Origin of the sequence: Aeromonas sp. S18(2024) (genome assembly GCF_041402525.1) — a bacterium.
Lineage (GTDB): Bacteria > Pseudomonadota > Gammaproteobacteria > Enterobacterales > Aeromonadaceae > Aeromonas > Aeromonas enteropelogenes.
Genome location: NZ_JBGLQV010000016.1, coordinates 1 through 56,797 on the forward strand (window position 1 = coordinate 1; position 56,797 = coordinate 56,797).

Consider the following 56,797-nt stretch of genomic DNA (forward strand, 5'->3'; position numbering starts at 1 on the left):
TACGCGGTGAGCGTGGTCTTTACCGGTTAGTGTGCTGATATGGCTCAGTCGGTAGAGCGCATCCTTGGTAAGGATGAGGTCCCCAGTTCGATTCTGGGTATCAGCACCATTAAATAGAAAGCCTCCCTGAAAAGGGAGGCTTTTTTTCGTTCTGTATTTCTCAGTGATCTCGTTACCCTTCAACTCCTGCCTGATCTCGGGCATCCTCATTTCTGCTGTTTATTTGGCTGTTATTGATGGTTTTATCCCGATAATTATCCGTTGTTGATTGACGGGAAACGTTTTACATGTAGAATCCGCCGCGTTTTGCCTATTACGTGGAGAGAAAGCATGGCGCAGGATAATGAATATTGTTTGGGAGCCGTTCCTGCCAAGGGGCGCAAGGGTGTGCTGTCGCTGATGCTGGTGATGCTGGGTCTGACCTTCTTCTCTGCCAGCATGTGGACCGGTGGGGCGCTGGGTACCGGTCTGGTGTTTGACGACTTCATCAAGGCCGTGCTGCTGGGCAATTTGCTGCTGGGGGTCTATACCGCCTGTCTGGGCTATATCGGTGCCTCGACCGGCCTTTCTACTCATCTGTTGGCGCGTTACTCCTTCGGCGTCAAAGGCTCTTGGCTGCCTTCGCTGCTGTTGGGCGGTACCCAGGTTGGTTGGTTTGGTGTCGGGGTGGCGATGTTTGCCCTACCGGTACAGAAGGCCACGGGGATCGACGTGAACTGGTTGATCGCCATCTCGGGCATCTTGATGACGGTCACCGTCTACTTCGGTATTTCTGCCTTGATGGTGCTGAGCTTTGTCGCCGTACCGGCCATCGCGTTGCTCGGTGGTTACTCCGTCTGGCTGGCTGTCACTTCCGCCGGTGGTATGGAAGCCCTGCAGCAAGTTCAGCCATCCAATCCCATCGAGTTCACCACGGCGCTGACCATGGTGGTCGGTTCCTTTATCAGTGCAGGAACCCTGACCGCTGATTTTGTCCGCTTTGGTCGCAAACCCTGGGGCGCCGTCATGATTACCATGGTGGCGTTTTTTTTGGGCAACACATTGATGTTCGTCTTTGGGGCTGCCGGCGCGGCTGTGACCGGTCAAGCCGATATCTCTGAAGTGATGCTGATGCAGGGGCTGCTGATCCCCGCCATCCTGGTGCTTGGTCTCAATATCTGGACCACCAACGACAATGCCCTCTATGCTTCCGGCCTCGGTTTTGCCAACATCACGGGTCTCAAGAGCAAGCCGCTCAGCGTGATCAATGGCCTGGTCGGTACTGCCTGTGCGCTCTGGCTGTACAACAATTTTGTCGGTTGGCTGGCTTTTCTGAGTACGGCGATTCCGCCCATCGGTGGCATCATCATCATGGATTTCCTGCTCAACCGTGAACGTTATCGTCAATTTGCCGACCAGCAATTCGAAGCCATTCGCTGGCAGGCGTTGGTTGCCACCGCCGTCGGAGTAGCCGTCGGCAAGTGGCTGCCGGGCATAGTGCCCCTCAACGCGGTGCTGGGTGCCGCCTTCACCTATTTCATTCTGGTTCGGCTCACGCCGCGACCGATTCTGGTACAGGAAGCAAACAAATGCTGATTCAACATATTCGCCTCGTCGACCGGGAAGGTTTTTGGCAGATCCGTTGCCAGGATGGCGTCATCACCGCTATCGAACCCCATGATGAACATACTGTGGCAGGCCATGTGCTGGACGGGGAGGGTGGTCTGGTGATAGCCCCTTTCATCGAGCCTCACATTCACCTCGATACCACCCAGACCGCCGGTGAGCCGAGCTGGAACCTCTCCGGCACCCTGTTCGAGGGGATCGAGCGCTGGGCCGAGCGCAAAGCGCTGCTGACCCATGAGGATGTCAAACAACGCGCGACCCAGACGCTGAAGTGGCAGATCGCCAATGGCATCCAGTTTGTCCGTACTCACGTCGATGTCTCCGATCCCAACCTGGTCGCCCTGAAGGCGATGTTGGAGGTGAAGGAAGAGATGAAGGAGTGGGTCGAGCTGCAGATCGTGGCCTTCCCCCAGGAGGGGATCCTCTCCTACCCCAATGGCAAGGCCTTGCTGGAGGAGGCGCTCAAGCTCGGAGCCGACGTGATCGGTGCCATTCCCCATTTCGAGTTTACCCGAGAATATGGGGTCGAAAGTCTGCATTACATCTTCGATCTGGCCGAAAAGTATCAGGTTCTGGTGGATGTGCACTGTGACGAGATCGACGATGAACAGTCCCGCTTCATCGAAACCCTGGCGACCCTGGCCTACGAGCACGGTATCGGCCATCGAGTGACCGCCAGCCATACCACGGCGATGCACTCCTACAATGGCGCCTATGCTTCCCGCCTGTTCCGGCTGCTCAAGATGGCGGGTATCAACTTTGTCGCCAACCCCTTGGTGAACATCCACCTACAGGGGCGGTTTGATACCTATCCCAAGCGCCGTGGCATCACCCGGGTGAAGGAGATGCTGGAGGCGAACATCAATGTCTGCTTCGGCCACGATGATGTGTTCGATCCCTGGTACCCCATGGGCACGGCCAACATGTTGCAGGTGCTGCACATGGGGCTGCATGTCTGCCAGATCATGGGTTATGAGCAGATCAACGAGGGGCTGAAGCTGATTGGCAGCCACAGCGCCCGTACCCTGAATGTGCAGGATCGCTACGGCATTGAGGTAGGCAAGCCAGCCAACCTGCTGATTCTGCCCGCAGAAAATGGCTTCGAGGCGGTGCGTCGCCAGGTGCCGGTGCGTTACTCCATTCGCCACGGCAAGGTCATCGCCCAAACCCGGCCAGCGCAGACGGAAATCCTGCTCGGTCAGCCGGAACAGATTGATTTTCGGCGATAAGTTTTCAATCAACCGGTTGGGCGATTAGTTCCCCCTCTGGGCACAATGGCCGGCATTGCGCATAATGTCGGCCTGAGCCTGAAGGAGTAACGCCATGCAAACCTGGTTATATGTTGCTGCGGGGGGGGCCATCGGTGCCTCCCTTCGTTTTGGGATTGCCGAATTGATGGCCCTGTTGCTGGGGCGCCATTTTCCCTACGGCACCCTGCTGGTCAACGTGATCGGCTCCTTCATCATGGGGGTGGCCTATGCCCTCATCAGCCATAGTCATGTCGTCGAGCACCCGATGAAACCGCTATTGATGGTCGGGATCCTGGGAGCACTGACGACCTTCTCCTCCTTCGCACTCGATACCGTGGTGCTGGCTCAGCATGGCGCCTATCTCAAGGCGCTGCTTAACATAGTGCTCAACCTGAGCCTCTGTCTGGCCATGGTTGTGCTGGGCATGCAGTTGGTGGCGAGCCGGGTTTAAGGTGTCCGCACGCCATTGGCTCTGGTAAACTGGCGACCATTCTTTGCTCTATGGGTGTTTAGAGGATGTCAGAACAAGCAACGACAACGCATTTTGGCTTTAAAACCGTGGCTGCAACCGAGAAAGAAACTCTGGTGGCAGGCGTCTTCCATTCGGTGGCGGCCAAGTATGATCTGATGAACGATCTGATGTCGTTCGGCATCCACCGCCTGTGGAAGCGCTTCACCATCGACTGCTCCGGGGTTCGCAAGGGCCAGAAGGTGCTGGATCTGGCCGGGGGCACCGGCGATTTGACCGCCAAGTTCTCCCGCATCGTCGGCGAGACTGGCCAGGTGGTGCTGGCGGATATCAACGATTCCATGCTCAAGGTGGGGCGCGACAAGCTGCGCAACCTGGGAGTGGCAAACAACGTCTCCTACGTGCAGGCCAACGCCGAGGCGCTGCCCTTCCCGGACAATCACTTCGACGTCATCACCATAGGTTTCGGCCTGCGCAACGTGACCAACAAGGACAAGGCGCTGGCCTCCATGTTCCGGGTACTGAAGCCGGGTGGACGCCTGCTGGTATTGGAGTTCTCCAAGCCGGTCAGCGAGGTGATCGCCAAGATGTACGATCTCTACTCCTTCAAATTGCTGCCGAAAATGGGCGAAATCGTCGCGAACGACAGCGAAAGCTACAAGTATCTGGCGGAGTCCATCCGCATGCACCCGGACCAGCAGACTCTGGCCGGCATGATGGAAGAGGCCGGCTTCGAGCAGGTCGAGTTCTACAACCTGACTCAGGGCGTCGTTGCCCTGCACCGCGGTTACAAGTTTTAAGGTTGCCTATGCCGATGGATGCCATGGTCACCGCGGTGATCGAAACCAGCCTCAACCGGCTGCTGGAACTGGACAAACAGAGCCCGGAGCGGCTGCGCAAGCTGACCGGCAAGGTGCTCAAGCTGGAGCTGCGTGAACTCAAGCCGCTCTGGTTTGTCTTCTCCGATCGTCGGCTGGACGTGCTGGCCCGCTACGAAGGGGATGCTGATGCGGTCCTCAGCCTGTCGCTGACGGCGCTCGGTCTGCTGAAAGATCCGTCCGCCCTGACCCGCTACATCCGCGAGGAGAAGCTGGATCTGAGCGGCGATCCCCAACTGGTTCAGGCGTTCAGCGTGCTGCTGGGGGAGCTCGACATCGACTGGGAAGAGGAACTCTCCCGCTATACCGGTGACGTGATGGCTCACACTCTGCTGCGGGGTGCTCGTCAGGCCAGGAGCCTGGTGGGCCGTGAGCTGTGCCGCTCCCAGCGTCAGCTGGCAGAATACCTGACCGAAGAGATCCGCCTCGCACCGGGTCCGCTGGAAGTGGCGAGCTTCAACGACGATGTCGAAGTGCTGGCCCAGCAACTCAAGGCCATTGAACTGCGCCTGGCCCGTTTCGAACAGCAGGTGACCTGATGACCCCGAAGGAGTTCAAACGCCTCTATCGCATCGTCACCATACTGCTGGAGCAGGGCATCGACGAACTGGTGCCCGCCCGCTATCAACCCTGGCCCGGTCGTCTGGCCCGGCGCAGCCTGTTCTGGCTGAAGAACAAGCAACCCGATCTCAGCCGTGGTGCCCGCATCCGGCTCGCCTTCGAGGCGCTCGGCCCCATCTTCATCAAGTTTGGCCAGATGCTCTCGACCCGGCGCGATCTGTTGCCACCGGATATCGCCGAAGAGCTGGCGCTGCTGCAGGACAGGGTGCCCCCCTTCTGCGGTCAGGCCGCACGTCAGCAGATCGAGCGCAGCCTGGGCTGCGCCATCGAGACCCTGTTCGACGACTTCGACGAGACGCCGCTGGCGTCCGCCTCCATCGCCCAGGTGCATACCGCACGGCTAAAGGAGAATGGCCGCGAGATCGTCATCAAGGTGATCCGCCCCGACATCGAACACGTCATCGAGGCCGACCTGCGCCTGATGCAGGCGCTGGCCCGTCTGGTGGCCCGCTTTGTGCCCCAGAGCGCACGGCTGCGCCCCATCGAGGTGGTGGAGGAGTATCGCAAGACCATACTCGACGAGCTCAACCTGATGCGCGAGGCGGCCAACGCCATCCAGCTGCGCCGCAACTTCACCGGCTCCGAAGCGCTCTATGTGCCCGAGGTGTTCACCGATCACTGCCGCGAGCAGGTATTGGTGATGGAGCGTATCTACGGCATCGCGGTGTCCGACATCGCGGCGCTGGAGGCCAACGGCACCAACATGAAGCTGCTGGCCGAGCGCGGGGTGGAGGTCTTCTTCACCCAGGTGTTCCGCGACAGCTTCTTCCACGCCGACATGCACCCGGGCAACATCTTCGTCTCCTTTGATCACCCGGAGAACCCGCTCTGGATCGGCATCGACTGCGGCATCGTCGGGACCCTCAACCGGGAAGACAAGCGCTATCTGGCGGAGAACTTCCTCGCCTTCTTCAACCGCGACTATCGCCGGGTGGCCGAGCTGCACGTGGAGTCCGGCTGGGTACCGGCCGACACCAAGGTGGACGAGTTTGAATTCGCCATCCGTACCGTGCTGGAACCCATCTTCGAGAAGCCGCTGTCCGAGATCTCGTTCGGTCACGTGCTGCTCAACCTGTTCAACACGGCGCGCCGTTTCCACATGACGGTGCAGCCGCAGCTGGTGCTGCTGCAGAAGACTCTGCTCTATGTGGAAGGGTTGGGGCGCCAGCTCTATCCCCAGCTTGATCTGTGGCAGACCGCCAAACCCTATCTGGAAAACTGGATGCACCAGCAGGTGGGGCCGAAGGCGGTATTGAATGCGATTCGCGAGAAGGCGCCCTTCTGGGCCGAGAAGCTGCCCGAGTTGCCGGAGCTGGTCTACGAGACCCTGCGCCAGACTCGCCATCAGCAGCTGCATTTCGACCAGATGTTTGCCGAGTTCCGCCGCCACAGCCGGCGGCAGGGGCAGGCTCGCTACCTCTTAGGGGTGGGAGCCAGCCTGCTATTGGCGGGTGTATTCTTGCTGACCCAAAAACAACATATTGAGTGGGGACAAATCAGTCTCGCCGGCGCCGGGTTATGCTGGTTGCTCGGCTGGCTGCGCGCCCGCTCCCATTAAACAAAAAGTGCGCCGAATGGCGCTAACTCTGGAGAAATATCATGGGTGGTATCAGTATTTGGCAATTGTTGATCATCGCTGTCATCGTCGTGCTGCTGTTCGGTACCAAAAAACTGCGCGGGATTGGTGGCGATCTGGGTGCGGCGGTCAAGGGCTTCAAGAAGGCGCTCTCCGATGAGCCGGCCGACGCCAAACCCGAGCAGAAAGATGCCGATTTTCCCCCGAAACAGCTGAACGAAACGGCTGCCCAGAGCAGCGAGCCCGCCAAGCAGAAAGATAAAGATCAGGCCTAAGCCATGTTCGATATCGGTTTTTGGGAGCTGATCGTCATCGGCGTGGTGGCGCTGCTGGTGCTGGGGCCCGAGCGGCTGCCGGTTGCCATCCGTACCGCCACCCACTGGATCCGGCTCATTCGTTCGACCGCCAATTCGGTCAAGTCCGAGCTGGAGCAGGAGCTCAAGTTGCAAGAGCTGCACAACGACCTGAAAAAGGCCGAGAAGCTGCAGATGAGCAACCTGAGCCCAGAGTTGCAAGAGTCCATCGAACAGCTCAAGTCGGCGGCCCAGTCCGTAAACCGGCCCTATCAGGTGGAAAACGAGATCCGGCCGACCCAGGCTGACCAGGCTGCTTCCGTCGAGCCCGCCCCTGCGGCAGCTGCGGCGGTGCCGCCGGTCGATAGCCAGCAGCCGGCGAGCGTTGCCAGCGAGCAGGCCGGCAAAGACAAAGAGGAGGTGAAGCCATGACCCAGGCCGAGCAACCCCTCATCAGCCATCTGGTGGAGCTGAGAACGCGCCTGCTGCGTTCCGTTGCTGCCATCCTGCTGGTGTTTGTCGCGCTGATCTACTTCTCCAACGACATCTACGATTTCATCGCCCAGCCGCTGCTCAGCCAGTTGCCGGAGGGCACCAGCATGATAGCGACGGATGTGGCGACCCCCTTCATCACGCCGATCAAGCTGACCCTGGTGGTCTCCTTCTTCGTGGCGATCCCCTATCTGCTCTATCAGGCCTGGGCCTTCATCGCCCCCGGTCTGTACCAGCACGAGCGGCGACTCATCATGCCGCTGGTTGCCTCCAGTGCCGTGTTGTTCTATGCGGGGATGGCGTTTGCCTACTACGTGGTGTTCCCGCTGGTGTTCGGTTTCTTCACCAGTACCGCCCCTACCGGGGTGACGGTGGCGACCGACATTGCCAGCTATCTGGACTTCGTACTGACCCTGTTCTTCGCGTTCGGGGTGGCGTTCGAAATTCCGGTGGCCACCATACTGCTGTGCTGGACCGGCGTAACCACGCCCAAGAGCCTGAAGGAGAAGCGCCCCTACGTCGTTGTCGGGGTGTTCGTGGTCGGCATGCTGCTGACACCGCCCGATGTGTTCTCCCAGACCCTGCTGGCGATCCCCATGTGGGCGCTGTGGGAACTGGGCCTCTTCTTCGCCCGTTTCTATGTGAAGAAAGAGGATGAAGAACAGCAGGAACAGACCGAGGAGGGGAGCTGAGGCTCCCTTCCTCTTTTCATGCACCCGTTCGAGGCGTATGGTGATGCCCCATCGAGTAGATGGTTTTCAAATACCTGATATGCCGCCTTTTTATCCGGAACGTCTCGCATCATGATCGATATTGGTCTCAACCTCACCAGCAGCCAGTTTGCCGGTGAACAGCCAGAACTGGTGGCCCGTGCCCGCGCCGCCGGCGTGGAAGCGCTGATCCTGACCGGCACTGATCTGGCCGGCAGCCGGGAAAGCGCCGAACTGGCTGCCCAATGGCCCGGTTACTGCTTCTCTACCGCCGGGGTGCATCCCCACGATGCCAAAAGTGTCGATGAACTGACACAGCCCGCCCTGCGCGAGCTGGCGGCCCTGCCACAGGTGGTCGCCATCGGCGAGTGCGGCCTCGACTACAACCGGGATTTCTCCCCCCGTCCGGTACAGGATGCGGTATTTGACGCCCAGCTGGCGCTGGCCGCCGAGCTCGGGATGCCGGTGTTCCTGCACTGCCGCGATGCCCACACCCGTTTCATCGAGATCCTGCGTCCCTGGCTGCCCCGCTTGCCCGGGGCCGTGCTGCACTGCTTCACAGGTTCCGACGAGGAGCTGGACGAGTGCCTGGCGCTGGGGCTGCATATCGGGGTGACCGGTTGGCTCTGCGACGAGCGCCGCGGCCAGCTGCTGCGTGAGCAGGTGGCCCGCATTCCTGCTGGCCGCCTGATGATAGAGACTGACGCCCCCTATCTGGTGCCGCGGGATTTGAAACCCAGACCGAAACGCAATGAACCCGCTTTTTTGCCGCACATCGCCCAGGTGGTGGCGGCCTGCCGTGGTGAAGCGCCCGAGGCCTTGCTGGCCCATACCCGGGCCACCTCCGCCGCATTTTTCCAACTTCCTCTTTTGGAGTGATTCATGGCTACAACTCTTCCTGGCGCCTTTCCGGGCCGCCGCCTGCGCCGGGTGCGCAAACATGATTTCAGCCGTCGTCTGGTGCGCGAGAACGTACTGACCGCCAACGATCTCATCTACCCCGTGTTCGTGCTGGAGGGGGAGAAGCGCCGTGAGGCCGTGCCCTCCATGCCGGGGGTGGAGCGTCTCTCCATCGATCTGCTGCTGGAGGAAGCGGCCGAGCTGGTGGAGCTCGGGGTGCCAGCCATCGCCCTGTTCCCGGTGACTCCGCTGGAGAGCAAGAGCCTGATGGCGGAAGAGGCCTACAACCCGGATGGCCTGGCCCAGCGCACTGTGCGTGCCCTCAAGGCCCGCTTCCCGGAGTTGGGGGTCATCACCGATGTGGCGCTCGATCCCTTCACCACCCACGGTCAGGACGGCATCATTGATGACGAAGGCTATGTGCTGAACGACATCACCACCGAGATCCTGATCAAGCAGGCGCTCTCCCATGCTGCCGCCGGGGTGGATATCGTCGCGCCGTCCGACATGATGGATGGCCGTATCGGTGCCATCCGCGCCGCGCTGGAAGAGAACGGCTTCATCAACACCCAGATCATGGCCTACTCCGCCAAGTACGCCTCCCACTACTACGGCCCGTTCCGCGATGCAGTCGGTTCCGCCGGCAACCTTGGCAAGAGCAACAAGGCCACCTACCAGATGGACCCGGCCAACGGCAACGAGGCCCTGCATGAGGTGGCGCTGGATCTGCAGGAAGGGGCAGACATGGTGATGGTCAAGCCGGGGATGCCCTATCTGGACGTGGTTCGCCAGGTGAAGGATCAGTTCGGCGTGCCGACCTTCGCCTATCAGGTGAGCGGTGAATACGCCATGCACATGGCGGCGATCCAGAACGGCTGGCTGAAGGAGAAGGAGTGCATCTTGGAATCCCTGCTCTGCTTCAAGCGCGCCGGGGCCGACGGCATCCTCACCTACTTCGCCAAACGGGTGGCGCAGTGGCTGAAGGAAGATGCCCGGGCCTGATGGCTCAATATCTTTCAGTGCAGACAATGCCGGCCCTGGAGCCGGCATTGTTGTCTCTGGCGGCCAATCTGGTCGTTTTGTGTACACGTTTTGGCCAAAAGTGGGCAACCGGCCCCGCTCTCGGCGGCAAGGGCTTGATTAATGGGGTTTCTGCCTACATCTTAGGTAGTCCAAGCAAGCTTCTGGACGGCAGGGGCTGTAGAGAATTTAGAGGTATCGCCGGATGACTAACCCTTTGCTGACAATGGACTCGCTGCCCCCTTTCAGCCAGATCCAGCCCGAACAGGTGCAACCTGCGGTGACGCAGGCGATTGCCGACTGCAAACAGAAGATCGCCGATGTGCTGGCCAAACAGGAGCCCCGTACCTGGGACAGCCTGATCGCCCCGCTGGAAGAGGTCAATGACCGTCTGGCGCGGATCTGGTCGCCGGTCAGCCACCTCAACTCGGTACTCAACAGCGAAGCGCTGCGCGCGGCTCACGATGCCTGCCTGCCGCTGCTCTCCGAATTCCAGACCTATGTCGGTCAGCACGAAGGGCTCTATCAGGCCTATCGCGAGCTGGCCGAGAGCGACGATTTCCCGCGCCTGGACGATGCCCAGCGCAAGGAGATCCAGAACACCCTGCGCGATTTTCGCCTGTCCGGTATCGGACTGCCCGCCGAGGCGCAGCAGCGCTACGGCGAAATCCAGGCCCGCCTCTCCGAGCTGGCCTCCCGTTTCAGCAACAACGTGCTGGATGCGACCCAGGGCTGGCACAAGCTGGTGGCTGACGAGGCCGAGCTGGCCGGTCTGCCGGAGAGTGTGCTGGCGGCCGCTCGCCAGATGGCAGAGCTGAAAGGCAAGCAGGGCTGGCTGTTCACTCTGGATATCCCCTCCTACCTGCCGGTGATGATGTATGCCGACAACCGCGAGTTGCGCGCCGAGATGTACGAGGCCTTCACCACCCGCGCCTCGGATCAGGGTCCGAATGCCGGCAAGTGGGACAACTCCGCCATCATGACCGAGCTGCTCGCCCTGCGCCGCGAGCTGGCCCAGCTGCTGGGATTTGCCAACTACGCCGAGCTCTCTCTGGCCACCAAGATGGCGGACAAGACAGAACAGGTGGTGAACTTCCTCACCGATCTGGCCCGGCGCTCCCTGCCACAAGGCAAGGCGGAGCTGGAGGAGATCCGTGCCTTCGCCGCCGAGCAGCACGGCCAGAGCGAACTGGCCGCCTGGGATCTCGCCTACTACGCCGAGAAGCTCAAGCAGCACAAGTTCTCCATCTCCGATGAGCAACTGCGCCCCTACTTCCCTGCCAGCAAGGTGGTGAAGGGGCTGTTCGAGGTGGTGAAACGGGTATTCGGCATGAAGGTGCGCGAGCGCCTCGGTATCGATACCTGGCATCCGGATGTGCGCTTCTATGACATCTTCGACGCCGATGACGAGCTGCGTGGCAGCTTCTACCTCGACCTCTATGCTCGCGAACACAAGCAGAGCGGTGCCTGGATGGATATCTGCCTGGGTCGCCGCTACCGTCGCGATGGTTCGTTGCAAAAGCCGGTGGCTTACCTGACCTGCAACTTCAACGGCCCGGTGGATGGCAAACCGGCCCTGTTCACCCACAACGAAGTGGTCACCCTGTTCCACGAGTTCGGTCACGGTATTCACCACATGCTGACCCGGGTCGATGTGGCCGGGGTGGCCGGCATCAACGGCGTGGCCTGGGATGCGGTGGAGTTGCCGAGCCAGTTCCTCGAGAACTGGTGCTGGGAGTCCGAGGCGCTGACCTTCATCTCCGGCCACTACGAGACCGGCGAACCACTGCCTGCCGATCTGCTGGAGAAGATGATGGCGGCCCGCAACTTCCAGGCGGCAATGCAGATGCTGCGCCAGCTGGAGTTCGCCCTGTTCGACTTCCGTCTGCATCAGGAGTTTGATCCGGCCAAACCGGATCAGATCCCGGCCCTGCTGGACGAAGTACGCAGCCAGGTTGCCGTGATGACGCCGCCGACGTTCAACCGCTTCCAGCACAGTTTCTCCCACATCTTCGCGGGCGGTTATGCGGCGGGTTACTACAGTTACAAGTGGGCCGAGGTGCTCTCCGCCGATGCTTTCTCCCGTTTCGAGGAGGAGGGGATTTTCAACCCGGTCACCGGCCAGTCCTTCCTCAGACACATTCTGGAGAAAGGCGGTTCAAAAGAGCCCATGGAGCTGTTCAAGGCCTTCCGTGGCCGCGAGCCCAGAGTGGATGCCCTGCTGCGTCATAGCGGGATTGCCGCGTGACACCCGCAGGTGCGAGCTTCAAGCAGATACACTTTTGCGGCTAATTTGCGGCATAGTGAGATCGCCGCGTGATTTTTGAGATAAAAAGGGACCTGATGGTCCCTTTTCTCAATGCTTTTTAATATCTTGCTGACTGCATATTTGCACTTTCGGCGCCTCTTAAAGTAGAGTCGTCTCTAAACTTTCAAGGGGGCAATGCCACTTGCCATGAGGCGAGCACTCGATTCTGTCTATCAAATCATCTCCAGTCTGGCTCATTCGAGTGGTCGGGAATATTTTGATACCTTCGTGAGTGAAATCGCCTCGGCCCTGATGGCCGATGTCGTCCTGATCGCCAGTTGGGAGGCCTCCTCTGGCCAACTTAGGGGACATGCCGCCTACCCGGCTTCGCTCGATCCCGCCTCTCTGGATTTGCCGCTGACCGCCACCCCGGAAGCCATCACCTGGCAGGAGGGTGAAGCCTGGTTCAGTGACCGTTTGCTGCAACTGTTTCCCCATACCCCGCTGGCACAGGAGTGGCAGGCACAGGCTTATGCCGGCATTGCGCTCAAAAATGCCGAGGGACAGACCATAGGCCTCTGCAGCCTCCTCTATCGTCACCCCCAGGACAATATGGCCAAGGTGATGGGGCTGCTCAGGCTGCTGGCGCCGCTGGCGGGCCGTGAACTGGCACTGATGCTGCCACAAAAGGCGTCTCCAACCCTGTTTCCCGAGACGCCCCACGAGCTGCAGAACATGCTGAGCCAGGCGCCGGTCGGGATCGGCAAGCTGGATCTTGGCGGCCGCATTCTCTGGGTCAACCCGGCCATCGAACAGATGCTGGGTTACCCCCTTGATGAGCTGCTCCAGTACTCCATCTCCGACATCAATCACCCGGAGGACTGGCTGCGCAGCACCGAACATTACGAGCAGATCTACCGTGGCGAGCGCAACAGCTTCACCCAAGAGAAGCGCTATCGCTGCAAGGGGGGGGAGATCCTGTGGGGACGGGTGACCGTTACCCTGATCCGCGACGCCGAGCAGCGGCCGGACTACCTGATGGTGCTGCTGGAGAATATCGATCCCCTGCGCCGCCATGCCGAGCAGCTCAAGCTCTCCCATCGGGTCTATGACAACCTCTCCGAGGCGATCCTGGTGTGCGATGCCGACAGCCGCATCATCTCGGTCAACCCAGCGTTCGAGCAGATCACCGGCTACAGCAGCGAGGAGGTGTGTGGTCAGCGCCCCAGCATGCTCAAGTCCGGGCTGCACGATCAGGCCTTCTATGCCGATATGTACCACGCGCTGGAGCGGGCCGGTGTCTGGCGTGGCGAGGTGTGGAACAAGCGCAAAAACGGCAAGCTCTATCCCCAGCAGCTGATGATCAGCACCCTGAGGGAAGAGGGCAAAATCCAGCAATATATCGCTATTTTCAGCGATCTTTCCCAGACCAAGCTGGCCGAGCAGAAGATCGCGACCCAGGCCAACTACGACAACCTTACCAGCCTGCCCAACCGCTGGCTGTTTGGCCGTTGTCTCGCCCGCTTCTGCGAGCGGGGTGAGCGCTTCGCCCTGATGGTGCTGGATCTCAACAACTTCAAGGCGGTTAACAACAGCATGGATCACCATGCCGGTGACGCCCTGCTGCGCGAGGTGTCGGATCGCCTGGTGAGCCGGGTGCGCACCGAGGATCTGGTGGCGCGTATCGGTGGCGACGAGTTTGCCTTTCTGGTGCCCGGCATCGTTACCCGCCGCCAGGCCGAGGTGTTTGCCAAACAGGTGATCGGCAGCTTTGCCCGTCCCTTCATGCTGGCCAACCAGCACCTCTATGTGACGGCCACCATCGGCATGACCCTCTGCCCCAGCGATGGCGGTGAGAGTGACGAGCTGCTGCGCAATGCGGAGCAGGCCCTGTTTGCCGCCAAGCGGCAGGGGCGGCTGATCGGCACCTACTGCGCTTCAATGCGCGAAGAGGTGCGCCAGCGCCACCAGATGCAACAGGATCTGGCGGAGGCCATCAAGCAGGAGCAGCTAACCATGGCCTACCAGCCTATCTGGGACAACCGCAGCGGACGGGTGGCCAAGCTGGAGGCTCTGGTGCGCTGGTATCACCCGCACTGGGGACAGGTCTCTCCCGCCGAATTCATCCCGCTGGCGGAAGAGGCTGGCCTGATCCAGAGCCTGGGGGCCCTGGTACTGTGGCAGTCGTGCCGGGATCTGGCGCGCCTGCAGCAATCCGGTTTTCCGGATCTGCAGATGTCGATCAATCGTTCCACCATGGAGTTCCAGACTATAGACCCGGAGGCGAGCGAATGGCTCAAGGTGATCCATCACTTCGGGCTCAATCCTGCCGACATCGTCATCGAAATCACCGAGTCTTTGCTGATGGAGAGCAGCGATCAGCACAGGATCCGGATCGAGGCGCTGCGCGAGGCGGGGTGCAAGCTGGCCATCGATGATTTCGGAACCGGCTATTCGGCGCTCAACTATCTACGCACCTTCCCGGTGGATCTGGTCAAGATAGATCGCTCCTTCGTGCGCCACATTCCGTTCAACGAGCAGGATCGCATGCTGCTCGACGGCATCATCAACATAGTGCACAACCTCGGTATGCAGGTGGTGATCGAGGGGGTGGAGACCCGCGAGCAGCTCAACTTCCTCTGCCAGAAGGGGTGTGCCTTCACTCAGGGCTATCTGCTCAGCCGCCCGCTGACGTTCGATGACCTGACCGATTATCTCGATCTCAACCGCCAGGGAATGAACCTCTCCATCGTGAGGTGATCCGGCTCTTCTGCTATCATGGCCGCTTCCGTGCGTGTCATGAGTCTGTTCCCAATGCCCCATATCCAGGTTTTCAGTGAAGTGCCCGCCCGCGACGGCGAGCTCGATGCCCTGCGCCAGCGCCTCGCCAACGTGGAGTTTCCGGCCCCCTTTGCGCTGGTGCTGACCGAACAACGATTGGAGCTGCGCAAGCTGGATGAACCCAAGCTGGGGGCCGTCTACGTGGATTTCGTCGAAGGGGCGGTCGCCCATCGCCGCAAGTTCGGTGGCGGCCGCGGCCAGTCCATCGCCAAAGCGGTGGGGCTCAAGGCAGGGGTGACCCCGACCGTGGTGGATGCCACCGCCGGGCTGGGACGCGATGCCTTTGTGCTCGCCTCCCTCGGCTGCCGGGTAACCATGATAGAGCGCAGCCCGGTCGTCGCGGCCCTGCTGCAGGATGGTTTGACGCGGGCGGCGCAGGATCCCGAGATAGGCCCCTGGGTGAGCGAGCGGATGCAGTTGTTGCAGGGGCCTGCCGTGGATACCCTGCTGGCGCTGACGGAGCGGCCCGAGGTGATCTACCTCGACCCCATGTTCCCCCACAAGCAGAAGTCGGCGCTGGTGAAAAAGGAGATGCGGGTGTTCCAGTCGCTGGTGGGGCCGGATCTCGACGCCGATGCCCTGCTGCCGGCGGCGCTCAAGATGGCCGACAAGCGGGTGGTGGTGAAGCGCCCCGACTACGCGGGCTGGCTCAACGAACACAAGCCCAGCATGGCCATCGAGACCAAGAGCAACCGCTTCGATGTCTATGTGCTGGCAGCCATGACGGCGGCTTGATCAACTGTCTGGGTGAATCAAATAGAGAGGAGGGCCAACCAGGTTGTCCCTCCTTTTTGTTGGCCGCTATCCGGCGCTCAAGGTTTGGGAGTTATCAAGATTCGGGAGTGAAACGGATCTGTTTTTGCTCGCCCTGCCATAGCAGGTCGAGGGTGGCCAGCTCGGCCAGACAGAGTCGCTCCCCACTCTCCAGCAACAGGTACTCGACGCCGTCCCTGGCCTCTATGGTGCGGATCCTGTCTGCCCACTGACGCCCGTCCCGGCAGGTTAGCGTCACCGGCAATTGCCAGCTGGCGGCGATCTCGAGCCAGTCGTAGAGGTCGCAACTGATGGGTTGGTAGTCGGTCATGGTCTGCTCCTTGATGGGAGAGGGGCTCAGGCTTCCTGCAGGCGGGTGGACCAGCCCATCTTCTGCTGGCGCTCTACCTCGAGGCGCAGCTCGCTGGCGCGCAGATAATGCTCTTCCAGCCAACCCTTGGGCAGGGTCAGGGTCAGGGCATCCTCTTCGGCTTCAAGGGTGAAGTGGGGCACAGTACCCTGGGTGCGGCGCATGCAGAGGATCAGGGCGATGCGCAGGATGCGGGCCAGCCGGATCGCCTGGCGGGCGGTGACGGCCCCCTGCTTCTCCAGTGGCTCCAGCTTGAACTCGTCCCGCTGGTTGAACAGCAGGGCCGACAACAGCTTCTTTTGCGCAGGAGTGAAGCCCGGCATGTCGATGTTGTCGATGATGTAGGCGGCGTGTTGCGGCGCCTTTTTATACTCGATGCACAGACCGATCTCGTGCAGCAGGGCCGCATAGCGCAGGATAGGCCGACCATAGCGCTTGGAGAGGCGCCAGGCCGGTTGCAGCTGGGTGAACGCCTCGATGGCGGTATCGCGCACCCGCTCGGCGTGCTCCTTGTCCAGCTGGTAGCGATTGATCAGGCTGTCTGCGGTGCGATCCCGGGCGTCACAGTCGTGATTGTTGCCGAGCAGGCCGTAGATCAAGCCTTCGCGCAGGGCGCCGCCGGCCAGCGTCATGCTCTCGATGTCGAGGGTTTCGAAGATGGCGATCAGGATGGCGAGGCCGGAGGGGAACACGGTCAGCCGTTCGGCCGCCAACCCTTCCAAATGCAGTTGATCCAGCCGGCCGCAAGCGATGGCCTGTGCCATCAGCTCCTGCAGTTTCGGCAGGGTGACCCGTTCGCTCTTGCCCTGGGCCATCATGATCTCCTGCAGCGCCTGGACTGTGCCGGAGGCGCCGACGCAGGTACGCCAGCCGAGAGTGCGATATTCGTCAGCCACCCTCTCCAGCACCGTTTTGGCGGCAGCGATGGCCTGGTTGAAGCGGGTTTCGGAGAGCTCGCCGTCACCGAAGTGGTTGTTGAGCCAGGTGACGCAGCCCATGTGCAGGCTGTTGAGCAGCTTCGCCTCGCTGTGCTCGCCGATCACCAGCTCGGTGCTGGCGCCGCCGATGTCGATCACCAGCCGGTTGCCTTCCCCCGCCGAGGTCCAGGAGACCCCCTCATAGATGGTCTTGGCCTCTTCCTCACCCGAGATGATCTCGATGTTGTGGTTGAGAACCCGTTCCGCTTCGCTAAGGAATTCATCGACGTTGGTGGCCAGACGCAGGGTGGCGGTACCCACTACCCGGATGTTGTCGGCCGGAATGTCCTGCAGCTGTTCGGCGAACAGGCGCAGACAGTCCCAGCCCCGCTCCATGGCGGCACGACTGAGACGAAATTCGGCATCGAGTCCGGCGGCGAGGCGTACCTTGCGTTTGACCTTGGTGACGGTGCGCAGAGCGCCAGCGACCTCGCGCACCACCAGCATGTGAAAGCTGTTGGAGCCGAGGTCGATGGCCGCATAGAGAGGCGAGTTGTGCAACTGGGCCGATCCTTCAGCTCTTGCGGGGCGGACGACGGCGATTGTTGCTGTTGCCACTACCCTGGCGATCCCGCATGTTGCGGTTCACCGGCTGACGGTTGCGGAACACCCGCTTCGGCGGAGTCACGTCATCCAGCAGCGCCTCGCGATCATACTTGCTGACCGGGATCGGGTGGTGGATGTACTCCTCGATGGCCGGCAGGTTGAAGGCATAGTCTTCACAGGCCAGGCTGATGGAGTGACCGCTCTTGCCGGCACGGCCGGTACGACCGATGCGGTGTACGTAGTCTTCGCAGTCGTCGGGCAGGTCGTAGTTGAAGACGTGGGTCACGTCGGGGATGTGCAGACCACGGGCGGCCACGTCGGTGGCGACCAGGATGTCGAGGGAACCCTTGGTAAACTCTTCCAGGATCTTCATCCGCTTCTTCTGCGGCACGTCACCGGTTAGCAGACCGACACGGTGGCCGTCGTTTTCCAGCCAGGCGTGGACGTCTTCACAGACATGCTTGGTGTTGGCGAAGACGATGGCTTTCTCCGGCCACTCCTCTTCCATCAGGGAGAGCAGCAGCAACATCTTGTCTTCGTTGGAGGGGTAGAACAGCTCCTCCTTGATCCGCACGCCAGTCATCTGCTCCGGCTCAACCTGCACGTGTTCCGGATGGTTCATGTGCTCGTAGGCCAGCTCCTGCACGCGCAGGGAGAGGGTGGCGGAGAACAGCATGCTCAGACGCTCGGTGGCGGGCGGCATGCGGCGAAACAGGAAACGGATGTCCTTGATGAAGCCGAGATCGAACATGCGATCCGCTTCGTCCAGCACCACGACCTGAATGTTGCTCAGATCGATCACCTTGGACTTGAAGTAGTCGATGATGCGGCCAGTGGTGCCGATCAGGATGTCGACGCCCTGCTCCAGCACGGCCAGCTGCTTGTCGTATCCTTCGCCACCGTAGGCGAGGCCGAGTTTCAGGCCGGTGCTCGCAGCCATGCTGTCGGCATCGTTGTAAATCTGTACTGCCAGCTCCCGGGTGGGGGCCATGATGATGGCTCTGGGTTGATTTACCAGGCGGGGCTTGGTCAGTGGATGAGTCAGTAGATAGTTGAATGTCGCCGCCAGGAAGGCAATGGTCTTGCCGGTACCTGTCTGGGCCTGACCGGCGAGGTCATGGCCTTCTACCAGCAGTGGCAGAGACAGTGCCTGGATAGGCGTACAATAATGAAATCCCTTTGCTTCCAGACCAGCCAGAACTTCGGGTTCGAGGCCCATTTGGGCGAATTTGTCGGTCGTTAAGTGTGTTTTGCTCATGGCGGTAGGTTATCAGGTTAGGCTTGCAATAATAAACAGGATCATTTCAAATAGGGCAACTATTGCCTTTATTGACATGTCAATAAAGTCTTATTTACTGACTGGAGTTGGAGATGAGTGACAAGATTGTTCAGCTGAGCGATGCCAGCTTCGAGGCAGATGTAATCAAAGCCGATGGTGCCGTTCTGGTAGACTTCTGGGCCGAATGGTGTGGTCCGTGCAAAATGATTGCCCCGATCCTGGAAGAAGTTGCCCAAGAGTACGCCGGTCGCGTGACCGTTGCCAAACTGAACATCGACCATAATTCTGATACTCCGCCCAAGTACGGCATTCGTGGTATTCCGACCCTCTTGCTGTTCAAGAATGGCGAAGTGGCAGCGACCAAGGTCGGTGCACTGTCCAAAACTCAATTGAAAGAGTTCCTGGACGGCAACCTGTAATAATCCAAGAGGAGCGCATTGCAATAATGCGCTCCTTGTGTTTTATCACCTAGACGCTCACCCCGATTGGTGCTAATTTATCGCTCGTTTGCTAACCTTTTTGCCTGACTCTTTGCTCACACATCAGCCTGGCAAATCAAATCCGATCAGCATCAATCCAGCAGACTGTCTCCTCATTTCAATCCTTGCTTACAGACTTTCACCACTATGAATCTGACTGAATTAAAGAACACTCCTGTGTCTGAGCTGGTCAAGCTCGGCGAATCCATGGGGTTGGAAAATCTGGCTCGGGCGCACAAGAAAGACATTATTTTTGCCATCCTCAAGGCGCACGCCAAGGGTGGTGAAGATATCTTTGGCGACGGTGTGCTGGAAATCCTGACCGATGGTTTTGGCTTCCTGCGCAGTGCAGACGGCTCCTACCTGGCGGGTCCTGATGACATCTATGTCTCCCCGAGCCAGATCCGCCGCTTCAACCTGCGCACCGGCGATACCATCTCCGGCAAGATCCGGCCACCGAAAGAGGGCGAACGCTACTTCGCACTGCTCAAGGTCAACGAGGTCAACTACGACCGTCCGGAAAACTCCCGCAACAAGATCCTGTTTGAAAACCTCACTCCGCTGCACGCCAACGAGCGTCTGCGCATGGAGCGTGGCAACGGTTCGACCGAAGACATCACCGCCCGCGTACTGGATCTGGCATCCCCGATCGGTAAAGGCCAGCGTGGCCTCATCGTCGCTCCGCCCAAGGCCGGTAAGACCATGCTGCTGCAGAACATCGCCCAGAGCATCGCCTACAACCACCCGGATTGTGAACTGATCGTCCTGCTGATCGACGAGCGTCCGGAAGAAGTGACCGAGATGCAGCGGATGGTGAAGGGTGAAGTGATCGCCTCCACCTTCGACGAGCCGGCCTCCCGTCACGTCCAGGTCGCCGAGATGGTGATCGAGAAGGCCAAGCGTCTGGTCGAGCACAAGAAGGACGTGGTGATCCTGCTGGACTCCATCACCCGTCTGGCCCGTGCCTACAACACCGTCATCCCGTCATCCGGCAAGGTACTGACCGGTGGTGTGGATGCCAACGCCCTGCATCGTCCGAAGCGCTTCTTCGGTGCGGCCCGTAACGTGGAAGAGGGTGGTAGCCTGACCATCATCGCCACCGCGCTGATCGATACCGGCTCCAAGATGGATGAAGTCATCTACGAAGAGTTCAAGGGTACCGGCAACATGGAACTGCACCTCTCGCGCAAGATCGCCGAGAAGCGTGTCTACCCGGCCATCGACATCACCCGCTCCGGTACTCGCAAGGAAGAGCTGCTGACCACCGGCGACGAGCTGCAGAAGATGTGGATCCTGCGCAAGATCGTCCACCCGATGGGCGAGATTGACGGCATCGAGTTCCTCATCGACAAGCTGGCGATGACCAAGACCAACGACGAGTTCTTCGACGCCATGCGGCGCCAGCAGAAGTAATCCGGTCAAGAAATGACGAAACCGCGGCCCAGGTCGCGGTTTTTGTTTATGGATTGACCGCTCGCCTGAGTACTATGGAAGGCCATTGAGGCGTTGAGTGTGTATGGCCGGGCGCAGGGATGCCGGCCATATGCCAAAGACGGCACCCCTATTTTCGATGTCACAAGGATGGAGACGTCATGACAATCCGCATCATCTTGTTGCTCGCAGCCCTGGCCGGCGCACCGCCCCAGCTGACCGCTGCCACGGCTCCTGTGCTGGTGGCCGATGAGGGGGTACCCGAGCATCTCACCTATCTCACGGATCGCTTGCAACAGGAGCAGTATGCGGCCATCGATGCGCTGCTGGATTCATTGGCCCTCGGTCAACGGGAGTACCTGCTGAGCAAGCTGCTGGCGACCCTCCTGCAACAACCGGCTCCAGCCAGTGCGGACCAGTTGGCCTGGGTGCGTGCCCAGTCGGCCAGAGTGCCCGGTTGGTTGGTCGAAAAGGGGAAGAACGGTTTTCTGGTGCAGCAGCCTGCCTATGATTTTGCCGCCCAGGCGCGCCTGTTGTTGTCGCGCTGGCAGCAGCAGACCTGGCAGGAAGAGTATCGCCAGCAACTGGCCCTCGGCCGCTTCCAGTTCAAAGCCATCTATTACCGGGCCAACCCCGAATTGGCCCAGCAGCAACAGGCGCTGCTGCAGGCCTTCGAGCAACTGCCGTTGCCAGTCTGGCTGCGAGAGGCGCGTCAGCTGGCCTCCCAGAACATCTACCTGCCCGACAACCGTCTGTTGTTGCAGCTGTTGCAGCGCACCGGTGAGCCCGGGCTCTATGCCAGATTGTGGCGCCAGCCGGTGGATCAGGATGCCCTGGCGGCGCTGCCCACCATCAACCGTTTCCATCAGGGCGTGGTGGCGAGCAGGCTGCTGATCGAGGCCAGCGCCAACCCTCAGCTGAAAGGCGCTGCCCTGCATCAGCTGGGTACCCTCTCCCCCTTGCCGGAGCAGGCGAGGAGCTATCTGCTGGCCGAACTCACCAATCGCCAGTATGGCGCCCAGGTGGTTGCCCTGTTGCTGGAGGTGGACGAGCCCCTGATGCTCTCGGCGTTGGCGAAACACCTGGGACGCCATGACATGCCCCCCATTGCACCTAGCCTGTTACCCGATTCGGGTACACCCGGTGTGACACCAGGGTTATAATGCAGCACACCCTGAATCCGGTTGGGAACCCGCATGAAATACAAGGACTTGCGTGATTTTATCGCGCAGCTGGAACAAAACGGACAACTCAGGCGCATCACGCGCGAGATAGATCCCTATCTGGAGATGACCGAAATCAGCGATCGCACCCTGCGTGCGGGGGGCCCGGCCCTGCTGTTCGAAAACCCCAAAGGCCACACCATGCCGGTGCTGACCAACCTGTTCGGCACGCCGGACAGGGTCGCCATGGGCATGGGACAGCCGGATGTGAGCGCCCTGCGTCAGGTCGGGGTGTGGCTCTCCTACCTGAAGGAGCCCGAGCCGCCCCGCGGCCTCAAGGAGCTGATGGAGAAGCTGCCTATTTTCAAGCAGGTGCTCAACATGCCGACCAAGCGTCTCTCGTCCGCCCCCTGCCAGCAGGTGGTGCTGGAGGGGGATGCGGTCGACCTGGACCAGATTCCGATCCAGCACTGCTGGCCGGGTGACGTGGCACCCCTGGTGACCTGGGGTCTGACCATCACTCGCGGCCCCTACAAGAAGCGGCAGAACCTTGGCATCTACCGCCAGCAGAAGATCGGCAAGAACAAGCTGATCATGCGCTGGCTCGATCACCGCGGCGGTGCCATCGATTTTCGTGAGTGGCAGGAGGCCCACCCGGGCGAGCGTTTCCCCGTGGTGGTGGCGCTGGGTGCCGATCCGGCGACCATACTCGGCGCGGTGACGCCGGTGCCGGATACCCTCTCCGAATACGCCTTCGCGGGGCTGCTGCGGGGCAGCCGTACCGAGGTGGTCAAGGCCATCAGCTGCGATCTGGAGGTACCCGCCAGTGCCGAGATCGTGCTGGAGGGTTATCTGGAGCCGGGCGAGATGGCACCGGAAGGGCCGTACGGGGATCACACCGGTTACTACAACGAGGTGGACGAGTTCCCCGTGTTCACTATCACCCACATCACCAAGCGCCGTGATGCCATCTATCACAGCACCTACACCGGCCGCCCGCCCGATGAACCGGCGGTGCTGGGTCTGGCGCTCAACGAGGTGTTCGTGCCGCTGTTGCAAAAGCAGTTCCCCGAGATCGTCGACTTCTACCTGCCGCCGGAGGGCTGTTCCTACCGGATGGCGGTGGTGACTATCAAGAAGCGTTACCCGGGCCACGCCAAGCGGGTGATGCTGGGGGTCTGGTCCTTCCTGCGCCAGTTCATGTACACCAAGTTCGTGGTGGTGTGTGACGACGACGTCAACGCCCGCGACTGGAAAGACGTGATCTGGGCCATCACCACCCGGATGGACCCGGCCCGCGACACCACCCTGATCGAGCACACGCCGATCGACTACCTGGACTTCGCCTCCCCGGTCTCCGGGCTCGGCTCCAAGATGGGGCTCGACGCCACCAACAAGTGGCCGGGGGAGACCAACCGCGAATGGGGTCAGCCCATCGTCCAGGACGAGGCGGTGAAGCAGAGGATCGATGCCATCTGGGATGAGTTGAATATCCTTGGATAAGAGGGAGCGGTGGCCTGACCGGCCACCGCTCCGCAAAAGAGAGATGCCATTTCGCCTGAATTGGGTATTCTCGACGGGCAAGACCAGGTCGCTGGTCACCCGTTTACAGTGAATCAATGAGCGAAAACGGGCCGAGCGAGCCCGTTACAAGGACAAGAATGCAACGTATCAAGTGCCGCGTAGAGGAACTGCGCGAATATGTCGACACCATCTGGCACGTGGCCCTGACGCCGCTGCAAGAGGTCAGTTTCAAGCCGGGCCAGTATCTGCTGGTGGTGATGAGCGATTCGGACAAGCGTCCCTTCTCCATCGCCAACTCGCCGACCCGTTCCGGCGTGCTGGAGCTGCAAATCGGTGCCACCCCCGAGAACGCCTACGCCGGCCAGGTGCTGGCCCGCATGCGCGAGCAGGGCGAGATCGAGGTTGAACTGCCGGCCGGCAAGGCCTTCCTGCGCGACGAATCTCCCCGTCCGCTGATCCTGATGGCTGGCGGCACCGGTTTCTCCTATGCCAAATCCATTCTGGAATACCTGATCGCGACCGGCAGCAAGCGTCCTGTGTTCTTCTACTGGGGCGTGCGTCAGGCGCACTGGCTCTACGAGCAGGAGCAGATGCAGCGGTGGGAGCGCGAGTATGCGCCGCTCACCTACATCCCCGTGGTGCAGGAGCCGGAAAGCGACTGGACCGGCAAGACCGGGCTGGTGCACAAGGCCATCATGGATGACTTCGTCAGCCTGCACGACTACGACATCTATGTGGCCGGTCGCTTCGAGATGGCGGGGGCCGCGCGAGAGGAGTTCAAGATCCTCGGCGCCGAGCCGGAGCGCATCTTCGGCGATGCCTACGAGTTCATCTGATATCGGGGGCCGCCAAGGCCCCTTTTTGTTGCTCCCTGTTTACTGGCTGCCGATGCTATGGGGCCTTCCCCGTTAGTTCACTGCCGCCACTCATGAACTACGGCGTGGCCTTACTCAAGCCTCGATAAAAAAACACCCCGCTTCTGGCGGGGTGTTTTGTTGCTGGGGTCCACGGCGGACCTCTTGGTGATGGACGCGATCAGTGTCCGCCGTTGGCCTTGGGCGGAATGGTCTCGTCGAATACCGGCAGCGGCTTGTGGGTGGAAGCCAGGAAGGTGTAGATCACCGGCAGCACGAACAGGGTGAACAGGGTACCGATGGCCAGCCCCGCCACGATCACGATGCCGATGCTGAAGCGCTGGGCCGCCCCTGCGCCGGTGGCGTAGAGCAGCGGGATCAAGCCCGCAATCATGGCGGCCGTAGTCATCAGGATCGGACGCAGACGTACTTTGGCGGCCTGCATGACGGCCTCCATCCGGTTCACGCCGCGCAGCAGTTGCTGCTCCTTCGCCACTTCGCAGATCAGAATGCCGTGCTTGGTAATCAGACCCACGAGGGTGATGAGGCCCACCTGGGAGTAGATGTTCATGGTGGCCAGTCCCCATGCCAGGGCGATCAGGGCGCCGCTGATGGCGAGTGGCACCGACACCATGATCACCAGCGGGTCGCGGACCGATTCGAACTGGATCGCCAGCACCAGGAAGATGATGGCCAGGGCCAGGGCGAAGGTGGCGTAGAGCGCGTTGCCCTCGGTCACGAACTGGCGGGCTTCCCCCATGAAGTCGTAGCGGTAGCCCTGGGGCAGCTTCTCTTCGGCGGTGGCCTTGAACCAGTTGATCGCATCCCCCATGGCGACGCCCGGAGCGGGTACGGCACCTATGGTAGCCGAGTTCAGCTGGTTGAAGTGGGGCAGGGCGCGGGGCTCGCCGACCACCTCGATGCTGATGAGGCTGCCGAGCGGGATCGACTTGCCATCGGCGGCGCGCACGTAATACCCCTTGATGGACTCGGGGTTGAGACGATATTTGCGCTCGACCTGCGGGATCACCTCATAGGAGCGGCCATCCAGGTCGATCCGGTTGACGTAGCCATCCGCCATCATGGTGCCCATGGTGATGCCGATGTCCTGCATGGTGATGCCGTAGGCGCCGGCCTTGTCCTTGTCGATGCGGATCTTCATGGTGGCGGAGTCGTAGTTCAGATCGAGATCCGAATAGACGAACTGGCCGTTGGCCTGAGTCGCCGCCAGCATCTCGCCGGCGATCAGGAACAGGCTCTCGAAGCTGTTCGGCGTGGTGATGACGAACTGGATCGGCAGGCCGCTGGAGGCACCCGGCAGTTCCGGGAACTGGAAGGTGGTGATGGCCATGCCGGGGATCTCCTTCACCAGGCCGGCGACCCGGTCCAGCACCTCTTTCTGGCTTGCTTCACGCTGGCTCCAGGGCACCATGGAGGCGATACCGAACGCCTGATTGGAGTTGAACACCCCGGAGAAGACCTGGGAGAAGGCGATCTCCGGCTGGTCGTCCAGGATCTTGTTCACGTCCGCCATGGTGTTTTCGATGTAGTCCAGGTTGGCGTTGGAAGGCGCCGTGCCCAGCACCGCCATGACCCCCTTGTCCTCCGACGGGGCCAGCTCGCTCGGGATGAACTTGAACAGCAGCGGCAGGCTGGCGAACACGATGACGGCGAATACCACCACCACGAGACGCTTTTGCATCACGGCGTGCAGCATGCTGTCGTAACGGTCGGTCATGCGGTCGAGCAGGTGGTGCACCTTGCTCTCGAACTTGCCCGGCTGCTCGTTGGCCTTGAGCATCTTGGCGCACATCATGGGCGACAGGGTCAGGGCGATGATGCCCGAGACGAACACGGCGCCCGCCAGGGTCAGGGCAAACTCCTTGAACAGGGAGCCGGTAATGCCCCCCATCAGGGCGATCGGCGCATACACGGCCGCCAGGGTGACCGTCATGGCGATGACGGGCACGGCGATCTCGCGAGTACCTATGATGGCGGCGCGAAACGGCTCCTCCCCCTCCTTGATGTGGCGATCCACGTTCTCCAGCACCACGATGGCATCGTCCACCACCAGGCCGATGGCCAGTACCATGGCCAGCAGGGTCATCAGGTTGATGGAGAAACCGAACATGTCCATCACCATCACCACGCCGATGAGACTCAGGGGGATGGTGATGATGGGGATGATGACCGCCCGGAACGAACCGAGGAACAGGGTGATCACCACCAGTACGATGGCGGCCGCCTCCAGAATGGTCTTGATCACCTCGCTGATGGATTCGTTGATGGCGATGGTGGAGTCATACAGCACGTCGGCCTGCAGGGTGCTCGGCATGTTGCGCTTCAGGCTCGGCAGCAGCTCCAGCACATCGTGGGCGATGTTGATGGGGTTGGCGGTCGGGGCGGCGTTGACCGCCATGACCACGGCCTCGCGGCCGTTGGCGCTGGCGCGGTAGATGTCGTGGCTCTTCTCCAGGGTCACCTTGGCGATGTCGGAGAGGCGGATCACCTTGCTGTCGCGGGTCGCAACCACCAGCCGCTTGAGCTCGTCCGTATCGCTCACCTGGGTCTCGGCATTGCCGTTGAACAGGGTGAAGTAGCCGGTGGCCTGGCCGGTGGCTGACTGATAGTTGTTGCTGTTGAGCACAGTCATCACGTCGCTGGCGGTCAGGTTGAAAGCCGCCATCTTGGCCGGATCCAGCCACACCCGCAGGGCAAACTCGACGCCGCCATACAGATCCACCTTGGAGACGCCCCCCACGGTAAACAGCTGCGGCTTGATGACCCGCTCCAGATAGTCGGTGATCTGGCTGGAGTTGAGCTCCGGGCTGGTGAAGCCGAGGTAGAGCACTGCCGTGGTGGAGCCGGTGGAGGAGGTGACCGAGGGGTCTTCCGCCTCTTTCGGCAACTGGGAGCGCACCGAGTTGACCTTGGCCAGGATGTCGGACAGCGCGGCGTTAGGGTCGGTGTTGAGCTTCATGTAGGCGGTGATGGTGGAGCTGCCCAGCTGGCTGGAGGAGGTCATGAAGTCGATGTTGTCGGCTTGCGCGACCGCCTGTTCGAGCGGCTGGGTAATGAACCCCTGGATCAGGTCGGCACCGGCGCCATAGTAGCTGGTGCTGACGGTGATCACCGTATTGGTCACCTCGGGGTATTCCCGTACCTGCATCTTGAAGATGGCCTGAAAGCCCAGCAGGGCGATCAGAAAGCTGAGCGAGATCGCCAGCACAGGCCGTTTGATGAAAATATCAGTAAATCGCATCGCTGATCTCCGCGCTTACAGCATCGGGGTTTGTGCCGGGACGGCCAGGGCATCGTTTTGGACCACGCGCACCCTGGTGTCGTTGCTCAGGCGTACCTGGCCGGAGAGCACGATTTCGTCGCCAGCCTGGATGCCGGAGAGCACGTGCACGTCGTTGCCGCGACGCTCGCCCGCCTTGACCACCACCTGCTTGGCTCGTTTGACCTTCACCTTGTTGCCATCCTTGTCGGTCTCCTCGCTCTCCTTGATCACGTAGATGTTCTGACCGTAGAGGGTGAAGGAGATGGCGGTCTGCGGGATCACGATCTGATCTTTCACCGTGGGCAGAATGATGCTGGCGCGGGCAAACATGCCGGAGCGCAGCTGGCCATCGTTGTTCGGGATGTCCGCCTGGACCTGGATCAGGCCGCTCTGGAAGTTGACGGCGGGCTCGATGGCGGAGATATGGCCATCAAACCGGGTCTGGGGGTAGGCATCCACCTTGATTTCGATGGGCTGGCCCAGGGTGATCTTGGAGATGTCAGTCTGGGGCACGGTGAAGCGCAGGCGCATCACGCTGGTATCTTCCAGCCGCACGATATCTGTGCCCGGTTGCAGATACTGGCCGAGGAAGACGTTGCGCAGGCCGACCATGCCGCTGAAGGGGGCACGCACCTCGCGCCGGGCTATGGTAGCCTTCAGGCTCTCGATGTCGGCCTCCAGCGAGCGATAGGCTGCTTCGGCCTCATCCAGCTGCTCCTTGGAGATGGAGCTGGTCTTGTAGAGGTTCTGGAAGCGATCGAACTTGGCCTTCGCAGCCGGCAGCTTGGCCTGGGAGGCGCGTAGATTGGCTTTTTCCACACTGGAGTCCAGGCTCAGCAGCAGCTGATCTGCCTTGACCGGCTTGCCCGATTCGAAGCTGATGGCATCTATGGTGCCCGCCAGCTCGGTGGAGAGAGTGACCCCCTGATTGGGCTCGATGAAGCCGATGGCTTCGATAGTGGGCACCCAGTCCTGTGCCTTGGTGACCATGGAAGTCACCGGGAACTCGGGCTCCGGCCGGTTGGCCAGATAGTCGGCAATCATCTTCTGCTTGAACACATTGAAGCCGATCACGCTGCCAAACAGGGCAATCGCGATCAGCAACATAATGGCCATCCATTTTTTCATGAACAGGCTCCTGAGGTGGAAATGTGGGGGGATAAAATGGCATTCCAGCTGGCACGAATGGCAGTCTCCAACTGCACCTCGGTCAGCGTAAAGTGGTGAACCCTGCATTGCAGGGCCAGATGCATGACACAATCCAGGCTCAACACCTGCAGTGCCCGTATGGGTAAATCCACAAACAGCTTCTGCTCAACGCCCCGGGCAAAAAAACTGTCCAGTGGCCCCCATGCAGCCAGCATGACCGGCTCGGTTTCCAGTGCGGCTCCCAAAGGAGAGCTTTCATACTGCAATTTGCATTTGATGGCGTTGGGGTCGTTGACAAAGATGGCGTGGATATTTCGCCATATCTTTTGAAACTGCTCAAATGAAACCCTTTCAACATCCACATCGGCCATCACCATGGGGACGCACTGCAATATGGTGTGCTGATAAAGTTGCCGGATCAGGTCATCCTTGTCGCTGAAGTAGCGGTAGATGGTGCCGGTCGCCACATTGGCTTTTTTGGCTACCTCGGCGATCGACAGGCCGTGAAAACCCCGTTCACCCAGCACTTCATGGGCTGCGTTGAAGATGCTCTCTTTTTTGTCCTGGTTTTTATCCTGACTCATCGGCATCACCTTATGAATGAACGTTCATTCATTCTAGATGGGCCTTAAACCAAGTCAAGGCAGCAAACCGATTCGTATTGGCTACACGGGGGTTGAAGCCGAAAAATATCCCAGTCCGGTGGAATATCTCGTCACAGACGCTAAAAAAGTGCTCAATGTGTTTGAAAAAACAACGGTTGATTCAGCAAAAGAAAAAAAGTGTAGACAAGCATGCCCCCCATCATTAATATCGTGCCCCGTTCGACAGCGTAGCGCCCGTAGCTCAGCTGGATAGAGCGCTGCCCTCCGGAGGCAGAGGTCACAGGTTCGAATCCTGTCGGGCGCACCATCAAAAGTGCGCCGGTTAAACGGGCGGTGTTGTGGAACGAAAACAGCTGTGGTGGCTGTAGCTCAGTTGGTAGAGTCCCGGATTGTGATTCCGGTTGTCGTGGGTTCGAGCCCCATCAGCCACCCCATTTTACAGCTTGTCAGGTACGCGAAGGTGGCGGAATTGGTAGACGCGCTAGCTTCAGGTGTTAGTGCCCCCCGGGTGTGAGGGTTCGAGTCCCTCTCTTCGCACCATACTTGCTGTATAACGAGGATGACCTTTTGGTCGTCTTTGTGTTTTTGAAAAACACTATTTTTAAAATAGTCTCGGTGATTAGCGCAGCCCGGTAGCGCATCTGGTTTGGGACCAGAGGGTCAAAGGTTCGAATCCTTTATCACCGACCAATTTCAGAAAAACCTCGCTTAGGCGAGGTTTTTTGCTTTCCGGTGTCGCCATTTCCTGCCTTTTCCCCGTCACGTCTGTTTACATTTTTGCTGGTTTCTCCCAACCCGGCTTCGCGTATGCTGAGCGCAGATCCGCAGCAAGCGGGCATCATGGATCACATTTCAGGCAGATACCTCATATGCACCCTAATTCCGTTCGCGTCAGTATGCTGGCGCTGGTTGCCGTGGTGATCAGCGGCTGTTCGTACAAGCCCACGCCAGACGATCTCCTGATGGGCTCTGCACCGATGCAGCGCACCGATATCACATCCGCTTTGGTGACCAGTGCAGGCTTCTGCGTGACCCTGAGTGGCCAGCAGCTGCTTACCCAACCCTGTGACGAGAGCGCCAATCAGCAGTTCAGCTGGGATGCCGGTGCGCTGGAGTTGGCCCGGGGCTGTCTGGTCGCCAGTGGCCGGAGCGAACTGGCCGTGGCCGAGTGCCAGGAGACGAGCTATCAATGGCAGTGGCAGGGGGATCGCCTGTTCAATCGGCAGGCCGCGCTCTGCCTGGATGTGGCAGGACGTCGTCACAAGCCGGGTACTCCGCTGCGCTTGGCGGAGTGCTTTGGCGGGGCCAACCAGAGTTTCGAGTGGAAGCGTGAAGAGAGTCTGCTGGAGCAGCTGGAGTTGAAAAGCCTCATCCGTTGAGGCTTTTCGTCCATTCGAGGTGACTTGAACTCAGTGTGAGTGGCTGACAGCGACCGTGGCGGGGGCCGCCGGTACGGGTTGATGGGCGACGCCGCTCAGGGAGACCAGACGGCAGACATCCTCATGGCCAGCCCCCTCAAGGGAGTCGAGGCGGCTAATCAGCAGGGAGTGGATGCCATCCAGCTGATCGGCCTGTTGCAGGGCCGCGATCAGGTGCTCGTGATGGGGCTGGGGAGCATTTTCCTGAAAGAAAATCGGCGTGACCCCACGCAGTATGGTCATCTGGTTGAGCAGCTGCGGATTGTCCGACAGGGCCCAGATCGGGTTGTGAAGACCCCCGCGCGAGATGGCGATCACCGCCTCTCCCTGATTGGTCAACACGGCGATGCCGCAGGAGCGATCCTGACTGAAGGCGGAGGTCATGGCGGCCAGCGCCATGCAGCGGCCCGAGTGGTCGGCCTGGCTGCTCTCCCGGCGCCAGCGTGGCTGTATGGGTTCCATCTCCTGCTCGGCACCCAGCGCGATGCGCGCCATGGCCTCGACCGCCTCGACCGGGTAGAGTCCCGCCGCCGATTCGGCCGACAGCATCACGGCATCTGTGCCATCCATGACCGCATTGGCCACGTCCAGCACCTCGGCGCGGGTCGGCATGGGGTTGCCGATCATGGACTCCATCATCTGGGTAGCGGTGATGACGGGGCGACCCAGGGCGCGGCAGCGCTTGATCAGCTTCTTCTGTACCCCTGGCAGGCGGGCATCTCCTATCTCCACCCCCAGATCGCCACGGGCGACCATGATGATGTCGGAAGCCTGGATGATCTCGTCCATGGCTTCGACGGATGCCACTACCTCGGCCCGTTCCACCTTGGCGACGATGGCCGCCTTGCTGCCGGTGGCGCGAATGAGGGTTCTTGCCTCTTCGAGGTCAGCGGCGCTGCGGGGGAAGGAGACGGCCACGAAGTCCGCTTCCAGCTGGCGCGCGGTAAGGATATCTTCCTTGTCCTTGGTGGTCAGGGCCGGGGCGCTCAGGCCACCACCCAGTACGTTGATGCCCTTGCGGTTGGAGAGGATGCCGCCTACCAGCACGCGGGTCACGACCTGTTCCCCTTCCACCCGTTCGACATGCAGCTGGATGCGGCCATCGTCCAGCAGCAGGGTGTTGCCTGCCTGCACTTCATGGACCAGCGCCGGGTAGTCGGTACCGACCCGATATTGGTCGCCCTGATGGCTGCCGAGGCCGGCATCGATCACGAAGGAATCACCGATCTGCAGCCGGATGCTGTCATCGGCAAAGCAGGCGATGCGGATCTTGGGGCCTTGCAGGTCGGCCAGAATGCCGACATGGGTGTTGAGGCGGGCGGCGGTGGCGCGGATCCGCGTGGCCAGCGCCAGGTGCTGCTCCGCAGTGCCGTGGGAAAAGTTCAGCCGAAAGACGTTGGCTCCCGCCAGTATCAGCTTCTCCACCATGGCTTCCGATGAGCTGGCGGGGCCCAGAGTGGCAACAATTTTGGTCTTGCGCATGGGTTACTCCTGTTGCGACGACGTGAAAAAGGGTGGTCACCGGACCACCCTTTTTATGGGCAAATATCAGTAGTTGACGACTTTCTTGGCGTTCCACACCGTCATGGCGAGCAGCATGGAGACCACGGAGGCACCCAGCCAGAAGTATTGGGCGTTGCTGAAGTCGTAGCGGGTCACGCCGTCGATCACGTCGGTCTTGATCAGCGCGGAGGAGACCAGTTCCTGAATGGAGGCGGCGATGTAGGAGCACAGGCCGATGAAGCCTTTCACCGCACCGACCGCAGTCTTGGGCATCAGGTCACAGGCGGTCAGACCGGCCAGGAACACCACCAGACCACCGATGGCATAACCGATCAGGGCGAGGGCGACGGCATCCATCATGCGGCTCTGCGGGCCCCAGAACATCAGGCACATACCGGCGATGTTGGCCAATCCGTACAGCAGGGTAGGGATGTGGCGGTTGGCGTTGAACACCTTGTCAGAGATGATCCCGGCCAGGATGGCACCGAGGAAACCGGCGATGGGGTAGGCCGACATGGCGAAACCGGCATCGATCAGGCTGTAGCCCTTCTGCTCCTGCAGATAGAGCACGGCCCAGGAGCTCATGGCGTAGCGGGACATGTACATGCAGGCACAGGCGGCGGCGATGAGCCACACGGTGGGCTGCTTGAGCACGAACAGCTGGGCACGGCGAATTTCGGCCGGCTCCACTTTCTTGGAGATCTCCGGTTCTTCACCAAAGGCAACGGCAGGTTCCGGCAGGCCGTAGGTCTGCGGACGATCTTTCAGCACCAGGTACATGCACAGGGCGGCGATCAGGGAGGCGATACCGGCGCCGATGAAGCCGGCTTTCCAGCCGAAGTAGCTGACGATGGTGGCGGTCAGGATCCAGGAGATGCCTTCACCGATGTTACGCGAGCCGCCCCAGACCGAGTAGACAGAGCCCCGTTGCTTGGGCGAGAACCACTGGAAGATGGAGACGCAGGACGGCGCTGAGCCGACGGACTGGAACCAGCCGTTCAGACCCCACATCAGCACCAGGAAGAAGGTGGCGGTGTTCATGCCCATCAGGATGGTACAGATGGACGACAGGCCGAGGGCCACCGACATGAAGCGGCCGATGTTGGCGTAGTCGGACAGGAAGCCGTTGGAGAACTTGCCGACGGCGTAGGTGAACAGGAAGGCAGAACCGATGACGCCCAGCTCTTCCAGAGTGACCACGCCGGAGTCCAGCATGGGCTTCTTGACTACGTTAAGGCTCATACGAACTACGTAGAACATGGCGTAACCGAGTACCAGGCCCAGGAAGACCTGCCATTGGTACTTGCGGTAAATCGAGCGAATTTTATCTGGCGAGGCATCCATGACCGGTAGGTCTGCTCGCGTCTTGAAGAAGTTGAACATGGTGTTCTCCGTTTCTATTTTGGCAGCATGGTTTCAGAGGAAGCTCTGATCACGGATGCCATGATATGAAGGGAGAAATTAAGGCGGCAAAAAGTCGGAAATGAGTCACTTATGACTCGAGCGAGGGAAAACCATGAGTCAGAAATGGCATATTCTGACTGTCCTATTGATAAGCGATGAATAACAATAGTCATATCACCAGAGAGATATGAGTCAGAATTGGCTCATCCCCTCTCTAATAAAAATAATGTGAACTACCAATTATTAGATGTACCGCACATAATCCGTTTTTGATAGTGAGCAGAACGACCCCCATGTCTCTATTTTTTCGACTGCTACCTGTGAGTCTGGTGGCTATTTTGTTGCCCTTTGGCGCCCCTCAGGCCGGGTCACTGACCGTGCTCACCTCTTTTTCGGAGACGCCGGTCAAATCGGTAATAGACGGATTCGTTCAGCAATATCCCGGGATCCGGGTCGAGGTTATTTATCGGCGAACCATCCCCTCTTTGCGCTTATTAACGGAAGCAGAGGCGCCGTCGGTCGATATTATCATGTCATCGTCACCGACATTTTTTAACACCCTCGATAAAGAAGGTTTACTGGCTCCCTTGCCAACGGCCACCATTCCACCAGACTGGTTGAGTCCCCATACCCTGGGATTAAGCAACAAGGTGGCGGTGGTGGGATATTCCAGCAGCGGCATCATGTATAACCGTCACTATCTGGCCAAATATCAATTGCCACAACCCGGCAGCTGGCAGCAGCTGGCGTCGCCGGTGTTCATGGGTCATGTCATGATGAGTTCTCCCTCCCAGTCCGGCACCACCCACATGATGGTGGAGAGCATACTGCAACAATATGGCTGGGATCGGGGCTGGGCCCTGCTGATGCGCCTTGGCAGCAACCTCTCCGCCATCACGGCGCGCAGCTTCGGGGTGAGTGACGGTATCGCCCGAGGTCTGGCGGGAGCCGGCCCGGTGATCGACAGCTATGCCCTCAACAGCCAGGCACTCTTCAAGCACATCGGCTTCAGCACCATGGCGGATTCGGTGATCCTGCCGACCTACCTCGGGGTGCCCCGCAGCACGGACAATCCGGGGAACGGAGCCCTGTTTATCCAGTACCTGCTCTCCGACAAGGGGCAGGCGATCATCGGCACCCCCGGCATGGCCAAGGCGACCCTGAGTCAGCCCGAGTTGGCCAGGCAGACCCATTACGTGACCGACAAGGCGTTGCTCTACCGGCGAGCGGGTCTGCTCAAGGCCCTGTTCGAACAGACCATCACCCAGCAGTTGCCCAAACTGAAGATGACCTGGCGGGGGATCAACGGGGCGGACACCCGAAACGATCCCGAACGGATCAAGCTGGTCGAGCAGGCGAAGGTGCTGGCGAGTACGCCGCCGCTAAGCGAGCAGGAGGCCAGGGATCCGGCGCTGCTGGCGCTGTTTGACGGCATGTACGAGCGGGATCAGAGCAACCCCCGGGCCGAGCGCGTGATGCACCAGTGGCGCCAGACGACGGAGGCGCGGCTGAACGAAGCGCAGCGGCTAGTCGAACAGGCCAGCAAGCCATGAGTCGCCTGGGGCGCAGCCTGCGTCTGCCGAGCAGCCTTGGACGGCGCCTGATCCTCGCCTTTCTGGCCATCACGACCCTGACCGGGATCATGGGGATGGCGGCCTACATGGTGTGGGATCGGCTGGGGCAGCAGGTCAACCAGATCGTCAGGGAGAGCCTGCCCGCCATCGGCAGCGCCTACCAGCTGGAGCGGGCCAGTTCCCGTCTGCTGTTGCTGCTGGCGCAGTTGCGGGATACCCGGGACCCGGTGCAGTACAAGCGACTCTCCCTCTCGGTCTCCACCACACTGCAGGATATCCAGAATGCCTACCTGCTGGGGTCGCAGGATGATGACGAGGCGCTCTCCCAGCAGCGGGCGTTCGAGGAGCTGAGTGCTCTGGTGGCGGATCACGCCCGCTACCTGAAGCAGCAAATCGTCCATGCCGAAACCCTGCAGCAGTTGCAAAAGCGCAGCAACTGGCTGCATCAGGATCTGGTGGATGATGTGGCTCCCCTGCTGCAGGAGGTGGAGTGGCACCTGACCAGCATGGTGAACAGTTCCGACGACATGAGTGAATTTGGCAACGTCATCAAGGAGTTCTCCGCCCTGCAGGATCTCACCTTCAAGGAGAACGAGCTGCAGGCGCTGGTCAATGAGGTGATCGACCAGCGCTACCAGCAGGATCTGGAGAGCGCCTTCCTGTTCATCGGTTACAAGATCGACGAGATGGACGAACTGACTTCCCGGCTGGCCGAGTACCCCTCTACCGTCAGCTATCGCCAGATCCTGCAGGATATCGTCACCCTGGTGAAACCGAATGGCCAGCTGCACCGGTTGTTGCAAGCCGACGCCCTGACCCATCAGCGGCTGATGGCCTTGCGTCCCAAGCTGGATGATGCCGTCTCGCGTTATCACCGGAAGGTCAGCCAGACGGTGAGCGAGGCGAACCGCTCTCTCCACGTGCTCGGCAACAACAGCAGCCAGATGGTGGCGACCGGCAAGCTGGTGATCCTGGTGGTGCTGGCCCTCGCCATCCTGCTCAGCATCTTCGTGCTGGTGGTGCTGATCGGGCGGCGGCTGATCGGGCGGCTCGATGTGCTGGGCCAGGATCTGGCCCGGGTCGCGGCCGGCAAGATGGATGTGCCGATCCAGACCAGCGGACGGGACGAGATTGGCCAGCTGGGGGAGAACCTGCGCCACTTCTGCCAGCAGCTGCAGCAGATGGAGCGCTCCAACGCCCTGAACCTCATCAACAACACCCAGGCCTGCCTCATCACCTGTTATCCGGACGGCACCATAGAATCGGTCAACCCGAGCGCCTTGACCCTGTTCAGGCAGGCGACTATCAGCCCAGATCTGCCGTTGTGGCAAGTCTTCCCCGAGGAGGCCGGCGCCGTGCTGGCCAGCCAGTTTGAGCCTGATCAGCCGCTGCACCGGTTGGGTCACAGTGAATGCACCGTGGCCACAGGGCCCCACGACGAGCCGCGCTTCCTGCACTTCAACCTGCGCCGCTTCGAGCAGGGACGCGGTTATCGCTTCATCATCACGGTCACCGACGTGACCCGTCAGGAGCTGACCGCCAGGGAGCTGGGCCAGCTGGTGGAGGAGCGCACCCGCGAGCTGACCGAGAACAACCGCCTGCTGGCGGCGGAGGTAGTGCAGCGCCAGCAGGCCCAGCGTAATCTGCTGCAGACCCAGGATGAGCTGATCCAGGCGGCCAAGATGGCGGTGGTGGGGCAGGCGATGACCAGCCTGGCTCACGAGCTCAACCAGCCCCTGTCGGCCATGATGACGTATCTTTACACCAGCCGTACCGCCCTCGGAGCCGGAGAGTTCCAGCTGCTGGACAAGGATCTCGGCAAGATAGAGATGCTGGGCCAACGCATGAGCCGCATCATCAATGCCCTGCGCAACTTTGCCCGCAAGTCGCCGACCGAGGAGACCCGGGTTCGGCTCGATCTCGGGGAGCTGGCGGATCAGGCGCTGCTGCTGCTGGAGACCCGGGCCAAGCGGGATGGTTGTACCCTGAACAATGAGCTGCCCGCCGGGCTCTGGATCGAGGCCGATCCCGTGCTGGTGGAGCAGGTGCTGGTCAATCTGCTGGTCAACGGCATGGATGCCATCGCCGGGCGGGATATCCGCGAAATCCGTCTGTTGCTGCTGGAGCAGAATGGCAGCCAGCTGAAGATCGGGATCGCCGACAGCGGCGCCGGTTTTGGCGAGGCCATACTGCCCAGGCTGTTTACCCCCTTCACCACTTCCAAGGAGGTGGGGCTGGGCCTGGGGCTGACCATCTGTCGCTCCCTGCTGGCCCGCTGTGATGCCGGGATCTTGCTGGGCTCTGCCTTAGGGGGAGGGGCCATGGTGATCCTGGAGTTTGGCGAGCCCCCGTCGGCCCGGTCGCAGGAGGGCGCCGAATCCAACGCGTATTTGAATGAGGAGAAGTCAGTCGATGTTGTTACCCCGTAGCCGCCCGGCCAACGTGTTGTTGGTGGATGACGATGAGGACGTGCTGGAGTCCTATTGTCACCTGCTGAGGCTTTCCGGCTATCAGCCCAAGGCGACCACCTCCCCCCACGAGGCGCTGGAACTGCTGGCCAGCCAGTGGCCCGGTGTGGTGGTTTCCGATATTTACATGCCCGCCATGAATGGCATGGAGCTGTTGACCCGGGTTCACGAGATAGATGCCGAGATCCCGGTCATCATGATCACCGGCCATGGCGACATCCCCCTGGCGGTGAAGGCGGTGAAGCAGGGGGCGTTCGACTTCCTGGAGAAACCGCTCAACCCGCAGGCCCTGCTGGGGCTGCTGGAGCGGGCTTGCAAGCAGCGCAGCGAGGTACTGGCGCGACGCAACGAGATCCAGGAGACGATCGACGACGAGCTGATCGGCACCAGCCCGCAGATCGTCGCCATCCGCAACCAGATCAACCAGCTGGCGCAGACCGACAAGGATCTGATGCTGGAGGGGCCGGCCGGCTCGGGACGCCACACCCTGGCGTTGTTGCTGCACAAGATCAGCGCCCGCCGGGAACAGGCCTTCCACCTGCACGACTGCGCATCGGCAAGTTCGCTGGCCGAAGTGCAGGAGAGCCTGGCGCAGGCCGAACAGGGGACTCTGGTACTGCAATCGCCGGCCCGGCTGACGGCCGAGTGCCAGCGCTGGCTCGGCAACCATCTGCTGGAGCAGGAACGCAGGGGGGGCAAGTCGCTGCGCACCATAGCGTTGTTCGAGGAGTCACCGGAAGGGCTGGTGGAACAGCAGCAGCTTATGCCCGAGCTCTACTACTTCCTCTCCCAGGTGCGGCTCAAACTGCCCCGCCTGGTGGAGCGCAGCTGCGACATCATCCCCCTGTTTCGCGCCTTCCTGCGCCAGGGATGCAAGCGGATTGGCAAGCCGGTGCCGGCGGTGGACCGCGCCTATCTGGAGACCCTCAAGCGTCACCAGTGGCCAGGTAACCTGAGGGAGCTTCGCAACGTAGCCGAGCTCTATGCGGTGGGTATCGTCAAGCTGGCCGGCGTAGAGCGGGCCATGCCGCTCGCCAATGCCAAGGAGCCGCTGGACGATCTGGTGGAAGAGTTTGAGCGGCGAGTGATCGAGGATACCCTGTTCCTGTTCTCCGGCCGGGTGACCGAGGCAGCCCAGTACCTCGGCATCCCGCGCAAGAAGCTCTATCTGCGCATGAAGAAGCACAATCTCGACAAGGATCAGTTCAAGCCCGCCGGCTGACCCCTCAGAGCTTGAATTGCTGCACCCGGGTGGCCAGTTGCCGGCTCTGAGACTCCAGCTGGCCACAGGTCTGGCGAATGCTCTCCAGATTCTCCAGCATGGCGCGACCATTGCCCGCGACGACGCTCAGGTTGTGGTTGATTTCGGTGCTGACGCCGCTCTGTTCATGGGCGGCGTCCCTTATCTGGCCGTTCATCTCGTTGATGATGGTGATCGCATGGGTCATTTGACCCAGGCTCTCCCGGGTCTGGTGGGCCTGGGCGACAGCCTGGGTGCCGCTGTGGCTGCTGGCCCCCATCTTCTGCACCGCCTCCTGGCTGCCCTGCTGCAACCGCTCGATCATCTGCTGGATTTCACCCGTGCTATGTTGGGTCTTGCTGGCCAGGGTGCGCACCTCGTCGGCTACCACGGCGAAACCGCGCCCCTGCTCTCCGGCCCGGGCCGCTTCGATGGCGGCGTTGAGTGCCAGCAGGTTGGTCTGATCGGCGATGCCGCGGATCACCTCCAGCACGGAAGAGATGTGTCCGACATCCTGCTCCAGCCGCTGGATCCCCTGCTCCGACACGTGAATGTCCCGCGCCAGTGCCTCCATCGCCGTGACTGTATTCATCAGATCTGTCGTGGCGCTCTGTACCTGGCTGGCCGCCTCGGCCGAGGCGTTCTCGGTCTGGCTGGCGTGCGCCACCATGAGGGCGCTGGTGGCACTCTGCTCCTCCACGGCGGCGGCAATCTGATCGCTCTGGCGCTGCTGCTCCTCGGCGTTGGTCACCATCCCCTCCATCAGGGAGTACAGTTGGCGTGATGCCGATTGCACCGTGCTGGCGGTCTGGCTGACGTCGCTGACGATCCTGTGAACCTGATCGATGAAGCGATTGAAGGTGGCGCCGAGGGTGCCAATCTCGTCGCGGGAGGTGATGGTGATACGACGGGTAAGATCACCTTCGCCCTGGGCAATATCTTCAAGGGCCTGTTGCATCTGGTTGAGGGGCTTGAGGGTTAGCCGGGTGACAACCCAGGTGAGCGCCAGGGCCAGCGCAATGGCGATCAGGGTGCCCAGGCTCAGAACCTGCTGGGCGTGCTGGCTCGAATCCTGAACCTCCAGTCTGAGCTCCTGCTGGGACTGCTCGATGGCATCCTTGAGCTGGTTGAGCTGCTGACGGATGGAGGTGAACTGCTGCTGCGAGGCCTGGAACTGGCTGGAGAGCAGATGGCTGCTCTCGTGGGGATCGGCAAAGACGGCCTGATAGTGGGCGAGCCAGTCGTCAAATTCTCCCAGCATCAGGTCCAGCGTGGCCTGGTGCTGCTTGCCGATGAGGCCCGCATCGATCAGGGTCTGCACCTGGCTCATCCTGTCTCTCGCCTTGTTGCCATTATCAAGAAACTCCGCCTTCTGGTGCGCCACGTTGTCGGTGGTGAGGCCACCCACGATGAGCCCCTGACCTGCGGCAATGACCTGATAGAGATCGCGATAGGCATCTTCCAGTGAATTTTGCACCGGCAGTATCTGCTCGACGACGGTGCGGTTGACCCGCTGCTGCTCGGTGAAACTGGTGTAGGCGACGGAGACCACGCTGGACATGATGGTCAGCACTATCACCACGGGCAGACGGGTTTTGGTCGTGAGGGACAAGCGATTGAGAAGTGTCATGACGGTGAGTCTCGCAAGGGGAGATGAATGACGTTCCATTATCGGGCTTCGGATGTGTCAGGGGTTCAGACGAGGATCACGCTATCGGGTGGGATCAGGAAAAAATTGAGTTATTACCGGCACATAATCGAGTGCAGCCAATGCCGATAAGAGCGAAACTGTTCAGGGAATGAACAGGGAATTCAATTCTGCCGGCCAAGGGGGTGCATCATGAGATGTCCGAGGTGTCTGAAAGAGGGGGTTGATAAGGCATTGGATGAACGGGTGGGGCGGGCCTGTGCCATGGGATTCGGCGCCGCAGGCGGCTTTGCCTGTGCTGCCAGCTTCGCCAAGGTGGGAGCCGGCATGGGGGCCGCTCTGGGGGGGATTGGTGTGCCTCTCGGCGCCATCGCCGGTGCGCTGGGTGGCGCCCTGCTGGGTGGGGCGACCGGCGGTGGGGCGGGGTTATGGCTTGGCCGCACCCTGGACCGCCAAATCTCCCGGCAATATCGCTGCCAGGGGTGCGGTCACAGTTTCGAGCGTTGACAGGCGAGCACATGGATACCACCTGGTGTGGTATCCATGGCTAAGGGATCAGGCCGCGTTGACCTTCTCGAGGGCGAACAGCTGCTCCAGATAGACGGCGACGCCATCTTCATCGGAGCTCAGGGTCTGCTCGTGATTCGCCAGTGCCAGTTTGAGACGGTCATGGGCGTTGCCCATTACCACGCCGCGACCCACCATGCTCAGCATCTCGAAGTCGTTCATGCCATCGCCGAAGGCCACGGCTTGGGACATCTCCAGCCCGTGCTGTTCCAGCACGGCGCGCACCGCATTGCCCTTGTGCACCCCGGCGTGCATCACCTCGAGACAATCCGGCAGGGAGAAGGTGACGTTGAGTCGATCACCATATTGCTGGTTCAGGCGCGCCTCTATTTTCAGCAGCTTCTCGTGCTCACCGATGTAGAACACCTTGTTGATCTTGTCCATCGGGTGGCTGGCGAGATCGGTCAGGCGGTAGGTGAAGCCGGAGTCGTGATGGAATTGCAGCAGCCAGGGCAGCTCCTCTTCCACCAGCCACTCGTCGCCATAGTAGACATTGAGGTGGATGGAGGGATCCCGCTCCAGCGCGATCAGCTCTGCCGCTACCGTATCCGGCAGCGCCTGGTTGTAGACCAGCTGATCCTGCTTGTCGTGCACGACGGCGCCATTGGAGGTGATGAGGTAGATGTCCAGCCCCAGGGTATCGCGGATGCTGCGCACATCCACATGGTGCCGGCCGGTGGCCACCACGAACTTCACGCCCTGTTCCACCAGACGGTGCAGGGTGTCACGGGTGCGGGGGGAGATCTGGTGCTGCTTGTTGAGCAGGGTGCCATCGAGATCGGATACAACTACCTTGAACATCATTACCTCACCATCTATTGAACGCTGGCGCAGTGTACCCCAGCGTCGTGTGTCACCCCATTTCTTTTGGGATCCAAAAAATAACCAGTTTTAGTAGCGCGCGAAGAAGGACAGAGTCGCATTGAGCGCTGCCTGACGCTGGGGATCCGCCTCGATGAAGAGCTCGTGCCAGGCGCCCTCGATGCGTAGCGGCTTGCCCCCTTCACAGTTGGCCCTGGTGCAGAAGGCCTCCTGGGCGGCATTGTCTACCACGCTGTCCTCACCGGCCTGCAGCAGCAGCAGTGGCGTCTTGATGGCGCCGGCATCGGCGATTGCCGCATCCGCCCCGGTAATACCCTGATGGATCCAGTGGGCGGTGGCCCCGCCCAGCTTGACCTTGGGGTGCTGCTCGTAGATCTGGCGGAAGGCCTGATAGCGCGCCGTGCTGTGGGTCAGTTCGTTGTCGGCGAAGCCCTGATCCTGATAGGGCCCCTGGCCCGGGCCGTAGGGGGGCTCGCCAAACCAGCCCCCCAGGGTCGCCATGGTGGCCGTCACCCCCTTGGCCAGCCACTTGGGCAGGCCGCCGAGGTTGATGCCCATCATGGGGGAGGAGAGCACGGCGGCCTGAATGTCGTCAGGCCAGCGCTCCAGATAGCGGGCCGAGATGGCGCCCCCCATGGAGTGGGCCAGCAGGAACAGGCTGGCAGGCTTGTCCGCCAGGATCACCTCGTCGTGAAATTGCTTGAGATCCAGCACATAGTCGTCGAACTGGTCGACATATCCCTTGTCTGTGTCAACCAGCATGCGTCCGGACATCCCCTGGCCGCGATGGTCGATGAGGTAGAGGCTGTAGCCCTGGCGCCACAGATCCCAGGCCAGCTCCTGATACTTGAGGTAGCTCTCGACCCGGCCGTTGACGATGAGGATGGCGCGATCGACCTTAGGCTGACGCAGGGCCGCATAGCGGATGCTGATCCCTTCCTTGCCCTTGAACTCCCCTTCCACCGCATGCTCGCGCCAGAAGTCGGGCAGGGTCTGTTGATAGAGGGTGGGTACGTCGGCTTCAGTGGTCAGCTGATAGGGGTTGTTCACGGCAAGGGCTCCGGCAGAAAACAGGGTCAGGGCCAGCAAGGGAAGAGAGAAATATGTCATCGGGCAAGCTCCTCTCGCCAATGGTGGTAGAGCGCCGCTATGTCGCTCGAGCAGATCAGAGGCATGGCGGCCTGCAAACGGGGCAGTGGCCAGTCCCACCACTGCATGGCTTGCAGCATGGCGATCTGCTCCTCGTCGAAGCGGCGGCGGATAGGCTGGGCCGGGTTGCCGCCGACTATGGTGTAGGGCTCCACATCCCGGGTGACCACGGCGCGGGTGGCGATGACGGCGCCATCGCCTATGGTGATGCCCGGCATGATCATGGCTTCCGAGCCGATCCAGACGTCGTTGCCAACCCGGGTGTCGCCCTTGCGCTGGAAGCCGTTGCGAACCCCCTCACCAAAGGTGCCCGGATCGAACGGGAAGGTGGAGGCCCACTCCATGCGATGACCCTGGTTGCCCGCCAGCAAGAAGGTGGCCCCCGAGCCGATGGAGCAGAACTTGCCGATGATGAGGCGATCTACGTCACCCCAAATGCCACTCTCCCAGGTGGCGCGGGTCGACCCATCGCCGAGCAGGTAGCGCACACAGTGATCTTCGAATGATTTGCCGTGGTAGTAGCCGGAGTAGTAGCTGTACTCCCCGGCCTCGATATTGGGATTGGTCAGGTGATCCCGTATTACTTGGGATTCCAGCCAGCTACCGAATGGATTTTCCATCATTGCTCCTGCCATTCATCCTCTTCCTGCTGGGCAGCCCAGCCCTTGCGGGTCAGCTGCATCTGCTGCCACCAGCGCTCGTCCGCCAGGATCTCGCCGGCCGGGCCGAGCTGGGGATAGGGCATCTCTTTCTCTTTGCAGAGTTGGGCATAGACGGGGTAACCCCCCTCGAACAGTATGCTGTTCTGCTCTTCCAGGCTGAGCGGGCAGCCGCGTTGATAGCAGCCGGCCAGCTCGCGCTGGCGTTGGGCTTCGTAGAGAATGGCGGCGGCCGCCACCGAGACGTTGAGAGACTGCACCATGCCCACCATGGGGATGACGATATGGTGATCGGCCAGGGCCAGCGCCTCTTCGCCGATGCCGTGCTTCTCCTGGCCCACCAGGATGGCGGTGGGTTTGGTGTAGTCAATGGCGCGAAAATCCACCGAGCTGTCGGAGAGGTGGGTCGCCAGGATCTGCATGCCGCTGGCTTTGAGCTCGGCCACTGCGCTGCCGATGTCCGGGTGCAGCTTCACGTCCACCCAGTTCTGGCTGCCGCGGGCGGTGCCCTTGCGCTTGTGGATCCAGGTCTTGGGCCAGACGGCGTGTACCCGGTGGATGCCGATGGCATCGGCGGTGCGCACGATGGCGGCCAGGTTGTGAGGCTTGTGCACCTCTTCCATGCAGACGGTCAAATCGAGTTGGCGCTGGGCCAGCATGTCGGAAATCCGTTTAAAGCGTTCAGGTGTCATATCAGTTTCTATGCGATGAGGCTGGTGCTGCAGATGGTCATATCGGGCTGGCATGCCGGTGGCGCGCTGGCAGCGCAGTGGGCCATTCCATTGTCTCTGTAAAACAGCAGGCGGCTTGCGCCGCCTGTGTTCAGTTCTTCTGCCGGCTCACCTTGAGCACGTTGGGCATCACGCGGATCTTGCGCATGATGTTGGCCAAGTGGATACGGCTCTTGGTGGTAATGAGCAGGGTGACCAGATAGACCCGGCCATCCTTCTCTTCGGTGCTGATGGCGTGGATGTTGGCGCCGGTGGCGGCGATCACGTTGGCCAGCTCGGCCAGGGCACCCTGATGGTTGATGATCTCGATGCTGATACCGGTGCGGAACTCCTGTTCCTGCTCCTTGTCCACTTCCCACTGCACCGGCAGGTACTTGTCCGGTTCCTTGCTGTAGCCCTTGATGTTGCGGCAGGCTTCCTGGTGGATCACCAGTCCCTTGCCCGGGCTGATATGGGCGATGATGGCGTCCCCGGGGATCGGGCGACAGCAGTTGGCGAAGGTGACCAGCATGCCGTCGGCACCCTTGATCGGCATCTTCTTGCTGCTGGACTTGGGTTGATCTTCCGGCGGCAGTTCGTCACCCAGCATGCGGCGCGCCACCATGACGCTCATGGCGTTGCCAAGGCCCACGTCGGCCAGCAGCCCCTGCAGGTTTTCGTGCTTGGTATCGGCCAGCACCTGCTTGATGCGTGGCTCGGGGATGTCTTCGATGTTCTTGGCGCCGAGCGCATGGTTGAGCAGGCGACGGCCCAGCACCACCGACTCTTCGGTACGCAGGTTCTTGAGGAACTGGCGGATCTTGGAGCGCGCCTTGGTGGTCACCACGAAGTTGAGCCAGGCCGCGTTCGGGCGGGCGCCGGGGGCCGTGATGATTTCCACCGTCTGGCCCGAGTGCAGCGGGCTGCTCAGGGGATAGGGGTGGCGGTCGACCCGGGAGCCGACGCAGGCGTGACCGATGTCGGTGTGCACCGTGTAGGCGAAATCCACCGGGGTGGCGCCGGCGGGCAGCTCCATGATGCGCCCTTCCGGGGTGAAGACATAGATTTCGTCCGGGAAGAGATCGGTTTTGACTCCCTCGATGAATTCAAAGGAGCTGCCGGCGCTCTGCTGCAGCTCGAGCAGGCTCTGCATCCAGCGCTGGGCGCGGATCTGGGCCGTGGTGCCCGAGCTGTCGCCATCCTGCTTGTAGGCCCAGTGGGCGGCAACCCCCTTGTCGGCCATCTGGTCCATGAATTCGGTGCGGATCTGCACCTCCACCGGCACCCCGTGTGGCCCCACCAGGGAGGTGTGCAGGGACTGGTAGCCGTTGGTCTTGGGGATGGCGATGTAATCCTTGAAGCGACCGGGGCGCGGCTTGTAGAGGCTGTGCATCTGGCCAAGTACCCGGTAGCAGGTATCGATATCCTTCACCTTGACCCGGAAGGCGTAGATATCCATCACTTCATGAAACTGCAGCTCCTTCTTTTCCATCTTGTTGTAGATGGAGAAGAGGTTCTTCTCGCGGCCGCTCACCTGGGCCTCAATGCCTGCCTCCCGCAACCGGCCACTGATTTCGCTCTGGATGGAGTCGATGATCTCGCGTCGATTGCCACGGGCACGGCGCACCGATTCGCGCAGCACCCGAGAGCGCATCGGATAGAGCGCCTCAAAGCCCAGCTCTTCCAGCTCGTTCTTCATGGTGTGAATACCGAGGCGGTTGGCGATGGGGGCGAAGATCTCGAGGGTCTCGCGGGCGATGCGGCGGCGCTTGTCCGGGCGTAGTGAACCCAGGGTGCGCATGTTGTGGGTGCGGTCGGCGAGCTTGATCAGGATGACCCGGATATCCTGGGTCATGGCCATCACCATCTTGCGAAAGTTCTCGGCCTGGGCTTCCTTGCGATCACGAAATTTCAGCTTGTCGAGCTTGGAGACACCGGAAACCAGCTCGGCCACGGCGTCGCCGAACTGCTCGGCCAGGTCGTCTTTGGTAACGGGGGTATCTTCGATGACGTCGTGCAGCACGGCGGCCATCAGGGTTTCATGATCGAGGCGCATGTCGCCCAGAATGCGGGCCACGGCGACCGGGTGGGTGATATAGGGTTCACCACTGGAACGCAGCTGACCCTGGTGAGCATCACGGGCCACCACATAGGCTTGCCTGAGCTTCTCGACCTGCTCTGCCGGCAGGTAGGAACTGGCTATTTCTTTAAGATTTTCAAATAAATACAAGACAGTCCCCGCTGCGGTGAAACGGCAATTCGTGGAATCGAGGGTATAGCCCTGAGTTTGCGAGGTTTTGGAGCGGTTGTAAATGGGGATGAACAGTCGGCACCCGGGCGGGTGCCAACCGAAAGAATGACTTAACCGCGGCCTTCGGCGATGGCAGCAACGGCAGCCAGCTCGGCGGCTTCCTGCTCTTGCTGCTCGTAACGGTCCTGGGTGTCCATCACCTGGTTGTTTACCAGACCCAGCTCGATCTCACGCAGGGCGATCACGGTCGGCTTGTCGTTCTCTTCTTCAACCAGGGGATCTTTGCCTTGAACCGCGATTTGACGGGCGCGGCGTGCGGCGACCAGCACCAGGTCAAAACGGTTACCAACCTGTTTTACAGCATCTTCTACAGTAACGCGTGCCATGCAGGACTCCAGTATGTGGGCTTTCTGTGTTTAGAAAAGCGGTGTTTAAAAATGACGCAAAAGTTTACTCGTTTTTGGCTTACTCTGCCAGTAACTGTTGCAGCAAGTTTTGTTGTGCCTGCTGTTGCTGACGCATTTCCAGCCGTTGGCACTCAATAATGGCCCTCAGCTGGAACAGTGCCAGCTCAAAGTCTTCATTGATAATGACATAGTCATATTCGTCATAGTGCACCATTTCGGCAATGGCTTTCTCCATCCGCCCCTTGATCACCTCGGCGCTGTCCTGGCCGCGGCCAATCAGGCGGCGTTCCAGCTCTTCACGGCTGGGAGGCAGGATGAAGATGGATTTGGTCGGCATCAGTTCACGGATCTGGCGGGCACCCTGCCAGTCAATATCGAGGAAGACGTCGATGCCCTGGGCCAGGCAGGCCTCGATGGCGGCGCGAGAGGTGCCGTAGTAGTTGCCGAACACTTCGGCCCACTCCAGAAAATCACCGCGCTCGATCAGCGACTTGAACTCTTCCACCGGGACGAAATGGTAGTGAACGCCATTTTCTTCACCGGGGCGGGTGGCGCGAGTGGTGTGGGAGACCGACAGCTGCATCTTGCCAGCTGCGTTATGGTGAGTCAGCAAGGCATTGAGCAGGCTGGATTTACCCGCACCGCTCGGGGAGGAGATGATATAGAGAGTGCCTTGTTGCGCCATGTTATTACCTTTAATCGATAACCGTGTTTTTGGTTGTAGCAGAGGCCGCCGTCTTGTGCCCGAAAGGAAGACAGCCCAATGCAAAACGCGGAAAAATTCAGAATCAGGGGGATGTAAAGGCGGCGAATTTTAACAGAAGGCGGCGAATAAAAAAACGGCCGGAATCATATTCCAGCCGATCAAAGGATTCGTAGCTTGCTGCGGGAGCGTAACCCACATTGGTTGCCATTTTGCCGTGGCTATTGGGGCGGGGCCATCAGGTTATCCCTGCCTTATTGCTCGGGATTTTCGAATTGCCCGGGCAGATGTTTATCGGCACACAGCTTGTCAAAGGCGGCGATGACCCGCTCGCTGCTGATCTTGCCCATGGCATCCGGATCCTTGAGACGGGTGCGCCAACCCAGTTCGGCCAGTGGCTTGCCGGTCTCCTGCTCAATCAGTTCCTGATAGACGCTGACCACATAATCGCGGCACAGATAGGGGCCGGTGCGATCCGGGTTGTGGTGGGCATAGAGACCGATCACCGGCGTGCCCACCAGGGTGGCCATGTGGGCGGGGCCGGTATCCGGGGCCAGCACCAGGCTGGCCTCACCAATCAGTGCCAGTAGCTGTTTGAGGTTGGTCTGACCCACCAGGTCTTCCGGCTTGCTGTGGCTCAGCCGCTGGATGTCGGCGGCCAGATCCCGCTCCAGCTTGGCCGGGCCACCGCACAGATAGACCTGAAATCCCTTGCCCACCGCGTGATCCGCCAGCGCGGCATAGCCTGCGGCGGTCCAATTCTTGAAAGGCTTGCTGGCGGCGGCGCAGATGAGCAGGGTCGGCTTGCCGGCAATCTTCTCCCGGGCCCAAGCCTGGTGCTCGGCGCTGATGGGCAGCTGCCAATCCGGCGTCAGATCCCGGATGCCGAGTTCACTGGCGAAGGCGAGAAAGCCATCCAGCACATGGGGAGAGGCAGGCGAGGGTACCCTGTGATTGGTGAACAGCCACTGGCCGTCGTTGGCCCGCTCCTTGTCGAAACCGAGTTTGATGTTTGCCCTGATGCCGAGGGTGGCGATGCTGGCCCGCATGGCGGCCTGCAGGTGCAGCAGGGCATCGAACTTGCGTCCCTTGAGGGTGTGCCACAGATCGCGATAGCCACGCCAACCCTTGCTCTTGTCGAAGGCAATGACCTCCACCCCGGGCAGATCGGCGAACAGGGTGGCCTCGATTTTACCGGTGATCCAGGTGATGCGGGTCTGCGGCCACTCCCGTTGAATAACGCGAACCAGTGCCAGCGCGTGGCAACAATCGCCGATGGCGGAGAGCCGCAGGATGCAGATGGAGGAAGGAGGCGTTTGAAATAGCGGCATGATGTGCGGCACGGCTGGCAAAAAGGGTGGATGGCATTATGCAAACTCCCCTGTGGATTGTAAAATTGCGCGCAATCGCCAGCCCGGTTTCGCCATGACCTCCCGGTTGTGGCTGACCTGTGCTGGCACAGGATATTGACCATATTGCAGGCGGTTGCCACGACAGCCTCATCGCAGTTGCAAACCTAGCGAGCAATGACCCACCGAGCGGGAGCTCATGATGCGAATACAGACCGAACACAACCAAATCTGCTGGTATGCCGAAGGGGCCTTTCGCGACCCCTCTCCCCAGTTATTCGATCCTGCCTGGTGGCAGAGCAATCGACAGGTGGTGGGGACCTCTTTAGGTCGGGGAGTGACCTGGTTCGTCAAGGATGAATCGCGCCATCTGGTGCTGCGCCACTACTATCGCGGCGGCATGGTGGGCAAGGTGGTACGGGATCGCTTCTGGTTCGAAGGAGTGGAATCGAGCCGCGCCATGGCCGAATACACCCTGCTCGCCAAGCTGAGCGAGCTGGGGCTGCCGGTGCCACGTCCGTTTGGTGCCCGCATGGTCAAGCAGGGGCCCTTCTATCGTGCCGACATCCTGATCGAGCGCATCCGCGGTGCCAAAGACATGGTGGCCCTGCTCAAACAGGGACCGATTGCGCCAGAGCTCTGGCACAAAGCCGGCCAGACGGTGCGCCAGCTGCACGACGCAGGCGTCTATCACGCCGATCTCAACAGCCACAACCTGTTGATCGACAAGGCGGGCAAGGTGTGGGTGATCGACTTTGACAAGGGCGCCATCCGCGCATCGGGGGAGTGGCAGAAGGCCAATCTGGAGCGGCTGCTGCGCTCCTTCAATAAAGAGGCCCAATTGCATACCAGTTTCCACTTCGTACCGGAGAACTGGCAAACCCTGATGAAGGGCTATCAGGGAAAAGCGCTCTGACCCTGTTGCTCGCCGCCGGAGCCAATGTTACTTATTGAGCTGCTGCTATTTAGATCTGGTTTCGAGGTGCCCCATGGAAACACTCAAGACACCTTTGGTGGATGTGACGACCCGGCTTGACCCGGGTCTCTTGTCTGACGCCATGAATCTGCTGGAGGCGGGGCTCTGGACCTGGTCTGTGCAGCAGGGACTGCGCCGGGACCCCAGCTGCCTGCATCTGTTGGGGCTGGGGGATAGCTGGCCGGATGACATGGGCTGGCTGGATCGGGTGCATCCCGACGATGTCTCCCGGCTGGAGGATGCGCTGCTCGCCTGCCAGAGTGGCCGCAGCGCCGCTCTGCGCCTCGAGTACCGCATCCTTCATCACCACGGCCACTACATCCGGCTGGAAGAGCGCATTCGTCGTGATGAGCGCGGCCATCTGCTGGGGGCGGTGCGCCATCTTGATTCGGTCGAGGAGCCGGTTGAAGAGCGTCACGGCACGGATCCCCTCACCGGACTGGAGAGCCGCAACAGCTTCGAATTGCTGCTGGAGGATCGCCTGGCGACCGACAGCGGCAGTTTCAGCCTGATGCAGTTTTCCGTCGATCACATGACCAAGATCCAGCAGCTGTTTGGCGAGGCGGCCTGCGATGCCATGCTGGCCAAGCTGGCGCGCATCGTGCGTCACGAGTTGCGCCGGGAGGATCCCTTCGCCCGTTGGGACGAGGATGGCTTCATCCTGATGCTTTCTCAGACCGAGCGGGCGAGCGGCCTGGAGATCGCCGAGCGGCTGCGCCTCGAGATAGCCGATGCCAGTTTGCTACCCCAGCGGCCGGTTACCGTCAGTGTCGGATTGGTGCAGAGCCAGCCGGGCGAGATGCTCGATCACCTGCTGGCCCGTCTGGCCAGCTGCCATGGCCAGGCCAGACGGGAACACAACACAGTCGTCGGCTGACGGTCGTCAGGGGGAGGTGGTTGCGTGGCGCTGGCACACCTTGAGGGAGGCCAGCATCAAGAGGCCGCCCAGGGCCAGCCGCACCAGATCGGTATCCTTGCCCCAGAGCAGCAGGTTGACCAGCAGGCCCGCCGGGATCAGCGCGTTGTTCATGATCGCCAGCACGCCGCTGCTGACCAGCGTCGCCCCCTTGTTCCACAGGAAGTAGCCAAGGCCCGAGGCGCCAATCCCCAGCCACAGCAATATGCCCCACTGCAGTTCGCTGGTCGGATACTGGGGTTTACCCAGTAGCCACCAAGCGGGCAGGGCGACGGCCAGGGCCCCCAGATAGAAGCAGCCGAAGATCGCCTGTTGCGGCGGCTGCTCTGCCTCCCGGGCCAGCACCACCTTGTAGCCGACCTGGCCCAGGGCGAAGCAGATGTTGGCCCCCTGTACCACCAGGAATCCCAGGATATAGCTCTCGGTCAGCCCGTCGAAACGGATGATGGCCGCGCCGGCTACCGCCAGCAGGGCACCCCACAGATAAGCAGGCTTGAAGCGCCGCTCCAGCAGATCGTGGATCAGGGTGACGTAGATGGGGGTGAAGATGGTGAACACCAGTACTTCCGGTACTGTCAGCAGCAGGAAGGAGTGGTAGTAGAAGAGATACATGATGCCGAGCTGGATGGCGCCGAGGGCCATCAGCTTGAGCACCAGTTCGGGTCGCAGCCAGCGGCGGCGCAGGAAGGGGAGAAACACCAGGCTGGCGAGGGCGATGCGGGTCAGCACCGAGAAGTAGGCATCCACCTGGCCGGCGAGGTAGACCCCAATCAGGCTAAAGGAGAATGACCAGAGCAGGGTAACCCCTATCAAGTAGTTCATGTGGTTGATTTGTCGTCAGTTGTCAATTTGAAAGGGGGCTATGATGGCCGAGATGGAAGCCGTGATCCAGCGTTTATGGCGCCAGTTGCCACAGATCGGAGCATTTGCCTTCGAGGCGAACAACGGAGTGGGCTCGGCGACCGACTGGAATGGTCGCGGGGAGGGGGAGGTGCTGGTGACCGATCATCATGGCGGCTGGTTGTTTGTAGAGACGGGCCGCTATACCACGCCCCATGGCCGGGTGCTGGCGATGCACAATCGCTTCTGGTGGCAGCGCACCGAACAGGGAGTGCGCCTCTCCCACCTGCGTCACGAGAAACCGGTCGAGTTGTTCGAGCTGAGACCAGGAGAGGATGGCCGTTGGTTCACCGCCGAGCCCCACTTGTGCGGTCAGGATTACTACCGTGCCGAGCTGACGCCGACCGACAACGGCTTTCTGCTCACCTGGCAGATCATCGGCCCGCGCAAGAACGAGGGGCTGAGCTATCGCTACCGGATATGAGTGCCGGCGACGGCAAGAAAAGAGGCATAAAAAACCGGCGCAAGGCGCCGGTAGCGGGGACAAATCGGAGGTTTTTTATTTAAAACGGTCCCACAAACAGGAGAGACACACTCTCGTCACACATTCAGCTCAGGCACTTAGCGCATAGCTCAGCATCGCCTGCAACTTGCTGTCGAAGAACCAGGGCAGCAGCACCATCAAGAGGCCTACCACCCCGGCCAGCCGCTGGCGATATTGCCAGCTGGCAATCAACACCAGGCCGCCGCACAGGGTTGTCAGGATGCCTGACATAGCTGTGCCTCACGCTGCACCCGGCGTTGCTGGGCCCACTGGTTCATGGCGACGGAACCCAGGATCAGCGCCAGTGCGACACCCGTGGTGGACTGGATCTGCTCGCCGAGGAACAGGGCACCCAGCATGACGCCGAACAGCGGCACCAGATAGTTGCTGAAGGAGGCGAAGGTCGGGCCCGCCTTCTGGATCAGTGCCATGTAGAGGAAGTAGACCAGGCCGGTACAGAAGATACCCAGTACGGCGATGGCGTTGAGGGCCTGGCTGCTCGGCATGGCCAGGCTGCCCAGATCGGCGACGAAGGGCGCGGCAATCAGCAGCTGGGTGGCAGAGGAGATCAGGATGTTGCGGGCCACCACGACCGGATGATCTTTGGCGAAGCGCTTGATCATCAGCAGGCCGATGGCGAAGCAGCTGGCGCCGAACAGTATGGCCATGGAGCCGAGCAGGCCGGCGTTCATGCCCTGGGAGAGTTTCGGCCAGAACAGGGTGAGCACACCGGCAAAGCCGATGACCACGGAGAGCAGGCCGCTCTTGGTGATTCTTTCACCAGAAATAAACAGCGGTGCCATCAGGATGGTGACAAACGGGATACAACCCATCACCACGGCGGCGATGGCGCTATCCACATACTGCTGACCCCAGGCCACCATGATGAAGGGGATGGTGGCATCCAGCAGGGCGATCAGCATGTAGGTGCGCCACGGGGTGTGCTCGCTCTTGAGACGCATGAACAGGCAGAGCAGACCCAGGGTCAGGCTGCCGCACAGGGCACGACCGGCAGCCACCAGGATGGGGGGCAACTCGGCAACGGCTTGGTGCATGAAGATGAACTGGGAACCCCACAGCAGGCCAATGGCCAGCAATAACAAATAGCTACGCATTTTAATCTCCGATGTATTGAGCCTGCGCATTCTAGGCAATCTGTTACTATGTCAAAAATGAATTGTTGGCATTCAACTATGGTCATTATCGATGGAAACCTCCCTCTCCCGCCTCGACCTTAACCTGCTCACCGTGTTTGACATGTTGATGCAGGAGCGCAACGTCACCCGTGCCGCCGAGCGGCTGCACCTCTCCCAGTCCACCGTCAGCCACGCCCTGGGGCGGTTGCGAACGGCGCTCGACGATCCGCTGTTTGTCATGAGCCGGCGCGAGATGATGCCGACCGAGCGGGCCAAGGCGCTGGCCGGGCCGGTGCGTCAGGCGCTCGCCATGCTGGAGCAGGGGTTGCGTCAGGCCAAGGGGTTCGACCCTGCCAGCGCACGACGGATCTTTCGCATCGCCACCCCGGGATCGGTGGAGCATGGTCTGGTCCCTGTGCTGGTGGACCGGTTGCACCGGCAGGCGCCTCACTGTCGACTGGAGGTGTGCGAGCTGGCGGACAGCGACTACGAACGGGAGCTGGAGAAGGGAGAGCTGGATCTGGTGATCGGGTTTGCCGGCGCCAACCACCTCTCGCCCCGGCTGTGGCGCGAGGACTGGTTCAACAACCCGCTGGTCTGTCTGTCACCACTGGGCAGTGAACTGCCCGATGCGCTGGGCCCGCACGAGCTGGTCAGCCGACCCCATATCCACACCTCCAGCTGGGGTCACAGCCAGGCCATGGTGGAGCTCTGGTTGGCCCGGTTCGGGGTGGAGCGTGAACTGGGTGTCAGGTTGCCGAGCTTTATGGCAGTGCCGCCGCTGATGGCGACCGGCCGCTATCTTGTTGTGGTGCCCGAGATGATCGGGCGCCACTTCTGCCGCTACTATCCACTGCGCCTCCATCAGCTGGATCCCGCCATCCCCATCGTCTATCTGATGGCGGGCCACCCGCTTACCGCCCACGACGAGGCGATCGGCTGGTTCAAGAGTCTGCTGCATCGGATCGCCTTCGACTTCTATGGCGACGATGCGCTGGGCTCTCCCGCTCAGCGCAGCCTGGCGAAGTAGTCGAGTCCCAGGGCGCCCTTCACCTCGGCCAGCACCTCGCCGGTGAGAAGGCGGGCCTGCTCCGTGCCCTGATAGAGCAACGCCAGCAGGCTATCTTTGTCGGCGATGGCGGCCTGGCGCCGCTCCCGCATGGGGGCGAGCAGGGTTTGCAGGCAGTCGTTGAGCACCTGCTTGCAGCGTATGTCTCCCAGGCCGCCGCGCTGGTAGTGGGCCTTCATCTCGGCCACTAGCGCCTTGTCGGGGTGGAAGGCATCCAGATAGGCGAACACAATATTGCCCTCCACCCGCCCCGGATCGCTCACCCTGAGGTGGTCCGGGTCGGTATACATGGCGAACACCGCCTGTTTGATCTCGTCGCTCGACATGCCGAGCTCTATGGTGTTGCCGAGGGACTTGGACATCTTGGCCTTGCCGTCTATGCCGGGCAGGCGGCCAGTGTCGCTCAGGATCGGCTGGCATTCGGTCAGTACCTCCCTGCCCACCAGGGTATTGACGCGGCGCACTATCTCGTTGGTCTGCTCCAGCATGGGTAGCTGATCTTCCCCCACCGGCACATGGGTGGCGCGAAAGGCGGTGATGTCGGCGGCCTGGCTGACCGGGTAGACCAGAAAACCGGCCGGCAGGCTGCGCTCGAACCCTTTTTGCTGGATCTCCGCCTTGACGGTGGGGTTGCGCTCCAGCCGGGCGACGCTGACCAAATTGAGGTAATAGCTGGTGAGCTCGGCGAGGGCGGGCAGGGCACTTTGCAGGCAGAAGGTGGTCCTGACGGGGTCGAGACCGGCGGCCAGATAGTCGGCCATCACTTCCAGCACGTGATCGGTCACCTTGGCCGGGTTGTGGCCATTGTCGGTCAGCGCCTGCAGATCGGCGATCATCACGAACTGGCGGTAATGGTGCTGGGCCTCGACGCGCTGGCGCAGCGATCCGACGTAATGGCCGATGTGCAGTTTGCCGGTGGGGCGATCGCCGGTCAGGATAACGGGGTTTTGCATGTCACTCTCTCCAGTTGGGGGTGGGCCGGGAGGCGACAAGGGAGTAAAAACAGTTGACCGCCTCTCGGCGGTCACGGTGTTTTCTTCGGGAAAATTTCACATAGAAAAGCAGTGCCGCCTGTTTAGAAGCAGCACCACCAGTAGTTGTGAGTGAAGATGGTCATATTCATGGCAAATCAAGCTACGCCTGTTTGATCACTTCTGCAAGGGCACCACCAGCAGATCGCAGGGCACGGTATTCATCAGCTGGCGGGCGCTGGAGGTGAGCAGGCTCCAGAAGCTCTGGCGATGGCCGCACACCAGCAGGTCGATCTGGTAATCCTTGACCGCCTGGTTGACCCGTTCGCTGAGGTCGCCGCAGATCACCAGCTTCTTCTCGATGGGGTAGTCCACCGAGGCCAGGAAGGTCTCCAGCTTCTCCTTCGCCTCGGCGATCACCTGATCCTGCACGTTGTCGATGTCGATATCGATCATCTCGGTGTAGAGATCCTTGAGGTCCACATCGACATGGATCACCGACAACTGGGCGCCGTTGGAACGGGCCCGATCGACCGCCTTCTCGATCACCTTGCGGTTGTCTTCCGACAGATCGATCGCGGCCAGAATGTGTTTGTAATAGGTTCCACTCATGGGATATCTCCTCACTGATCCTGAGCCCACTATACCAATCTCCGCTGAAACTAAAATGGTGCCGAGGGCACAGTTTAGGGATTTGAACGGGCTTGAATGGTTGCCGGGAGCGTGCGCTTGCTCGCAGCAACAGCATTGTTTGTACATTAAATAAACAATAGTTTGAAGCGGGTCACATCCCCCGGCTTGCTCCTGGCAAGGGAGAAGCATAGGATGTGCCCGTGCTTCGCAATGAACACAAAACAACAAAAAGCATTTGAATACCGCTTTGGGGAGCCTCGGCTCCCTTTTGTTTTTCTGCCGTTTTTCTTCTCCGGAATCCGCCCGGTATCAAGGTAATCTCCCTGCGCTTGGTTATGCTGTAGCCAATTCCCTTGGAGACACCGTCATGATCATTACTCCCCAGATCCAGGGCTGCGTCGCCCGTAACTGTCACCCCATCGGCTGCCGGGCCGCCGTGCAGCAGCAGATCGCCAGTGTCAGGGCCGCAGGCCCGTTCAACGGGCCCAAACGGGTGCTGGTGCTGGGGGCCTCGTCCGGTTTCG

At 60.9% G+C, this 56,797-nt stretch carries 51 protein-coding genes and 5 tRNA genes (1 of these 56 cut by a window edge); 34 read left to right on the top strand and 22 right to left on the bottom strand.

Annotation, left to right across the window (positions count from 1 at the left end; translation table 11 throughout):
• Positions 1-33 precede the first annotated feature (33 nt).
• The 15 genes from ACB034_RS19610 (at position 34) to ACB034_RS19680 (ending at position 15,638) form a co-directional block, all read left to right on the top strand.
• A tRNA-Thr gene (locus tag ACB034_RS19610) sits at positions 34-109 on the top strand.
• A 221-nt stretch (positions 110-330) separates the two neighbouring features.
• Entirely contained in the window at positions 331-1,575 is a 1,245-nt protein-coding gene (codB, locus tag ACB034_RS19615) for a cytosine permease (protein ID WP_371173537.1), read from the top strand.
• Positions 1,569-2,834, top strand: a complete 1,266-nt coding sequence (locus tag ACB034_RS19620; protein WP_371173538.1) for a cytosine deaminase — start codon at positions 1,569-1,571, stop codon at positions 2,832-2,834. Before codB ends, ACB034_RS19620 begins: the two co-directional genes overlap by 7 nt.
• Positions 2,835-2,928: 94 nt before the next feature.
• Positions 2,929-3,306: a fluoride efflux transporter CrcB gene (crcB, locus tag ACB034_RS19625; RefSeq protein ID WP_026456303.1), complete on the top strand. Its 378-nt coding sequence runs from the start codon at positions 2,929-2,931 to the stop codon at positions 3,304-3,306.
• A gap of 65 nt (positions 3,307-3,371) precedes the next feature.
• Positions 3,372-4,124: a bifunctional demethylmenaquinone methyltransferase/2-methoxy-6-polyprenyl-1,4-benzoquinol methylase UbiE gene (gene ubiE, locus ACB034_RS19630; protein WP_042026843.1), complete on the top strand. Its 753-nt coding sequence runs from the start codon at positions 3,372-3,374 to the stop codon at positions 4,122-4,124.
• 8 nt (positions 4,125-4,132) lie between these two features.
• On the top strand, positions 4,133-4,741 hold the full coding sequence (locus ACB034_RS19635) for an SCP2 domain-containing protein (protein ID WP_371173539.1): 609 nt from the start codon (positions 4,133-4,135) through the stop codon (positions 4,739-4,741).
• Positions 4,741-6,381 carry a ubiquinone biosynthesis regulatory protein kinase UbiB gene (gene ubiB, locus ACB034_RS19640; RefSeq protein WP_042071376.1) on the top strand — a complete coding sequence of 547 codons (1,641 nt, stop codon included), beginning with the start codon at positions 4,741-4,743 and terminating at the stop codon, positions 6,379-6,381. The genes ACB034_RS19635 and ubiB overlap by 1 nt, the downstream gene beginning before the upstream one ends.
• Before the next feature lie 41 nt (positions 6,382-6,422).
• Positions 6,423-6,674, top strand: coding sequence for a Sec-independent protein translocase subunit TatA (tatA, locus tag ACB034_RS19645; RefSeq protein WP_026456307.1), 252 nt, complete (start codon positions 6,423-6,425; stop codon positions 6,672-6,674).
• 3 nt (positions 6,675-6,677) lie between these two features.
• On the top strand, positions 6,678-7,124 hold the full coding sequence (gene tatB, locus ACB034_RS19650; RefSeq protein ID WP_371173540.1) for a Sec-independent protein translocase protein TatB: 447 nt from the start codon (positions 6,678-6,680) through the stop codon (positions 7,122-7,124).
• Positions 7,121-7,876: a twin-arginine translocase subunit TatC gene (gene tatC / locus ACB034_RS19655; RefSeq protein WP_042026836.1), complete on the top strand. Its 756-nt coding sequence runs from the start codon at positions 7,121-7,123 to the stop codon at positions 7,874-7,876. The genes tatB and tatC overlap by 4 nt, the downstream gene beginning before the upstream one ends.
• Before the next feature lie 111 nt (positions 7,877-7,987).
• Entirely contained in the window at positions 7,988-8,773 is a 786-nt protein-coding gene (locus tag ACB034_RS19660) for a TatD family hydrolase (RefSeq protein ID WP_371173541.1), read from the top strand.
• Positions 8,774-8,776: 3 nt separating this feature from the next.
• A complete protein-coding gene (hemB, locus tag ACB034_RS19665; RefSeq protein WP_026456311.1) occupies positions 8,777-9,796 on the top strand; it encodes a porphobilinogen synthase in 1,020 nt (339 codons plus the stop codon).
• A gap of 223 nt (positions 9,797-10,019) precedes the next feature.
• Complete coding sequence (prlC, locus tag ACB034_RS19670; protein ID WP_371173542.1) at positions 10,020-12,062, top strand: oligopeptidase A; 2,043 nt, start codon at positions 10,020-10,022, stop codon at positions 12,060-12,062.
• 207 nt (positions 12,063-12,269) lie between these two features.
• Positions 12,270-14,822: a putative bifunctional diguanylate cyclase/phosphodiesterase gene (locus tag ACB034_RS19675; protein ID WP_371173568.1), complete on the top strand. Its 2,553-nt coding sequence runs from the start codon at positions 12,270-12,272 to the stop codon at positions 14,820-14,822.
• A gap of 54 nt (positions 14,823-14,876) precedes the next feature.
• Complete coding sequence (locus ACB034_RS19680) at positions 14,877-15,638, top strand: class I SAM-dependent methyltransferase (RefSeq protein WP_371173569.1); 762 nt, start codon at positions 14,877-14,879, stop codon at positions 15,636-15,638.
• A 94-nt stretch (positions 15,639-15,732) separates the two neighbouring features.
• Here the strand turns inward: ACB034_RS19680 and ACB034_RS19685 are convergent, their stop codons facing one another.
• The 3 genes from ACB034_RS19685 to rhlB are packed head-to-tail and all read right to left on the bottom strand — an operon-like array spanning position 15,733 to position 18,807.
• Complete coding sequence (locus tag ACB034_RS19685; protein WP_061476985.1) at positions 15,733-15,987, bottom strand: Rho-binding antiterminator; 255 nt, start codon at positions 15,985-15,987, stop codon at positions 15,733-15,735.
• A 26-nt stretch (positions 15,988-16,013) separates the two neighbouring features.
• Positions 16,014-17,504 carry a guanosine-5'-triphosphate,3'-diphosphate diphosphatase gene (gene gppA / locus ACB034_RS19690; RefSeq protein WP_371173543.1) on the bottom strand — a complete coding sequence of 497 codons (1,491 nt, stop codon included), beginning with the start codon at positions 17,502-17,504 and terminating at the stop codon, positions 16,014-16,016.
• A 13-nt stretch (positions 17,505-17,517) separates the two neighbouring features.
• Positions 17,518-18,807: an ATP-dependent RNA helicase RhlB gene (rhlB, locus tag ACB034_RS19695; protein ID WP_026455766.1), complete on the bottom strand. Its 1,290-nt coding sequence runs from the start codon at positions 18,805-18,807 to the stop codon at positions 17,518-17,520.
• Positions 18,808-18,920: 113 nt separating this feature from the next.
• Here rhlB and trxA point away from each other — a divergent pair, with 113 nt between their 5' ends.
• From trxA to fre, 5 genes are all read left to right on the top strand, one after another.
• Positions 18,921-19,247 carry a thioredoxin TrxA gene (gene trxA, locus ACB034_RS19700; protein WP_026455765.1) on the top strand — a complete coding sequence of 109 codons (327 nt, stop codon included), beginning with the start codon at positions 18,921-18,923 and terminating at the stop codon, positions 19,245-19,247.
• Between the two features lie 207 nt (positions 19,248-19,454).
• Positions 19,455-20,720, top strand: a complete 1,266-nt coding sequence (gene rho / locus ACB034_RS19705) for a transcription termination factor Rho (RefSeq protein WP_005342418.1) — start codon at positions 19,455-19,457, stop codon at positions 20,718-20,720.
• 179 nt (positions 20,721-20,899) lie between these two features.
• Positions 20,900-21,901, top strand: coding sequence for a hypothetical protein (locus ACB034_RS19710; RefSeq protein ID WP_371173544.1), 1,002 nt, complete (start codon positions 20,900-20,902; stop codon positions 21,899-21,901).
• A gap of 33 nt (positions 21,902-21,934) precedes the next feature.
• Complete coding sequence (gene ubiD, locus ACB034_RS19715) at positions 21,935-23,404, top strand: 4-hydroxy-3-polyprenylbenzoate decarboxylase (protein ID WP_371173545.1); 1,470 nt, start codon at positions 21,935-21,937, stop codon at positions 23,402-23,404.
• Positions 23,405-23,562: 158 nt separating this feature from the next.
• On the top strand, positions 23,563-24,261 hold the full coding sequence (gene fre / locus ACB034_RS19720; RefSeq protein ID WP_371173546.1) for an NAD(P)H-flavin reductase: 699 nt from the start codon (positions 23,563-23,565) through the stop codon (positions 24,259-24,261).
• 199 nt (positions 24,262-24,460) lie between these two features.
• Here fre and ACB034_RS19725 read toward each other — a convergent pair whose 3' ends face one another.
• Genes ACB034_RS19725 through ACB034_RS19735 form a run of 3 tightly spaced genes read right to left on the bottom strand, consistent with a single transcriptional unit; the run spans position 24,461 to position 29,301 of the window.
• Positions 24,461-27,541: a multidrug efflux RND transporter permease subunit gene (locus tag ACB034_RS19725; RefSeq protein ID WP_371173547.1), complete on the bottom strand. Its 3,081-nt coding sequence runs from the start codon at positions 27,539-27,541 to the stop codon at positions 24,461-24,463.
• A 15-nt stretch (positions 27,542-27,556) separates the two neighbouring features.
• Positions 27,557-28,690 carry an efflux RND transporter periplasmic adaptor subunit gene (locus ACB034_RS19730; RefSeq protein WP_042026818.1) on the bottom strand — a complete coding sequence of 378 codons (1,134 nt, stop codon included), beginning with the start codon at positions 28,688-28,690 and terminating at the stop codon, positions 27,557-27,559.
• Positions 28,687-29,301 (bottom strand): TetR/AcrR family transcriptional regulator, encoded by a 615-nt coding sequence (locus ACB034_RS19735; RefSeq protein WP_371173548.1) that lies wholly within the window; start codon positions 29,299-29,301, stop codon positions 28,687-28,689. Before ACB034_RS19735 ends, ACB034_RS19730 begins: the two co-directional genes overlap by 4 nt.
• Before the next feature lie 245 nt (positions 29,302-29,546).
• On the opposite strand from ACB034_RS19735, the gene ACB034_RS19740 reads away from it, so the two are divergent.
• From ACB034_RS19740 to ACB034_RS19760, 5 genes are all read left to right on the top strand, one after another.
• Positions 29,547-29,623: transfer RNA gene (locus tag ACB034_RS19740), tRNA-Arg, on the top strand.
• 51 nt (positions 29,624-29,674) lie between these two features.
• Positions 29,675-29,750, top strand: a tRNA-His gene (locus tag ACB034_RS19745).
• A gap of 20 nt (positions 29,751-29,770) precedes the next feature.
• Positions 29,771-29,856, top strand: a tRNA-Leu gene (locus tag ACB034_RS19750).
• Between the two features lie 73 nt (positions 29,857-29,929).
• A tRNA-Pro gene (locus tag ACB034_RS19755) sits at positions 29,930-30,006 on the top strand.
• 179 nt (positions 30,007-30,185) lie between these two features.
• On the top strand, positions 30,186-30,695 hold the full coding sequence (locus ACB034_RS19760) for a ricin-type beta-trefoil lectin domain protein (RefSeq protein WP_371144963.1): 510 nt from the start codon (positions 30,186-30,188) through the stop codon (positions 30,693-30,695).
• Positions 30,696-30,725: 30 nt separating this feature from the next.
• Here ACB034_RS19760 and pyk read toward each other — a convergent pair whose 3' ends face one another.
• On the bottom strand, positions 30,726-32,216 hold the full coding sequence (pyk, locus tag ACB034_RS19765; RefSeq protein WP_354688665.1) for a pyruvate kinase: 1,491 nt from the start codon (positions 32,214-32,216) through the stop codon (positions 30,726-30,728).
• 66 nt (positions 32,217-32,282) lie between these two features.
• Positions 32,283-33,620: an MFS transporter gene (locus ACB034_RS19770; RefSeq protein WP_026455756.1), complete on the bottom strand. Its 1,338-nt coding sequence runs from the start codon at positions 33,618-33,620 to the stop codon at positions 32,283-32,285.
• A 314-nt stretch (positions 33,621-33,934) separates the two neighbouring features.
• On the opposite strand from ACB034_RS19770, the gene ACB034_RS19775 reads away from it, so the two are divergent.
• From ACB034_RS19775 to ACB034_RS19785, 3 genes are read left to right on the top strand one after another with little or no spacing between them, the layout of a single operon-like run.
• Positions 33,935-35,194: an ABC transporter substrate-binding protein gene (locus ACB034_RS19775; RefSeq protein ID WP_371173549.1), complete on the top strand. Its 1,260-nt coding sequence runs from the start codon at positions 33,935-33,937 to the stop codon at positions 35,192-35,194.
• Positions 35,191-37,644, top strand: coding sequence for an ATP-binding protein (locus ACB034_RS19780; protein ID WP_371173550.1), 2,454 nt, complete (start codon positions 35,191-35,193; stop codon positions 37,642-37,644). Before ACB034_RS19775 ends, ACB034_RS19780 begins: the two co-directional genes overlap by 4 nt.
• Complete coding sequence (locus ACB034_RS19785) at positions 37,628-38,905, top strand: sigma-54-dependent transcriptional regulator (protein WP_371144966.1); 1,278 nt, start codon at positions 37,628-37,630, stop codon at positions 38,903-38,905. The genes ACB034_RS19780 and ACB034_RS19785 overlap by 17 nt, the downstream gene beginning before the upstream one ends.
• Before the next feature lie 4 nt (positions 38,906-38,909).
• Here ACB034_RS19785 and ACB034_RS19790 read toward each other — a convergent pair whose 3' ends face one another.
• Positions 38,910-40,553 (bottom strand): methyl-accepting chemotaxis protein, encoded by a 1,644-nt coding sequence (locus ACB034_RS19790; RefSeq protein ID WP_371173551.1) that lies wholly within the window; start codon positions 40,551-40,553, stop codon positions 38,910-38,912.
• Positions 40,554-40,763: 210 nt separating this feature from the next.
• On the opposite strand from ACB034_RS19790, the gene ACB034_RS19795 reads away from it, so the two are divergent.
• Positions 40,764-41,078 carry a hypothetical protein gene (locus ACB034_RS19795; protein ID WP_026455752.1) on the top strand — a complete coding sequence of 105 codons (315 nt, stop codon included), beginning with the start codon at positions 40,764-40,766 and terminating at the stop codon, positions 41,076-41,078.
• 48 nt (positions 41,079-41,126) lie between these two features.
• Here the strand turns inward: ACB034_RS19795 and ACB034_RS19800 are convergent, their stop codons facing one another.
• From ACB034_RS19800 to ACB034_RS19835, 8 genes are all read right to left on the bottom strand, one after another.
• Complete coding sequence (locus tag ACB034_RS19800; RefSeq protein ID WP_268856434.1) at positions 41,127-41,939, bottom strand: Cof-type HAD-IIB family hydrolase; 813 nt, start codon at positions 41,937-41,939, stop codon at positions 41,127-41,129.
• Between the two features lie 90 nt (positions 41,940-42,029).
• A complete protein-coding gene (locus tag ACB034_RS19805; protein ID WP_371173552.1) occupies positions 42,030-43,070 on the bottom strand; it encodes an alpha/beta fold hydrolase in 1,041 nt (346 codons plus the stop codon).
• Entirely contained in the window at positions 43,067-43,729 is a 663-nt protein-coding gene (locus ACB034_RS19810) for a CatB-related O-acetyltransferase (protein WP_201983184.1), read from the bottom strand. Before ACB034_RS19810 ends, ACB034_RS19805 begins: the two co-directional genes overlap by 4 nt.
• Positions 43,729-44,460, bottom strand: coding sequence for a tRNA (guanosine(18)-2'-O)-methyltransferase TrmH (gene trmH, locus ACB034_RS19815; RefSeq protein WP_042026804.1), 732 nt, complete (start codon positions 44,458-44,460; stop codon positions 43,729-43,731). Before trmH ends, ACB034_RS19810 begins: the two co-directional genes overlap by 1 nt.
• A gap of 130 nt (positions 44,461-44,590) precedes the next feature.
• Complete coding sequence (spoT, locus tag ACB034_RS19820; protein ID WP_371173553.1) at positions 44,591-46,708, bottom strand: bifunctional GTP diphosphokinase/guanosine-3',5'-bis pyrophosphate 3'-pyrophosphohydrolase; 2,118 nt, start codon at positions 46,706-46,708, stop codon at positions 44,591-44,593.
• A 131-nt stretch (positions 46,709-46,839) separates the two neighbouring features.
• Positions 46,840-47,115 carry a DNA-directed RNA polymerase subunit omega gene (gene rpoZ, locus ACB034_RS19825; RefSeq protein WP_026456240.1) on the bottom strand — a complete coding sequence of 92 codons (276 nt, stop codon included), beginning with the start codon at positions 47,113-47,115 and terminating at the stop codon, positions 46,840-46,842.
• A 79-nt stretch (positions 47,116-47,194) separates the two neighbouring features.
• A complete protein-coding gene (gene gmk, locus ACB034_RS19830; protein WP_124238291.1) occupies positions 47,195-47,821 on the bottom strand; it encodes a guanylate kinase in 627 nt (208 codons plus the stop codon).
• A 272-nt stretch (positions 47,822-48,093) separates the two neighbouring features.
• Entirely contained in the window at positions 48,094-49,170 is a 1,077-nt protein-coding gene (locus tag ACB034_RS19835; protein ID WP_371173554.1) for a glycosyltransferase family 9 protein, read from the bottom strand.
• A gap of 220 nt (positions 49,171-49,390) precedes the next feature.
• Here ACB034_RS19835 and ACB034_RS19840 point away from each other — a divergent pair, with 220 nt between their 5' ends.
• Positions 49,391-50,104, top strand: coding sequence for a 3-deoxy-D-manno-octulosonic acid kinase (locus tag ACB034_RS19840; RefSeq protein ID WP_225634462.1), 714 nt, complete (start codon positions 49,391-49,393; stop codon positions 50,102-50,104).
• 73 nt (positions 50,105-50,177) lie between these two features.
• On the top strand, positions 50,178-51,041 hold the full coding sequence (locus ACB034_RS19845) for a sensor domain-containing diguanylate cyclase (RefSeq protein ID WP_342014002.1): 864 nt from the start codon (positions 50,178-50,180) through the stop codon (positions 51,039-51,041).
• A 6-nt stretch (positions 51,042-51,047) separates the two neighbouring features.
• Here ACB034_RS19845 and ACB034_RS19850 read toward each other — a convergent pair whose 3' ends face one another.
• Positions 51,048-51,902 (bottom strand): carboxylate/amino acid/amine transporter, encoded by an 855-nt coding sequence (locus ACB034_RS19850; protein WP_371173555.1) that lies wholly within the window; start codon positions 51,900-51,902, stop codon positions 51,048-51,050.
• Between the two features lie 43 nt (positions 51,903-51,945).
• Between ACB034_RS19850 and ACB034_RS19855 the strand changes: the two genes are divergently transcribed.
• Positions 51,946-52,404, top strand: a complete 459-nt coding sequence (locus ACB034_RS19855) for a DUF6314 family protein (RefSeq protein ID WP_371173556.1) — start codon at positions 51,946-51,948, stop codon at positions 52,402-52,404.
• A gap of 129 nt (positions 52,405-52,533) precedes the next feature.
• Here ACB034_RS19855 and ACB034_RS19860 read toward each other — a convergent pair whose 3' ends face one another.
• Together ACB034_RS19860 and ACB034_RS19865 are read right to left on the bottom strand one after the other, a co-directional pair.
• Positions 52,534-52,695: a hypothetical protein gene (locus ACB034_RS19860; protein WP_124238287.1), complete on the bottom strand. Its 162-nt coding sequence runs from the start codon at positions 52,693-52,695 to the stop codon at positions 52,534-52,536.
• The gene (locus ACB034_RS19865; protein ID WP_026456233.1) at positions 52,680-53,579 is read right to left on the bottom strand and encodes a DMT family transporter; all 900 of its coding nucleotides are present in this window, start codon (positions 53,577-53,579) and stop codon (positions 52,680-52,682) included. The genes ACB034_RS19860 and ACB034_RS19865 overlap by 16 nt, the downstream gene beginning before the upstream one ends.
• Before the next feature lie 91 nt (positions 53,580-53,670).
• Between ACB034_RS19865 and ACB034_RS19870 the strand changes: the two genes are divergently transcribed.
• Complete coding sequence (locus ACB034_RS19870; RefSeq protein WP_371173557.1) at positions 53,671-54,630, top strand: LysR family transcriptional regulator; 960 nt, start codon at positions 53,671-53,673, stop codon at positions 54,628-54,630.
• On the opposite strand, the gene trpS is transcribed toward ACB034_RS19870, so the two are convergent.
• Together trpS and ACB034_RS19880 are read right to left on the bottom strand one after the other, a co-directional pair.
• A complete protein-coding gene (trpS, locus tag ACB034_RS19875; protein ID WP_371173558.1) occupies positions 54,609-55,622 on the bottom strand; it encodes a tryptophan--tRNA ligase in 1,014 nt (337 codons plus the stop codon). The two genes, ACB034_RS19870 and trpS, sit on opposite strands and share 22 nt — an antisense overlap.
• Before the next feature lie 195 nt (positions 55,623-55,817).
• Positions 55,818-56,252: a universal stress protein gene (locus ACB034_RS19880; protein WP_371173559.1), complete on the bottom strand. Its 435-nt coding sequence runs from the start codon at positions 56,250-56,252 to the stop codon at positions 55,818-55,820.
• Positions 56,253-56,640: 388 nt separating this feature from the next.
• On the opposite strand from ACB034_RS19880, the gene fabV reads away from it, so the two are divergent.
• Positions 56,641-56,797: the 5' end (the start) of an enoyl-ACP reductase FabV gene (gene fabV, locus ACB034_RS19885; RefSeq protein ID WP_225633748.1), read on the top strand. 1,031 nt of this gene lie beyond the right edge of the window; the window shows 157 of its 1,188 coding nt (coding positions 1-157); its start codon is at positions 56,641-56,643; its stop codon lies off the right edge, out of view.

Coding starts and splice junctions, on each gene's coding strand:
- codB (WP_371173537.1), top strand. CDS start 331: ATGGCGCAGGATAATGAATATTGTTTGGGAGCCGTTCCTGCCAAGGGG.
- ACB034_RS19620 (WP_371173538.1), top strand. CDS start 1,569: ATGCTGATTCAACATATTCGCCTCGTCGACCGGGAAGGTTTTTGGCAG.
- crcB (WP_026456303.1), top strand. CDS start 2,929: ATGCAAACCTGGTTATATGTTGCTGCGGGGGGGGCCATCGGTGCCTCC.
- ubiE (WP_042026843.1), top strand. CDS start 3,372: ATGTCAGAACAAGCAACGACAACGCATTTTGGCTTTAAAACCGTGGCT.
- ACB034_RS19635 (WP_371173539.1), top strand. CDS start 4,133: ATGCCGATGGATGCCATGGTCACCGCGGTGATCGAAACCAGCCTCAAC.
- ubiB (WP_042071376.1), top strand. CDS start 4,741: ATGACCCCGAAGGAGTTCAAACGCCTCTATCGCATCGTCACCATACTG.
- tatA (WP_026456307.1), top strand. CDS start 6,423: ATGGGTGGTATCAGTATTTGGCAATTGTTGATCATCGCTGTCATCGTC.
- tatB (WP_371173540.1), top strand. CDS start 6,678: ATGTTCGATATCGGTTTTTGGGAGCTGATCGTCATCGGCGTGGTGGCG.
- tatC (WP_042026836.1), top strand. CDS start 7,121: ATGACCCAGGCCGAGCAACCCCTCATCAGCCATCTGGTGGAGCTGAGA.
- ACB034_RS19660 (WP_371173541.1), top strand. CDS start 7,988: ATGATCGATATTGGTCTCAACCTCACCAGCAGCCAGTTTGCCGGTGAA.
- hemB (WP_026456311.1), top strand. CDS start 8,777: ATGGCTACAACTCTTCCTGGCGCCTTTCCGGGCCGCCGCCTGCGCCGG.
- prlC (WP_371173542.1), top strand. CDS start 10,020: ATGACTAACCCTTTGCTGACAATGGACTCGCTGCCCCCTTTCAGCCAG.
- ACB034_RS19675 (WP_371173568.1), top strand. CDS start 12,270: ATGAGGCGAGCACTCGATTCTGTCTATCAAATCATCTCCAGTCTGGCT.
- ACB034_RS19680 (WP_371173569.1), top strand. CDS start 14,877: ATGCCCCATATCCAGGTTTTCAGTGAAGTGCCCGCCCGCGACGGCGAG.
- ACB034_RS19685 (WP_061476985.1), bottom strand. CDS start 15,987: ATGACCGACTACCAACCCATCAGTTGCGACCTCTACGACTGGCTCGAG.
- rhlB (WP_026455766.1), bottom strand. CDS start 18,807: ATGAGCAAAACACACTTAACGACCGACAAATTCGCCCAAATGGGCCTC.
- trxA (WP_026455765.1), top strand. CDS start 18,921: ATGAGTGACAAGATTGTTCAGCTGAGCGATGCCAGCTTCGAGGCAGAT.
- rho (WP_005342418.1), top strand. CDS start 19,455: ATGAATCTGACTGAATTAAAGAACACTCCTGTGTCTGAGCTGGTCAAG.
- ACB034_RS19710 (WP_371173544.1), top strand. CDS start 20,900: ATGACAATCCGCATCATCTTGTTGCTCGCAGCCCTGGCCGGCGCACCG.
- ubiD (WP_371173545.1), top strand. CDS start 21,935: ATGAAATACAAGGACTTGCGTGATTTTATCGCGCAGCTGGAACAAAAC.
- fre (WP_371173546.1), top strand. CDS start 23,563: ATGCAACGTATCAAGTGCCGCGTAGAGGAACTGCGCGAATATGTCGAC.
- ACB034_RS19725 (WP_371173547.1), bottom strand. CDS start 27,541: ATGCGATTTACTGATATTTTCATCAAACGGCCTGTGCTGGCGATCTCG.
- ACB034_RS19730 (WP_042026818.1), bottom strand. CDS start 28,690: ATGAAAAAATGGATGGCCATTATGTTGCTGATCGCGATTGCCCTGTTT.
- ACB034_RS19735 (WP_371173548.1), bottom strand. CDS start 29,301: ATGCCGATGAGTCAGGATAAAAACCAGGACAAAAAAGAGAGCATCTTC.
- ACB034_RS19760 (WP_371144963.1), top strand. CDS start 30,186: ATGCACCCTAATTCCGTTCGCGTCAGTATGCTGGCGCTGGTTGCCGTG.
- pyk (WP_354688665.1), bottom strand. CDS start 32,216: ATGCGCAAGACCAAAATTGTTGCCACTCTGGGCCCCGCCAGCTCATCG.
- ACB034_RS19770 (WP_026455756.1), bottom strand. CDS start 33,620: ATGTTCAACTTCTTCAAGACGCGAGCAGACCTACCGGTCATGGATGCC.
- ACB034_RS19775 (WP_371173549.1), top strand. CDS start 33,935: ATGTCTCTATTTTTTCGACTGCTACCTGTGAGTCTGGTGGCTATTTTG.
- ACB034_RS19780 (WP_371173550.1), top strand. CDS start 35,191: ATGAGTCGCCTGGGGCGCAGCCTGCGTCTGCCGAGCAGCCTTGGACGG.
- ACB034_RS19785 (WP_371144966.1), top strand. CDS start 37,628: ATGTTGTTACCCCGTAGCCGCCCGGCCAACGTGTTGTTGGTGGATGAC.
- ACB034_RS19790 (WP_371173551.1), bottom strand. CDS start 40,553: ATGACACTTCTCAATCGCTTGTCCCTCACGACCAAAACCCGTCTGCCC.
- ACB034_RS19795 (WP_026455752.1), top strand. CDS start 40,764: ATGAGATGTCCGAGGTGTCTGAAAGAGGGGGTTGATAAGGCATTGGAT.
- ACB034_RS19800 (WP_268856434.1), bottom strand. CDS start 41,939: ATGTTCAAGGTAGTTGTATCCGATCTCGATGGCACCCTGCTCAACAAG.
- ACB034_RS19805 (WP_371173552.1), bottom strand. CDS start 43,070: ATGACATATTTCTCTCTTCCCTTGCTGGCCCTGACCCTGTTTTCTGCC.
- ACB034_RS19810 (WP_201983184.1), bottom strand. CDS start 43,729: ATGGAAAATCCATTCGGTAGCTGGCTGGAATCCCAAGTAATACGGGAT.
- trmH (WP_042026804.1), bottom strand. CDS start 44,460: ATGACACCTGAACGCTTTAAACGGATTTCCGACATGCTGGCCCAGCGC.
- rpoZ (WP_026456240.1), bottom strand. CDS start 47,115: ATGGCACGCGTTACTGTAGAAGATGCTGTAAAACAGGTTGGTAACCGT.
- gmk (WP_124238291.1), bottom strand. CDS start 47,821: ATGGCGCAACAAGGCACTCTCTATATCATCTCCTCCCCGAGCGGTGCG.
- ACB034_RS19835 (WP_371173554.1), bottom strand. CDS start 49,170: ATGCCGCTATTTCAAACGCCTCCTTCCTCCATCTGCATCCTGCGGCTC.
- ACB034_RS19840 (WP_225634462.1), top strand. CDS start 49,391: ATGCGAATACAGACCGAACACAACCAAATCTGCTGGTATGCCGAAGGG.
- ACB034_RS19845 (WP_342014002.1), top strand. CDS start 50,178: ATGGAAACACTCAAGACACCTTTGGTGGATGTGACGACCCGGCTTGAC.
- ACB034_RS19850 (WP_371173555.1), bottom strand. CDS start 51,902: ATGAACTACTTGATAGGGGTTACCCTGCTCTGGTCATTCTCCTTTAGC.
- ACB034_RS19855 (WP_371173556.1), top strand. CDS start 51,946: ATGGCCGAGATGGAAGCCGTGATCCAGCGTTTATGGCGCCAGTTGCCA.
- ACB034_RS19860 (WP_124238287.1), bottom strand. CDS start 52,695: ATGTCAGGCATCCTGACAACCCTGTGCGGCGGCCTGGTGTTGATTGCC.
- ACB034_RS19865 (WP_026456233.1), bottom strand. CDS start 53,579: ATGCGTAGCTATTTGTTATTGCTGGCCATTGGCCTGCTGTGGGGTTCC.
- ACB034_RS19870 (WP_371173557.1), top strand. CDS start 53,671: ATGGAAACCTCCCTCTCCCGCCTCGACCTTAACCTGCTCACCGTGTTT.
- trpS (WP_371173558.1), bottom strand. CDS start 55,622: ATGCAAAACCCCGTTATCCTGACCGGCGATCGCCCCACCGGCAAACTG.
- ACB034_RS19880 (WP_371173559.1), bottom strand. CDS start 56,252: ATGAGTGGAACCTATTACAAACACATTCTGGCCGCGATCGATCTGTCG.